Raw genomic sequence first — 56965 nt, 5'->3', positions numbered from 1 at the left:
GTCCCCGAGGCGATGTGCTTCGCCGTGCCCCCCGCCGTGTCCTCGCTGCGCGCCGCCCTGGTCGAACCCCTGGCCTGCTGCCTGCAAGCCCTGCGCACGGCCGGCGGGGTGGACGCCGGGCACACCGTGGCGATCTTCGGATGCGGCGCCATCGGCCTGTCGATGGTGGGCCTGACCCGCAGTCTCGGCGCCCGGGTCGTCGCCGTCGACCGCAGCCCGCACCGGCTGGGCGTCGCGGCCCGGCTCGGCGCGGACCACTGCGTCGAGGCGGGCGACGACACGGCCGCCGCCGTCCTGGACGCGCTGGGCGGGTGCGGCGCCGACCTGGTCGTCGAGGCGTCCGGCGCGCCCGCGGCCCAGGCCGCGGCCCTCGAGGTCACCGCGCAGGACGCCCGGGTGCTGTTCATGGGACTGGCGCACCGGCGCGCCGACCAGGTGTCCCTGCACCAGATCCAGAACAGGAACCTGCGGCTGCTGTCGTCCACCGGCGCGCCGCCGCACATCTGGGAGCCCACGCTCCGGCTGCTCGACCGCACCGGCCTCAACCTGGAACCCCTGGTGTCCGACGTGTTCGCCTTCGAGGACTGCGCCGCCGCCCTGGAGGCGGCCAGGGACGCCACCGCGCACGCCAAGGTCATGCTCAGCCCGGACGGAGGCCGCCGGTGAGCCTGATGTTCACGCCGCTCACCATCCGCGGCACGACCTTCCGCAACCGCGCCTGGGTGTCCCCGATGTGCCAGTACGCGGCCGTGGACGGCCTGGTGTCGGACTGGCACCTGGTCCATCTGGGCGGCCTGGCGACCGGCGGCACCGGGCTGATCGTCGCCGAGTCCACCGGGGTCACCCCCGAGGGCCGGATCAGCCCGTACTGCGCGGGCATCTGGACCGACGAGCAGACCGAGGCGTGGGCGCGGATCGTCCGCTTCGTCCACGACCAGGGCACGCCCATCGGCCTCCAACTCGCCCACGCCGGGCGGAAGGCGTCCACCTCGCCGCCGTGGACCGGCGAGCGGTGGGTGCCGTACGCCGACGGCGGCTGGCCGACCGTCGGGCCGTCCGCCGTCCCGTACGGCGACCTCCCGGCCCCCAGGGAGATGACCGAGGGTGACCTCGACGCCGTGCGCGACGCCTTCGCCGCCGCCGCGGAACGCGCCGCGCACGCCGGATTCGACGTGATCGAGATCCACGCCGCCCACGGCTACCTGCTGCACGAGTTCCTCTCCCCGCTGACCAACCTGCGCGCGGACCGGTACGGCGGCTCGTACGACAACCGGGTCCGCTACCCCCTGGCGGTCGTCGCCGCCGTCCGCGAGGCGTGGCCGCAGGACCGCCCCCTGCTGGTCCGCCTCTCGGTCACCGACTGGGTGCCCGGCGGCTGGGACCCGGAGTCGTCGATCGAGCTGGCCAGGCGGCTGGCCGCCCTCGGCGTCGACCTCGTCGACTGCTCCTCGGGCGGGCTCGTCCCCGACGCCGCCATCCCGGCCGACGGCACGTACCAGAGCGACCTGGCCGAGGCGGTGCGCCGGGACGCGGGCGTCCGCACCGCCGCCGTGGGCAGGATCACCGACCCGGAGCAGGCCGAGACCGTGCTCGCCTCGGGCGCGGCCGACGCCGTCTTCATCGGCCGGGCCATGCTCCGCAACCCGCGCTGGCCGCTGGCCGCCGCCGCGGCGGTCGGGGCCGACCTGCCCTGGCCGGTCCGGTACGCGCGGGCCAAGCCCACCTACCCGAACGTGGAGAATTCGTGAAAATCAGATCCGAACTGTTCATCGGCGGCGAATGGGTAGCCGGGACTGCCACGCTGCCGGTGCAGGACCCCGCGCTGGGCGAGACGATCACCGAGGTCGCCGTGGCCGGCGAGCGTGAGTGCGCCCAGGCGGTCGACGCGGCCGCCGCCGCCCTCGGGCCGTGGGCCGCCCGCGCGCCCAGGGAACGCGCCGAGATCCTGCGTCGCGCGTACGAGCTGATGACGGACGAGGCGGACGAGATCGCCCGGCTCATCGTCAGGGAGAACGGCAAGGTATTCGCCGACGCCAAGTCCGAGGTGGTGTACGCCGCCGAGTTCTTCCGCTGGTTCGCCGAGGAGGCCGTCCGGATCAAGGGCGACTACCGGCTCGCGCCCGGCGGCGACAAGCGCATCATCGTCACCCATCAGCCGATCGGGGTGTCCCTGCTCATCACGCCGTGGAACTTCCCGGCGGCGATGGCCACCCGCAAGATCGGCCCCGCGCTCGCGGCGGGCTGCTCGGTGGTGCTCAAACCGGCCACCGAGACCCCGCTGACGGCGCTCGCCATCGCCGACGTCCTGGCCCGCGCCGGGGTCCCCGGCGGCGTGGTCAACGTGGTCGTCGCGGCGCCCACCGCCCAGCGGGTGCGGGAGATGCTGCACGACCCCCGCGTCACCAACCTCTCCTTCACCGGGTCCACCGAGGTCGGGCGGGTCCTGCTGCACGAGGCCGCCGACCAGGTGGTGCGCACCTTGATGGAGCTCGGCGGCAACGCGCCCTTCCTGGTGCTCGCCGACGCCGACGTCCGGGCCGCCGTGGCGGGGGCGATGGTCGCCAAGCTCCGCAACGGCGGCGCGGCCTGCACCGCCGCCAACCGCTTCTACGTGCACGGCTCCGTCGCCGACGAGTTCACCGCGGAGTTCGCCCGCGCGATGGCCGCCCTGAAGGTGGGCTCCGGCCTCGACCCGGCCAACCAGATCGGCTCGCTCGTCTCCACCACCGAGCGCGGCAAGGTCGCCGACCTGGTCGACCAGGCGGTCGGTGCCGGCGCTCGGCCGGTGACCGGCGGCACGATCCTCGACGGACCCGGGGCGTTCTACCCGCCGACGGTCCTCGCCGGAATCGCACCGGACGCCGACATCCTGGACGTGGAGATCTTCGGGCCGGTCGCCCCCATCGTGGTGTTCGACTCCGACGACGAGGCGGTGGCCAGGGCCAACGCGACGCCGTACGGGCTGATCAGCTACGTCTACACCGGGGACTTCCGCCGCGGGCTCCAGATCGCGGAGCGGCTCGACTCCGGCATGGTCGCCCTCAACCGGGGCGTGCTCTCCGACCCCGCGGCGCCGTTCGGCGGCTTCAAGCAGAGCGGGCTCGGTCGGGAAGGCGGGTTCGACGGGATCCACGAGTTCCTGGAGACCAAGTACATCGCCGCCGACATCTGACTCGAACCAACGAAAGTGGAGTGACAATGCAGACGAACCTCGAGGGACGGAAGGTCCTGGTCACCGGCGGCGCCTCCGGCATCGGCGCGGCGACCGTCCGCGCGATGCTCACGGAAGGGGCCGACGTGGTCGCCGCCGACCACGACGCGGGCCTGCTCGACCAGCTGGAGACCGAGACCAAGGACCGCCCCGGCACCCTGCGTTCGGTCCGCGCCGACCTGTCCACCCTGGACGGCTGCGAGAGCGCGGTCACCGGCGCGCTCGACGCCCTGGGCGGCCTGGACATCCTCATCAACAACGTCGGCACCGGCTCCGTCCGCACCTTCGAGCAGCTCACCGACGACGAGTGGCTGCACACCATGAACCTCAACTTCATGAGCTACGTACGGGTCTCCCGGACCGCCCTGCCCCACCTGCGCGCCTCGCGGAACTCCCCGGCGATCGTCAACAACGCCTCCGACCTGGCCCGCCAGCCGGAGACCCAGCCGATCGACTACGCCGCCTCCAAGGCCGCCGTCCTCGCCGTCACCAAGGGCCTGTCCCGCGCCGAAGGCCCGCACATCCGCGTCAACGCGGTCGCCCCCGGCCCCATCTGGACCCCGTTCTGGACCAAGCCGGGCGGCTTCGCGGACACCCTCGCCGAACTGCACGGCATGGAGCCGATGGCGGCGGTCGAGCACGAGATGAAGCTGCGCCAGCTACCCCTCCAGCGCCTCGGCACGCCCGAGGAGGTCGCCAACGTCATGGTCTTCCTCGCCAGCCCGCTGTCGGCTTTCGTGACCGGCGCGGTATGGGGAGTCGACGGCGGGAGCATCCGCGCCCTGTACTAATAGGTCGCCTCAGCCAGCAGCAGGTCGGCATCCTTGGCGAGGTCCACCACGCATCGGTCTCCGAGATTCTTCGGACTGCGGGCGTCCAGGTCGGTCGGCGCGGGCCGACCTGGATGTAGTGACCTCGGTTCCCCGCGGCCATCGGACATGTTCGACCGCGACTGGAGTGGGAACAGCTGTCGCGGTTCGTCGCCAGCGACTCCCAGGGCGCCACACGCGGCGTGGTCTCCGTCGCAAACGATCGCGTCTGGTTCTATCCGCGCTGGAAAAGTGAACCCGGTTTGCTTTTGAACCCGGTTTGTCTTTAAGTTTGGCTTGTGGCGGGATTGAGGGAGCGTAAGAAGGAGCAAACGCGGCAGCGGATTGCTGAGGTGGCCCTGCGCCTGTTCGCGGAACGGGGCTACGACGCCGTCACGATCAACGAGATCGCCGCCACCGCCGAGGTTGCCAAAGTGACCTTGTTCAAGTACTTCCCGAGCAAGGAATCGCTTGTCCTTCAAGGCGTGGCCGAAGACGATCTGGCCCAGATCGTCTCCAGCAGGCCGACCGGCCAGTCGCCCCTCACCGCTCTTCGCACGCACTACCTGGCCCAGGAACATGGTCGCGACGGCATTCGAGAAGGTGACGATTGCCTTGATCAGGACGAAGGTGCGAGGAAGCAGCAGGACCAGGCCCGGGAGGCGCTCATCACTCGGATGCGAGTGATCTTCGACAACCCCGCCCTCTCCAGCGCCGCCAACGAGTTGCACTACCGCCAACGCCAAGCCCTGGCCCACGTACTCGCCCAGGACCACGACGAACTGACGGCCACCCTGATGGCAGCCCAGATAACCGCCTCGATCCTGACCATTCAGGAAACGTTCTACCGCCGCCTGGTGGCAGGGGCCTCGCTCGCCGAGGCGGGGGGCAAGCTCGGTTCCGACGTCGAACTCGCCTTCAACCTCCTAGAACACGGTTTGGACCAACCGGAAGGACGATGACCATGCGCGCTCGGGGGATCAACTACGACACCGGCTTCCTTCCCGGTGACAGCTTCAGCCGCAGGCATTTCGACCCGCGATCCGTGCAACACGACATCGACGTCATCGCCGGCGAACTCCACTGCGACGCCATCCGCATCTCCGGCAGAGAACCCGACCGGCTGACTCTCACCGCCGAACTCGCGGCCGCCGCCGGCCTCGAAATCTGGTTCGCCCCCTTCCCTGTGGATCTCCCGCCCGACGAGATGTTGTCCCTTTTCGCGGACTGCGCCCAACGCGCCGAGTCCATCCGCCGGTCCGGCGCCCGGATCTCTCTCGTCACCGGCTGCGAGATCAGCGCTTTCGGCAGCGGCTTCATCCCCGGCGCCACCTTCCAGGACCGCATGCAGACCATGGCGACCGCCGACCTCAGCTGGTGGCAGTCCCTCGGCCCGGTCCTGGAAACCCTCAACGATTTCCTGGCTCAGGCAGCCACCACCTCCCGCGCGCACTTCAACGGTCCGATCACGTACGCCTCGGGTCCCTGGGAATTCATCGACTGGACCCCCTTCGACGTCGTCGGCGTAGACGCCTACCGGGCCGGCTACAACGCCGAGACCTTCCCATCGGAGACACGAGCCCACCACGAACACGGAAAACCGGTAGCCGTTCTGGAATTCGGCACCTGCGCCTACCAGGGCGCCTCCGACCTGGGTGGCATGGCCTGGCAACCCCCCGCGAACGCCGTACCCGACGAGTCCGAGCAGACCACCTACTACACCGAACTGATGGCCATCTTCGAACAAGAATCCATAGACACCGCTCTGTGGTTCACCTTCGCCGCCTTCAACCTCACCAACGAAGCCGACATCGCCTCCTACGGCGTAGTCAAAATGCTCGACGAAACAAAATGGCGCCCCAAAGCCCTGTTCCACACGATGGCCGCCTACAACCGGTCACGAAAAGGTTAGTTGCAGCTGCTCGTAAGCCGACCGTTCTCAGGTACGCGTTGGGCACGCTGCAAGATCCACGACGACGCTGCATCTACTCCACCCACCACCAGCCGTTGCCAAGGTCCCGGACGGGTCTGCCGAAGTCATCGGCAGCAATCTTGATGATCATCTCGGAGGTCGGCGGGCGCGCCAACGGCGTACCCTTCACCGTCCTGGACCACCGCTACGGCATTCCCGGCGCCGCCACCGTCCAGGGCTACCGCGACGCCATCGCCACCGCCTGGAACTCCCGCACCGAGTCCCCGGCATCTCCGGAGGCATGACCATGACCCTCGACATCATCGCCGTACCCTCCGACGGCTACTGCGACCCCGTCACCGGCGCCTGCGTCTCTCCGCAACCAGCGACCGCGCCCGGCCCCGACGACCAGGACCATGGCTGGCGGCACCAACCCACCACCTCGCCCGACAGGCAAGATGTGCGTGACGACTGGCAGTCGGGATGGGGGGCGACCGCTCTGCGCTGTTGGTGCGTAGCAGGCATGGCTTGTGCATTTGGTCGTCCTGGGGGAACAAGACGGAGGCCATGAGCAGATGCGTAGCTGATTGCATGTGCGGGTAGAGTCGGATTATCGGAGAATCCGAATGCGTGATGGAGGTGGGTCGTGGCGACGCTCGCAGGCAAGGTACCGCAGGAGCCGCGGTTGAGGGCTCGCGCAAAGGTTCGCGCGAAGTCGCAGCTCACCCTGCCAGAGGAGGTCCGCCAGGCACTCCATATCGGTGAGGGTGATGAGGTGGAGTTCGCGGTCCTGGACGATGGCACCATCACTGTGCGGGGTTACATCTCCATTCCCACTGATCAGGCATGGTTCTTTGCTCCGGAGTGGTTGGCGGGGGAGCGGGAGGCGGATGAGGACATCAGGCTTGAGCGAGGGACCAAGCACGAGTCCGCGGAGGACATGTTCGCTCACCTGGACAAGCTGGGGGCGGCGGACGACTGATGCCGACCTTCGAGACCACGCCGCGATTCGAGCGAGACTGGAAGAAGCTCTCCGAGCCGCGACAGGCTCTGTTCCGCAAGGTCGTGATGGAGACGTTCGTTCCTGATCTGGCCGCTCCAGAGCGCCCCTTCCGTCCAGGGCTGCGGGTGAAGGGCGTCACCGCTCATCCCGGCGTCTTTGAGATGACTTGGGACGGTGACGGTCGGGCCACTTTCAGCTACGGAGAGGAACAGATCCCTGGCGAACCTCACGGCGTGTGGCGGCGGATCGGAACTCATTCGATACTTACGCCCCCACCCGGCCCATAGGGCTGTCGCTTATGCGCGGAGTCTCGGACGCTGGACTTCCAACGCCCGAGACGTCGCATCTCCCTGAGTTCGTGATGTGACTGGCGCCGAGCACGGACGCCAGGCAGGACAACGCATTGCGCTCTTCATACAGAAAGGCGCCGGAGCCGCGGTCAATCCGAATAGGTCGTGGGAGGGATGATTTCGTATCCCGGCAACTCTTCGCTGGGAACGGCTCGGCGCTCCTCCATGGTGACGCGTTCACCCCAGTCGGGCACGCTCACGCGGGAGAAGAAGACTCCCTTCCTGCAGTTGTCGCACCAGAATTTCGCCCAGCCGATCGACCGATCCGTCTTATGGACGACGAACAGCAGTCGAAGGGCCGGCTGACCGCAGCTGGGACAGGGCCGGGTCCTCAAGGATCGAGGATCCTTCTCCACCCGGATGTACTCCCTGAGCCATTTCTCGTAGATTTCACTCATCGGTGTTCAGTAACTCATGTTCTTCGGGTTCAGGGGATGATATTTCCATCATAGTTCTTTCGAAGCGTAAGGAGCGGCTGACCTCTCGTTACCGGGCTTAATGTCATGCCAATGGTGAAACGATCAATTGGTTGACCCTGGGTGTAACGGCTCTTGTATTACCACGCACCGAGTCTCTTCAGGTACCAGCTCACTCTGATGGACGGCTTCGTCTGAATCTTGATCGGCACCTGGCTGTCGATATCAAACCACAGCGTGAGCCCTTCGTAGTCCGGTTCACGTTCAACCGACACTCGCCCCAGCCTTCGCAGGTTCCCGAGCATGGCGACCTCCTCGACATCAACGAAAAGGCTGATGAACGCCTCGCCCGCGAGCGGATCCAGTGAAAAGAGAATCTCGGTCGCGCCGCGCTTGAGGCTGAAGGAATGGAGCCCAAGGGGCCATTCGAGATCCTCGTGGTTCCGTTTCGGCTGGCCCTCGAAGAGCCAGATCAGATCGGCTAGCTCGGGAATCTCCATGCGCAGAACGTAGCCGTACCCGCAAGTCATTCAGCACCAACTGGCCAAGGATGCGCGGCGCTGCCGAGAACCCACCTGATCATCCCTGGTTTCCTTGGCCTGGGTCCCGGGATCGATGGCGGTCGGGACGGCCAGGCGTCCACCTCAGCCCTCAACGGCCCGGACGCCTGGCGCGGCGACCGTCCCGGAGCCGCAGTGTCCCCGCCGAAGGCTGGAATGTCGGATCGACTCGCTACAGTCGGCCCATGGATGATCAAAAAGCGCTTGAGCGGCTTATCGCTCTTGTGCCTCCGCCCCCCGACCCGCTGTTTGCATTGGGAAGCTGGGAAGAGCTGTTCGCTGAGCTGGGCACAAGGTTGCCAGCGGACTATGTGGCGCTCATCGACGCCTACGGGTCGGTCGCATTCTCCGAGTATCTGGGAGTGGCAGATGCCCGGCGGGACGGAAACGGGGCCACCATGGGCATCCATGCGCGGGAAATCGGTGATAGCTATCGCTCCTTCCGGGCAGAGTGGCCGGCGGACTACCGGTTTGCAGCCTGGCCGGAACCTGGTGGCTTCTTGCCGTGGGGGAACACCATCGATGGTGATCATCTGGGCTGGCTGACCGAGGGGGAGCCTGATCGGTGGCCGGTGGCGATTTGGCCGCGCCATTCAGATGAGCGAGTCATCGATCTGACCATGGCGGAGTTTCTGCTGGGTTGGTTCTCGGGTGATCTCGTCGACAGCGAGCTGCCTGATTTGGCCCCAGTGGACTGTCAGCCTTGGTAGTTGGGGTTGCCGTGGAGCCACGATCGGTCACGATCTTCGCCACAAAGGCAACGTGCTGGCCACCAACCACCACGCCGTTCGCGGCGCGGACAAAGCGATCACGGATGCGATCAACAAGCAGTTTGAACGCGGAAATGACGACGGCATGCGGCTGCTGACCTGCGGGGTTATCAGCCTGCCGGTTCCTTCGGGTGCGTGAGAGCGGCAACGCCGGTGAGGTCTGGACCAGGCGGGATCAAGGTGACCCGGTATCCCAGGCGTCCCAGGGTCTTCTGGTAGTACTCGGCCAGGTGCTGGGAAATCCCAGCTGACCGAACTATTCCGCTGAGATAACCTCAGTTCGCAGCTCAGGACACATGCAGCTGGTACTTGAAGATCAATATTACGTGGCCCTGGGCGGACCTAGTGCCGCCGGGGAGGTGCGCTCGTGATTCGACCGGTCGCCATCGGAGTGGCTCTCGCGCTTGGCTTGGTGATTGTCCTGAGCTCCACCTTGAAGACCGCCCCGTTGTGGCAGGTGTGGGCTGCTCTCTCCCTGGCGCTCACCGCCGCCTCCGGCACTGTCTTCGCCTACGGCCTCGAGCGGTGGAGAGAGTTGACAGCTCTGCGCGCAGTGCGCGTCCGCGAGTTAATCCGGCCTGTCGGTGCCCTTTTCCTGGTCGCGCTGCTGCTCGGGGTTCTCAACGTGATTCTGTCCGCGTCCGCGTCCGCGCCGGCGAGCGGGCGCGGCTGGGCGCTGTCGGTGATCGCCGTCGCCGGTGCGCTCCCCGCCGTAGCGACCATGCTCGGCATCCGGCGGGCGACTCGCCTGCCGGAACCCGGGCCTGGCAGGCGAGTGGCTGTTCTGATCGCCTTACGACGGCTGCTCCAGCGGCTGCTCGCGGCGGTCGGCACGCTGGTGGCGCTGGCGACGCTCGCGCTCGGCTCCACCCCGGTCCCGCTGCCGTCCCGTACTGTCGTCCTGATCTTCGGGGGTGTCGGGTCGCTGCTGGTCGCCCTGGCATACAGCCCGGCCCGCGCCGCACTCCAGGAGGCAGCCACCCGCCTGTGCGACGACCTGCTGCCGCTCGCCGACGTCGACGATGCCGCGACGGTCCTTACCCGGGCAGAGGACCGCGCCAAACTGGAGCAACTCCTGGGAGCCGACCGCAATCTCCTGGCCGAACTGCAGACCGGCCTGGCGATCCTCGGCCCGCTCTTGTCCAGCGCCGCCGCAGCCTTCCTGCCCAGCTCCGCAGGCTGAGCGTCCAGGTGAGGACTCGCTCAACACGACGCCGAAACGCCCTGACGCGGACACACACGGGTGATCGTGTACGCGTACACGTTCGAATAGCAGGAGCTGTACAAAGACGATGAACCGGTCCCGAGGACCAGTCGTTGAGGCCGCCACCGGTGGCTGGGCCCTGGTCAGTGGCCCGGCCGCGCCGCATGTTCGCGGACACCAAGCCGGTAGCGGTCCGACGTGATCATCACCTCACGGACCTCGTTCCTGCGGAAGCCCCGGATCTTCCGTCTCCGGAGCGCGCTTGGAGAGCACGCGCAGAACCTCAAGGGCAGCCCTGCGACGTACGGCATACCTGGACCAAATGGCTGGCAGGGCCACGCTGAGAAGTATCAGGGCCCTAAGTACGACAAATACGCCGAACAGGACGCCAACGGGAAGAGCCTCGCCGAGGAACGTGGAAACAGACATCAGGGGCTGAGACGCGTCTGTCGCAGGCGGCCGGTCAGTGCGCCTCCTGCCCCCTCTCGGTTGCTAGCCGCGATGGGAACACGTCTGGGGGTCAAACCGCCTGCCGGCCGCACCAATGACGGGAAGACCACCTCATGGCCCACGTCGTCCAGTGCCCACCCCTTTCGCTACCACAACAGTGGCATCAGAGCGGGACGTTGCCTAGCCATCCTCAGGGGCAGGAAATCGTGACCCCCGAGTGCGATATCGGAGAGATCCCATACGCTCACGGCGCGCGCCGGAGACCCGGAGGTGGCGCTGTTCCTGGCAGTTGACGCCTACGATCGGTGGCTTGTGGCCAGTGGTGTCGCTCGGAGGAATCGCAGTGCCGCCGCGCCGGAGAGGTAGGCGATCAGCGCTGGGGTCGGCCACCCGAACAGGGTGGGGCTCGTACTGGGCAGCAGACTGTTGCCGAGCATGCCCAAGGTGACGCAGACGAACCCGGCCACGACCAATGCCAGGCGTGGCATCGGGCGGGTCGCTGCTCGGACCAGGCTGTGCGGGATCCCGCGGGGGTGCCGGTCTTGCTGGCGGGCGCCACGGAACTCGATCGATCCGAAGGTCGCGACCAGCAGCGCGAGCATGAGAGTGCTCATGATCAGCAAAGGGATCCGCCAGATGTACCAGGCCACCGAGCCGACGCTGGGAGTGGGCAGAGCGCCCGCGAAATTCAGTGCGCCTATGAGCAGGATCGCGGCGCTGACATGCCACAGGAAGATGGTCAAGATCACCGAATTGACGGCGACCACCCCCATCCACGCGCGCGAGTGCCGCAGCCACCGCTCAACCCGGTCACGCAGCAGCAGCACCGCCCCGAGTTGGGCGGCGGCCACCGTCAGCAGGGCCAGGCTGGGAGGTGCCATGTTGTGCAGCCGCTCCCCTGGCACATTGATCATGCTGACTGGGTACGGGCCGACAAGCGTGAGCAGCAGCGACGCGCCGAACCCGCCGAACAGCAACGGCAGCCCTGCGCGGATACCGGGCGCCAGCCGACCGTCGTACCAGGCGAACCCCATCTGGTGGATGGCCAGCCAGCCGAACAGGAAGTTGCCGTTGCCCCAGGACGGCTCGCCGAGAAGGCGGGCGAGGTCGCCGGCAGCGACGAGGCCGGTCAGCGCCACCGGAACCGCCAGGCCATATCGGCGGTGCAGGGCGTACATCGCCGGGGTCAGCAATACCACGACCAGGTACGCCACGAGGAACCACAGCGGAATCGAGGCGAACCACACCACCAGACGAACCCGGGCGGGGGCGGCATCGAACAGGCGGGCGACCAGCGCGCCACCGGCCATGACCAGCACCAGGGTGGTGGTCGGGCGGATCAACCGGCCACTCCGATTGAGCAGCCATTCAGTCGCATTCCCGCCTCGCCGGCGTTCGGCGGCCAGCGATACCGCGTTGGCGTACCCGCCGACGAAGAAGAACACCGGCATTACCTGCACCACCCAGGTGAGGGGATGCGCCCATGGCAGGTCCGGCAGCGCCGACCGGGCGGTCAACTCGCCGTCCTTGCCGTAGCCGACCACCGTCACCAGCCAGTGCCCGAGGACTACGGCGAGGATGGAGATCCCCCGCAGCAGATCGATGAACCGCTCCCGCGACGGCGGCGTCTGCTCAGCACGCCGCCGAACACCTCGCGACGCGGCGCCCATACCGTCCATGTCGTACAACGCCTCGTGAAAGTGGAAACACCAGACCCCTACCCCCTCGTCGCCCGTTCACGTTGGTGGGATCGAACCGGCGGTGATTCAGCAGGGCCTACCTCGGCAGCCCCATCGCTGTTCGAGGTTGTCGTGTCCCGGGACATGCTTGACAGTCCGGACTGTTCCGAACCAGGCGACGTTCACGCTCCGCAGCATGAGCGGATGTCGAACACAGCCACGAGTGCCGGTCAACTGGATACGTGAGCATGTCTGCTGGAACTGGTTGGCTCCTATCCTGATCGAATGAACCTGGAATTCGGCGGCGAGATGTGGTTCTGGAAAGGCCCGGCGCCGTGGCATTTCATCACCGTTCCGGAAGAGGAGTGCGGTGAGCTGGAAGCGGCTTCCAGGCTCGTGACCTACGGCTGGGGCATGATTCCGGTCACGGCGCAGATCGGGGGAACCGGGTGGAAGACGTCGCTGTTCCCGAAAGATGGGCGGTACATCGTTCCGGTGAAGGCGTGGGTGCGGAAGGCCGAAGGGCTTGAGGTAGGCGACATGGTGACGGTCCGCCTGGCCGTCGATGTCTGACCAACTGGCGAACCAGCGAGTTCGCTGTGCGCGGCATCACATCGGGGCGTTGGCCGTCGCCGGGCGGCGGCGCCGTACGAGGCGGCGGACGAGGGTGGGTGCAGCCGCGCCGAGGACGGCGAGCAGCACCACCGCGCCGCTCAGGCCGAGGATCCGCCACTGGATCCGCGCCTCGTCGGGCAGCGCTGGGACGGGGTACTCGATGTACTTCGCGGCGGTCGCGGCGACGGCGTGGCCGTCGGTACGGGCGATGTCTCGCAATACCGGGTCGAATCCGGAGTCGCCGGGGTGCGCGGCTGCCTGCGGCAGGAATACCGCCGCCCCGTCGACGGCGAGGGTGGTCCGTTCGACGCCCGGCACGACGAGGCGGTCGAGGCCCGCGACGTGATCGATGGGGGTTGCGAGCAGTCGCATGCCGTGCGCGGTGGTGACGACCGGATGCTCGGCGACCGGGATGATGTGCGCGGTGAATGCGGTACCGCCGTAGAGGTCGGCTGCGGCGGCGACGTCGATCTCGTCCACCCCGTCGGTGAGGCCGAGACCATAGGTCGGCTGGAACCACGGCAGTGTCGCGTTCAGCGCGTACGGGTAATCGGCCGGGGAAACGCGCTGCGCGGGGATTGCCGGGGCGGTGGTGGTTGACGGATCCCATCCGGGGTAGTCGACCCGGGCGCCGATCCGCGCTGCTTCGTCCGCGCCGGCGAACCGTTGCACCAGGTGCAGGGCGCCGATGATCCCGGAGCTGACACCCGCGGTGGTCATCACGTCGCCGTCCTGCACCCACCGTGTCCCGGCGATCCAGGTCGTCTCCGGGTGCGACCGGCGCAGCCCGTCGATGTCGGACCAGAACGAGGTGGCACGCCGGCCGTTGAGGACGTCGGTCTCGGCGAGCACGCGTGCGCCGGCGCAGATGCTGACGACGAGGCCGCCGGTGTCGTGCACGTGTTCGATCAGATCCCGCAGGGGCGCCTCGTCGGCACCGGAGGGGTCGGTGAACGCGGGGACGACGACGATCCGCGGCTCGGGGGCTGTCCCGTCGCGGACGTCGGTGACGGTGTGGTCGGGGATGGTGGTGAGGCCGCCGGAGAGTGCGACCGGGTCCGTACCAACCGAGACGGTGAACACGTCGAAGCGGGGCGAGTCGGCCAGGACGTCGTACGGGCCGAGCACGTCGGTGGCAACCGACCCGTTCGCGCCGAGCAACACCGCGACCGGGATCCGATCCGTGGAGTAGGTGCGGGCGCGCGCGGGCACGGCGCGGTCGGTGTGCGTGACTGCGAAGTCGCGGCCCATGGTGACCGTGAACCCGGCGGCGAGGGCGGCCGCGGGGATCGCCACCGCGAGCAGAACGCTGAGCACGATCCGGGTCAGGCGGGGCAGGAACGAGGGCATGGTGAGACTCCCGAGCGGGTCGGTGCGGGGTTCGGGTCAGGAGGTGGCTGCGCGGAAGGCGCGTGGCGACACCCCGTGCCGGTGCGCGAAGAGGCGACGGAAGTGCCGCGCGTCGCCGTACCCGCAGTCGTGGGCGATCTGCTCGATCGGCCGGTCGGTCGTCACAAGGAGTGTCTCCGCGTGGCCGAGACGGAGGTCCTGCTGGTACTGCAGCGGTGTCACGCCCGTCGCGGCGACGAACGCGTTGGTGAGCGCGCGGACCGATACGTGCGCGGCGCGTGCGAGGTCGGGCAGCGTGTGCGGCGAGGCGAAGTCGTCGGCGAGCAGCTGCTGGACCCGGTGAACGACGGGGTCGAGGTGGTCGCGACGGTCGAGGAACGGGCTGAGCGGCGCGGAGGATCCGTTACGCCGGACGTAGACGACAAGCTCTCTTGCAACCGCGGCGGCGACCGTCGGGCCGAGGTCCGTCTCCACGATGGCGAGTGCGAGGTCGATTCCGGAGGCGACACCCGCGCTCGTTGCCACGTGCCCGTCCCGGACGAAGAGAACGGAGTCGTCGACGCGCGCGGCCGGGTAGCGCTCGCGCATCGGTTCGATCACGCTCCAGTGGCTCGTGCACCGTCGTCCATCGAGCAGGCCGGCATCGCCGAGGACGAGGGCACCCGTGCAGATCGACACGAACGTCGCTCCGGCCACGTCCGCACGACGCACCCAGTCGATCGTCTCCGCGTCGACGTCGAGCCGCTGCGTGAGGTCCGGTCCGGGAACGAGTACGACGTCACCGGAATCCACAGCGGGGAGCGGGGCGAGGCCGGCCAGCGCCAGGCCCTGCGCCGAGCGCTCCTCAAGCCGCGAGGCCACGAACCCGATCTCGTACCGCCCGCCGTGATGATTCGCGGTGTGCAGCACCTGCACCGGTCCGGACAGATCGAGCACGTTGACCGCGGGGAGGACGAGCACGTGGACCCGAGTGACTGGCATGTCATCAGCCTAGAGACCGGCATCGTCCGCACGCGAGAGCGGATCGGGCAGGCAAACCGGACGGATCCGGCAGCACTGCCCCAAGACAAGATCGACCTTGTCGAACAACGTCAGAACAGGCCAGTTGATCGCGCTTCCCCGCCTGTTCTGGCACGGAAACCGCTCGTCGTCCATCACTTGGCAGCAGCAGGTGGCGCCGCCCCCAACAGCCGATCCTGTCGTTGGCATCGGGAAAGTTTCCGTCGGGGGCTGAGGGAACGTAGATTGTCGGGCCTGATTACGCTGACCAGATGACTGAGGTTGAGGACAAAATCATCCGGATCAGGCCGCAGCAGTTTCATGAGATCGCGGGCCTGGAGGACTGGCGTGTGCTGGGTGAGGGGGCGTGCACCTACTTCCGTACCGGGTCGTTCACGGCCGGGGCCAAGTTCGTGCAGGCGATCAGTGAGCTGCCCGGTGTAGGGAGTGGTCATCCTGACGTTGACGTGCGCTACGGGGGCGTGACCGTACGGCTGATCACGATTGCGGACTTCTACGGGCTGAGCGAGCAGGACGTTGAGCTGGCCCGGCAGATCTCGGCAGTGGCCCGCACGCTGCACCTCCCTGCGGATCCGTCGGCTGTGCAGACTGTCCAGGTCACCATTGATGCCCTTGCCGGTTCCGACGTGGTGCCGTTCTGGCGTGCTCTGCTCGGCTATGAGGATCGCGCGAACAGCTCAGAAGACCTGATCGATCCGCACCGCCGCGGGGCGCCGTTCTACTTCCAGCAGATGGACGCTCCGCGCCCGCAGCGCAACCGGGTCCACGTCGACGTCTGGGTGCCGTACGACCAGGCCGAGGCGCGGATAGCGGCGGCGATCGCCGCCGGTGGCCGCCTGGTGTCCGATGCTTATGCACCGTCGCACTGGGTGCTGGCCGACCCTGAAGGCAACGAGGCTTGTGTGGGCGCGGCAGGCTGGATCGGGCCTGACCCCAGCGGTCAGTGAGAGTCGGCCGCTGGCATGTCCGGGTCACCGCAAGAACGAGCCCTGCGCCATGTCGCGGCCCTATCGTCAGGTGGCCCCCTCGACCCCCACATGCGTGTGACGCTGAACTTCCATCCGGACCGACAGGTGGGCGACCGGCTGATTTTGCTCAGCCTCGCGGACGACGGCCTCTACCACTCGCAGTTCATCACGGGCACAAGCAATGGCGGTCTGACCGCCCATTCGGGCGGGGACCGGTGGCGCTGGGAGAGCCGGATCTTCGGCGGCGCCTACGACCACGCACCCGCTCACGATCGCCCTGTCTACGGCGCACTGAACTTCCGCCATAAGCCCATCGGTGCGGCGCCGCGTTTCGGATCCGCCCATTTCAGGCTGACCACAGAGGCCCTTTCACGAGCTACGTTCTGTTATCCGGACAGCTTCTTTGAACCGTCGGCCTTCGGTGTCGTCTCCCGCATGGCACTCATCGAGTTGGCTGAGGCCGATAATCCGGACGCCCTGGATGACTACATCGAGGCCCAGGTGCACGGACCGGTCAGGCTCGACCGTGACGTGGAGGCACTGGTCCTGGATCCGAGTTACCGCGGAACCGCCGTGCAAGCTGCCGCCCACCGGCTTCCATGCCCAATTGAATGGCATGACGGCTTCCGGCTCGCCATTGATCGCCTGCGGCGCTATCCGGATTACCGCGGGCAGGAATATGTTGATCTGGCTGCCGAGATAGCCGTGGACGATCACCTCGATCCGCGGATCATCGGAACTGCGGCCGGCACGGGCCGCTATGACCCGCAGGCACTCAAAAAGGTCTGGCACTGTCTTGCGCGTTTCGGCTCGCCGTTCGAGACAAGCTAAGGCGAAGGCTCTATAGGTCCAGCTTCACGCCGAGCTCGGCAGCCCGCTCGGCCAAGGCCTCACGTAGCGGCCGCCCTGGAACATACTCTCCGCTCTCGATCTGCTCTTGCACTCGAGTGGCATGCTCCAGAACCTCTTCGTATTCGCCAGTCGCCTTCATCCGGGCTATATGCCACCAGTGCGCGAGTAGATCATTTACAGGTGAGAGGTTCAGCTCCTCGGTGGCCTTAGCCATAGCCTGCCGGTAGTCCTTGTCGAAGTGGCCGCGGTCGGCAGGAGGCAGGCACGCACGGATGTTACGAGGACTCCGATCCCCGTTCAGCGACTCGACGATCTGATCCGGAGTCCGCACGGTGATCGGCTCGTACGGCTCAGCTGTCATGTCGCCACCTCCTGCTGGAAGCGCTCCAGCCGCTGATCAACTGGACGCGCGCTCACGCCTTCGAGCGTAGCGGCTTGCCCGCCCTCAATAGTGTGAAGTGCGGCTACGCATCCCTGGACGCCTCCTGACCGGAAACGACGACCTCAGGTAGGCGCCTCGATGACGACTTGATCAAAGCATCCTTGCGGCGCTTCGCCTTCGGATCGGTGGGGGCGGGCGCTGAGCTGGGCTTCGAACCGGCCGGGGGTGACCCTCTGGTCAATGGCCCGCTAATGGCCCGAGAGCAAGCCTGACCGGCTTTCAATTAGCCGCAGTCACGGGAAACCAGGCCTCGTGTTGGCCGTTTCTGTCAATGTGATCAACATGCTTGCGATCACAGTGGAGACAGAGAACGGGCAGCGGCACATCCGGATAACCCCACAGGAGCTGGCCGGTCTGGTCCGCCGGATCGGCGGCGAGAACGACGAGTTCCTGGTCGTCCAGCGGATCCCCGACCTGCCCCATGTCTTCATCCAGGTGGCCCATAGGACCGGGGGCGACTACACGCTGGAGTACCGCGATGGCGCACCTGACCGGCACTTCCAGGTGATCCTCGACGGACCGGAGCCAGTGATCGCGGCGATGACCGGTTGGGCGCGCATGGAAGACGGCTGGGAGACGGGGCTGGGCTGGGTGCCGCTGGACTTGTGGCCCGGTCAGGATCCGGTGCTCCCGCTCGCGCTCGATGACGGCAATCGTGAGCGGCTCGAGAAGCGCGTCCGTAGGTCGCTGGTCGGTGGCTATGCCACGCGGGCGGATCTGGTGGAGCTCGCGGAGGAATATCTTGTCTCCGGGGATAGCCGGCCGGTCTCGCCTGAGCAGGCCCGGCGACTGGTCGACCGGATGTGGGTGGAACGGGTCGAGGAGCAGTCCGCCTGGGAGGGTGAAACGGACCCGGATCGGCTCACCCGGGCCTTCACGGCGCTGGAGGCGGCCGGCATCACGGCCCAGGAGGATTTCACTTGTTGCCGTTCGTGCGGTCAGGCAGAGATCGGTGACGTGGCCTCTCCGGACGCCCGTGGCTTCGTTTACTTCCACTCCCAGTGCACAGACGCGGCTGCGGACGGGCACGGACTGACGATCTTGTACGGCGGCTTCGACGGTTCGCCCGTGACGACGACATCAATCGGCCGGGAGGTCGTTGCGGCGCTTGGGGAGGCGGGGCTGTCGGTGGTGTGGAACGGCGAACCCGAGCAGGTCATCACGATCACACCGCTGGACTGGCGCAAACGGCTAGTCGGCTAACGTGGCTCCCGGCGTCATAAGGACCTGGTCTGTCTTGCGTTTGGTCAGTCGATCGCCGTGAGGTCGACGATCACCTTGCTGTCGCCCCTGCGGTAGGTCAGCGTGGTCGCGAGGTGGTCGAGCGAGGGGGAGTCATCGGGGCGCAGATCGGTGGTCACCCCCGTGGCCAGGTCCGCCAGCAGGTGGAAACGGTCCGACTTGGGTGATGTGAACAGCAGGAAGCGGTCCAGAGCGGGCGCGTTGTGCTGCCAGCTCGGCATGGTGCGCATTGAGGTGCCGTCCCGGCGCCCGACCCGGTCGCGGCTGACGCACCAGGTGACCGAGCAGGAGGTAGGCGCCCGCCAGGCCGGCGCGGTGCGTCGTTCGCCGGTCAGCGCGTTGACGATCTCGGCGTGCACGACGTTCGGGGGGTCCTCGAGGCGGAACCCGGGCCGGCCGAGCCACGGCCAGCGCACCATGTGCAGCCCTTTCGTGCCCTCGATCGGCCTCGGCGTGCCGCCGGTGAGCGGCACCTCGTACGCGCCGCCGGCGCCCGACCGGGTCCAGACCAGACGCCCGCCGTCGATCGCCAGGGCCAGCGGGTAGCCGGGGGCTTCGGCGATGGCGCGCTGCTCGCCTCCGGTGACAGGGGCCGTGAAGAAGGTGGTGGTCATCTTCCCCATGACCCGGCGGGCCGTCCACCAGGCCAGGCGCCCCTCGCCGACCGCGGTGTACCAGGCGCTGACGACGGTGCCCTTGGGCGCGCTCACCTTCACCAGCTGGGTCGCCGAGCCCGTCGCCAGGTCGAGCGACCACAGCCCGTCGGTCCGATCGGAGCGGCTGTCGCGGTGCGAGCCCAGCAGCGCGTGCCCTCGGTCGATCATCCCCACCACATCGTACGGCCGGCCGTCCGGCAGCCTGGCTGGAACCTCGTGCACCGCGTCCGGGTAAACCTGCTCGATGGGACGGATCGTCACCGGGGGCGGCACAACACGTTCGACGGAGCGGCCTGCCGTGACGATCGCACCGGTCCCAGCGACGGCCCCCGTCGTGAGGGCCGCGGCGAGCAGGCGCCACCACCACGCCCGGGCACGCCGGGCCCGGATCCGGGTCGTAAGGTCGGGAGGGGCCGCCGGGGCACGTTCGGCGAGGAGATGCAGGCCCGACTCCAGGTTCCGCTCGAATTCGTCGCGCATCAACGTCTCCTGACCCCGTCGGCCGTCAGTTCCCCACGCAGTCGCGCCAACCCGCGGAACGCCTGGCTGCGCACGGTGCCCTGCGAGACGCCCAGCGTGGCGGCGATCTCCTCGTCCGGCAGGCCGGTGTAATAGCGCAGCACGATCACCGCGCGCTGGCGGCGCGGCAGCCGGGCCAGCGCGTCGCTCAGATCGGAGGTCTCGTCGTAGACGTCCGGCCCGCCGTACTCGGGCGGCTCGGCCGTCGGCCGTTCCCGGGTGCGCATCCGCCAGGCGCGCACGTGCAGGCGCGTCATCGTGGTGCGGACGTAACGCTCCGGGTCGTCCTTGCGCTGGACGCGCGCCCATGAGCCGCGTAATCGGGCCAGCGCCTCCTGGACGAGGTCGGCGGCATCGTGCGGGTCACCGGACAGGACGTACCCGAAGCGCAGCAGCGCATCGGCGCGTCCGGCCACGAACTTCTCGAACTGGTCCTCATCCCGCATGTCCTCTTAGAGCATGATAGGGCCGCGTCCGTTGCACGACGGGGGCTCCAGGAGGGGCGCGGATCTAGGCTTTGCCGACGCGGCAAACGAGGATGCGCCCGTCCATGGTGCCGATGACGACGGTGTCGGGCGGGTGCGTACCGAGGGACAGCGGGACCACGGGATGGCCGTTGGCCATGAGCCTCTGGCGGCCGAGGACGTGTCCGTCGGTGGTGCGGAGCGCGAGTAGTTCACCCGAGTTGAAGGTGACGTAGACGATGCCACCGAGGGCGTCCACCGCAGTGACCTGGTGGTCGGCGGAGTGCGTCCATCGGGCGCGACCGTCGGGGTAGGACCTGCGTACCACGTGGACGTTGCCGGGCAGCAGGCCATGTCCATGGTGAAGCCAGCCCGCGTGGATCACCGCATCGCCTTCGGCATCGCTGATGAACACGCCGGGAGCATCGAGGATCTGCCTCCCGCAGACGGCATCCCACGCCAGCGGGAACAGGGGCTCGATGACGTGTCGCTCCGGGTCCAGAGCGACCACCCATTTGTCCTCGTATGGCTCCTTGCCCATGCCTTTGAGGAACAACAGAGCAGGGGCCCGGCGGATGTCGAAGAAATGGTTGAACAGGTCGTAGCGCCCCAGCTGGACCTCGGCGACCAGCGCGCCGGACGGATCAAAGACCGGCGTCGGCCGGTGCCCGCCTTCGTAGGAGGTATCGCGTACGGCGAAACGGCCGCTGTCGTCGGTAGTGATCACGGCGGGATAGCCGAGGATGTGGAGCGGTTCGCGGGAGCCGTCGGCGAGACCGACGCGCTCGATGATGGCGCGCGGATCGTCCCAGCGCCCCCTCCAGGTGTTGACGATCGCGGTCGCGCCACCGGGGTCGACGAGGATCTGGCAGCCCGTGCCGTCGGTGGGCAGCGACCACAACGGCTCGCCCGCGCCGGTCCAGCATTCGGCGGCCACCTGGTCGAGACCGGCCAAGACCCGCCCGTCGGCGAGCGCCGCGACGGCCCACACACGCCGTCGCAGCACGCGCCGTAGCCCCATCCCGGAGGCGATGGCGCGCAGAGCCGCCTCGGCGGTGGCCCGGTTGGTGTCGTCGACCCCCTCGACCGGCGTGGCCGGGAAGTCGGCGACGCGCACCGAACGCGCGGAGACGGCGGTCCAGTCGTCCAGCGTGATCGTGGTGGTCACCGCGGAGGTACCGAGCTCTTCCAGCTCGTCGTCGTCGCGTACCGACAGGGTCACCTCCAGCGTCTGCCCGTCCCGCCAGCACAGCCGGGTGACCTCACGGGACGCCTTGAGGATGGAGACGTCACGGCCGGAGTCGAGATCGAGGAGGGTCAGCTCTCCCTCGAACATGTAGCCGCCGTCGTAGGAGCCCGAACCGACGGCCAGGATCGGTCTTTCGGGATGGAAGGCCAGGGCGTTGACGGGCCAGCGCAGCTGTAACAACCACCTACACCGGAGCGTGCGGGCGTCGTAGACGCCGACGTGGTTCCAGACTCCCGTGCCAGAGGTCTTGGCGACGTCGCGCCCGGCCCACTGCGGGTAACCTGCCGATCCGCCGACGGCGATGTGTTCACCGGTGGGATCGGTCACCACCACGCGTGCTTCGCCAATCTCCGCGAACGGACCATCACCGAGGACATACCGGACAGACGCCACCGTGCCCTCTATGTCGGTCATGCTGCGCAGCCTACGGCGTCCCGAGTTCTGGGGCTTGGCGGCCGAGCCCCGGCTGGCGGCCTGGTCTGCTTCTTCGTCGTTGGCGGCGCTCCCGCCCACCGTGCCCGCCTACCAGGCGCCACTGGCGAAGCTGCTTTCGTCCTGTCGGCCATCGGTTGCCCACCACAGTGACATGGGAGGCGACATCCAGGACGACGTGAAGGCCAGCAGCAACTCGTCCCTTCCATCGTTGTCGTAGTCCGCCGCCCCCCACGGGCGCGCCGCGCGCTGCTCGTCGCTCAGCTTGCGGCCCGGCCCGACGGCCGGTGCGGACCGGTGGATCACTTCTCCGCCACGTCTAAGCCCGTCTCCCGCGCCGCGGAGGATCTCGACCCCCGAGGCTCCGTGGCCGATCGCGAGATCGTCGTGCCCGTCGCCGTCGTAATCTCCCGCCGCCATCCCGCGGGCTGGGCCGATGTTCCCGAGCACCTGTGGACTGCGCCCGGCCGCGCCGAAGTAGACCGTCACCACCCGGTCGACCCCCGGCGGTTCAGTCTCGTAGCCGGGCTCGTTATTACGGCTGCCGCTATCGGCGACCACGACGTCACCTTGGCCGTCGCCGTCGAAGTCTCCGAACGCGGCGGAGTTACCCGCGTTCAGCCTGCGGGCCCGGGGAGACAGCCCGGCGGGTCCGCCCTCGAGTAGCCACGACGGCACCTGCTCGCCATCGTCGACCAGGTATACGAGCAGGTCGGTGGCGTGGCGCCCGTCCATTCTGCTGGCGGCCAGCCGTCCGAACTCACCGCCGGTGGGTGAGGGCTGGATGGTGTGACGGCGCGGGGCGCCATCTCGGGTGAAGGGCCCGTACAGCACAGCCAGGTCGTCGCCAGGCCGATCCGGGCTCGGCACCGGCATCGCCAGGTCCGCGATGCCATCGCCGTTGAAGTCCCCCGGCACCGCCGGGCGCGAGAAGTGGTCCAGTGTGACCGGCACCTGGACGGGGGTCGGTCGCGCGTCACGCTCCACCTCTTTCGGGCCGCCCCATATGAGGTACGGCCGGCGAGGCACGTACGCACTCGTCGCCAGGCCGAACACCACCACATCGGCGAAGCCGTCGCCGTCCAGGTCGCCGGTACCCGTCCTCAGGTCGAAGTCGAAGCCCGTACCGGTCGTCACCGTGCGAGTGCCGGAGTCGAGCCCGTCCGCCGAGCCGTACACGATCGCGAGATAGGTCCGCTCGTCGGCGCGAAGGGCTGTGAAGACGAGGTCCGCGAAGCCGTCGCCGTTGACGTCGTCGGGATTGTGGCCGCCCTTGCCCTCGAGCGGCGCAGACGCTGACGGCATCGGCTCCGGGGCCGACGGTGACACGGGCGGTGACGCAGCCGGGGATGAGCCGGGCCGTCGCTCGGCGCCGCATCCACCGAGCACCAGCGCGATCAGGACTGCCACCGCGGTCCCACTCCGGATCTTCATCGCGTCTCTCGGTATCTGGGCTCAATTTGGGTCGAGACTACCTTCGCGGGCCACACCCCAATGTCGACGGACGTATGCACCGGAAGCGCGAGAAGGCTCAGGTCCCGAACACGTAGGCAGATGTGCAATTGGCCGAAAGTGCTAGCCCATATATCGGCTCCCGATATATGGTCCCCGCATGACCAAGATGACAGAGGCGACGTACTTCATCCTCGCCGCACTCCTAGAGGCCCCTCTCCACGGCTATGGGATCATCAAACGTGCAGGTGAGCAATCGGCTGGGCGGGTGAAACTCGCCGTCGGCACCCTGTACGGCGCGCTCGACCGGCTCGCGGAGGCGGGCCTGGTGGTGGTCGACCGTGAAGAGGTCGTCGACGGCCGGCCGAGGCGCTACTACAGGATCACCGACGACGGCGTCACCGCCGTCCGCGAGGAGGCCGTACGGCTTCAGCAGGCCGCCAGGGTCGTCACGGGCCAGATCGCGGTGATGGGCGCATGAGCGCCGAGGCCGCGCTCGAACGGCGCTACCGCAGTCTGCTCAGGGCCTACCCGAAGGTCTACCGCGACTGGCACGGTGAGGAACTCGTCACCACGCTGATGGCGGCGTCCGATCCGCAGACTCGCCGTCCCCCGCTCAGGGAGGCGATCGCTCTCATCGTCGGCGGTTTCGCCGCCCGCGCGCGGAACGCCAGGGCCACCGGGGCGCCCTGGTGGGCGGACGGGCTGCACCTGGGCGTGCTCGCCGTCGCGACGACCACGTTCGCCATGAAGATCGAGATGCTGCCGCATCTCATCCGGCCGATCTGGACCCTCGGCGCGATCGTGCTGATGGTGGCGATCATCCGCGGCTGGGTACGGCTGGCGCTTCCCCTGGCACTGATCGCGGCGATCGAGTCCAGCCGCTTTCTGGTCTTCCGAGGCGATGCGCTGAGGGTGGCCGACTTCGGTCCCGCCTATGTCGAGGTGTCGAGCATGATGCCCTTCTGGGTGATTGCCGCCGGCCTGGCCGTACTCGCGGTGAGGCCCGGGAAGGGCCTTCCTGCTCGATCATGGTTGTGGCTTCTTGTTCCGGCGTTCTGCTGGGGGCTGCAGTTCGCCGTCGGCCTGAGCTACGTGGAGTATCTGCCGTGGCTGCTTTCCCGGGCGGGCGTCGAGGTGCTGGTGCTCGGGGCCGTGCTCTGGGCCACGGTCGCAATTCGGGATGCCAGGTGGGCGCTCGCGGCCGCCATCTATTTGATCCCCGGCCTGACGTACCTAGGTGCGAACCTCTCGATGCACGGCAGAAAGGGCTTCGCCTACTGGGGGTTGCTCACCCTGCTCGTGATCTCGTCATTCATCGTGGCCCAACGGACCAGAGAGAAGGTCTGATCCCCCGCGAATGCGAATTGACGCGACCTATTCAGATTGAAGCCCGGTTCCGATCGCGGAGCCGGGCTTTACCTCGATTCTTTCCGGCGGGACGATCAGGAATCACCTTAGCCACTCACGAACCTGGTTCTTGCAATTCTCGATCATCCCGGAACCGAAGTGCCCCTGCCGGAGGCAACTGCTCTGTGTTCGGCAGCTCCACGAGGGCGATGACTCCAGCTGAGAGAGTGAAGCTAATGCCCACAATGGCCATCGTGATCGGTCGCCCAACGTAACGCCATGTCTTATTCCGCGCGGCTTGGAAACCAGCGGCTGTCAAGGCAACCGCCCCCAGCGCTAAGGCGGTCTTGAGCAGTTCAAGGACACTCAGCATGACGTGTGATCATAGTGGGGCCGGTTCGCGTGACAGTAAGGCAGCGGCCCTTGCGCCGCGTCGCGCAGGCCGTCACGGCTTTCGCAGCCACGCTGACCCGCGACCCGTCCAAGAATCGGATAGCCGGGCCCGGGCTGCTCAGCCCGACCCCGCGGAAATCAGCGACGACGAACTGACCTGGGCTTACGCAATTGCATAACTGCCAAAGCCGAGTACGTATGGTGACCGGCCGCTCAGCCCTCGCCGGTGCGCATCTCACCGGCGGCGGTCCACCCGACGTGAGTACGGCGCTGGCGAAGCGGCAGGAGGATAAGGGGTAGGATAGAGAGCATGAGCGAGCCTACTGGCAAGTATTCGATCACCATGCCGCGCGACATCGCGGAGGCCGCCCGGTCCCGGAGCGGCCCTTCTGGCCTGTCCGCCTACGTCGCCGCCGCCGTCGCCCGCCAGATCGAGCGCGACAACCTCAGTGAACTCATCCAGGTCGCCGAGGCCGAGCACGGCCCCATCACCGACGACGAAGTCCAGGCGCTGCGCGACCAGCTCCACCAGGCCCGGCAGGGACAGGCCCACGGTGGGGCGGACGCCGCGTGACCCGTTCTCCCGCCACCCCCGGCGGCACCCTGGTCCTCGACAGCGAGGGACTGGCCAAGGCCGTCCTGCGCGACCGCACGGTCACCGCATGGCTCGCCCTCGCCCGCGCCGACGACCTCCGCGTCATCACCTCCGCCGCCACCCTCGTCGAAGTGGTCCACCCCCGCATCAACCGGCCGGCCCTGGAGTGGACGCTGTCCCGCCTTGTCGTCGAACCGGTCACCGAACCGATCGCCCGCCACGCCGCCACACTTCTGTCCGACGCCGGCCTGCACGGGCACAAGTACGCCATCGACGCCATGCTCAGCGCCACCGCCCTCGCTGCCCCTGGCCCCGTCACGGTTCTCACCTCCGACCCTGAGGACCTGGCCACCCTGTGCGGCGGACGCGTCATCGTCATCAAGGTCTGAGCTGCGCGCGGCACTGCCACCGTCAAGAGGTTCTCGAAGAGGATGTCGAGAACGGCCTGGCGGCTCCGTCTCAGGAGCGGATGCGGCCACCGTGGCCGTACCGTACCAAGGAGACCCAGCATGGCGATTCAGCGGATGGACAACGTCCTCATCGTTGTCGACGACCTTGACGCTGTTATTTCGTTCTTCGTCGAACTTGGCATGGAGCTGGAGGGCAAGGCGCCGATCGAGGGACGTTGGGTGGAGCGTGTCATCGGGATCGACGACGTCCGGCAGGACATCGCAATGCTGCGGACCCCGGACGGCCACGGCCGAATCGAGCTGGCGATGTTCCACACGCCGAAGGCGATCAGCGCCGAGCCGAAGGACGCACCGGCGAACACGCTGGGCATTCGTCGCATCATGTTCGCCGTCGACGACATCGAGGACGTCGTTGCCCGCCTGCGCACCCACGGCGCCGAACTCGTCGGCGAGCTGGCGCAGTACGAGGACAGCTATCGGCTCTGCTACGTCCGCGGCCCCGAGGGCATCATCGTAGGACTGGCCGAACAGCTCAGCTGAAGGCTGCCGAAGGGACCGTGCACCCAAAGAACCATCCGGGCACCCGCGCCCAGCGGACCGGTCATGGCTGCTCCGCCAGGATGCGGTTCAGGTGGTAGTCCAAGGTGCGCCGCACGTCCGCCCGGGTGCGGCGCCGGTGCAGCAGGTCGAGCCCGAGCCCGGCCACGCCGCCGACGAGCAGGTCCGCCTCCCGGGCCGCGTCGGTCGAGGGCCGGGCGCCGGCCGCCGCGATCAGGGCGGCGACCAAGTGCTCCAGCGGGCTGCCCTCGTGCAGGAAGACCGCCGCCAGCGCAGGATCCGTGAGGCTCCGCGCGTAGTAGGCGGTCATCACCCGCAGGCTCGTGCGGCGCTCGTCGTCGAGCGGAAGCAGTTCCTCGAGGGTGGCACGTAGCAGCACCCGCGGGTCGGATGCGTCACGCAGCGCCGCGATCCGCTCCTGGGCCCGGCGTTCGTTCTCCCGGTGCAGCATCTGCAGCGCGGTTACCAGCAGGTGGTGCTTGTCGGTGAAGTGGTATTGCACCACCCGCGGGGACACGCCCGCCTCGGCGGCGATCTCCCGGACGGTGGCCATCTGGAGGCCGCGCTCGGCGGCGATCCGCCAGACCGCCTCGGCGATCTGGCGCCGGCGACCGGCCGGCTCCGGTGCGGCGGGTGCTGGGACCGGCGGGTTCCTGCGGGACCGGTACGCCCGGGCCTGACAGGCGCGGGAGCAGTAGATCGGGCGACGGCCGCGCGTGGACGGCCGCACTGTGCCACGACAGACCCGACATTTCATTTCGTCACGCACCCAGCCAGCCTAGCTGCTTCATTAGCGTGACGTATTGGCCATCAACTCCTTGTTGTAGACAATTTTGGATGGTCTCATTGATACGTTCGTATCTCAATGGGGGTGGATTGTGAACGAAGCCTGGTACCGGCTGGCAATGCTTCTCACGCTCGTCGCGGGCGTCTGGGAGGGCCCGATGGCGATCATCTTCCGCGCGTTCACCGACAAGGGCCCGAACGCGCTGTTGGCTGCCAACTACCTGCCCGCCCCGTGGTGCTACGTCGTCGCCGTCGCGGCGGCGGTCGTCGCGTTCGCGGTGATCGCCGTCCTGGACACCCGGCGCAAGAGGGCGATGTCCGCCGCCGGATGATCCCGCGACGGCTCCGCATCCGAGGCACTCACCGGAGCCTCGGGCAATGTGAGGCTCCGAGAGCGCAGGACCACACAGATCCACCACGATCACGCGAGGCGCGCCTTCAAGGGCTGGAGTCGGCCTGCGGACGTCGCCGGGGGCGCGTGTAGCGCGCGAATCCCGAAATTGTGTAAAGAATGGGGTGATAACAATCTTGTTCACTCGGGGAGGCGCTAGCAACGTTGGCCATGCCGAGGGCCGATGGCCCGCCGATGAGCATCGAAGGAGTCGACTTCGCGCTGCGTCGCCGTGCCGAGGAACGTGACAGGATCTCAAACGACCTGCTCGACCTCGACTCGCACCCGGGTTACCAACTGCTCGACGGAGCGCGGCTGACGGGGGAGACCCGGCGCCGCTGGGACGAAACCCAGGCCAGAGCGGTCACCCTGTGGTGGCTGTTCGACGCCTACCGGAAGGTGCTCGATCGCGCGCAGCAGCTCAGGGCAGGCAAGCCCGACCTGGCCGCGCTGACCGGGCTGCTCTCCGGCCCATCGGTTGAGCTGAAGCCGGAGAACGTACCGGTCGAGAAGCGGTCGCTGCTGCGCGCCGCGGGCGAGTGGATCACGCTGGACACGGTGGTGGCGCGGATGGACGCCGCCTACCGTGACATCGCCGCGACAGTCGCGGCCGCAGACGACGCATGGAGCGCGCTGCTCCCGCGGCTCGACGAGGCTGATCGCGCCCGCCGCTCGGCTCAGGACCTGCTGCGCGACCTGGAGGGCACCGATCCGGATCTGGATCGCATCAGTGCCGGGATCGACCGGATCCGCGCGGCGGTCACCGCCGACCCGCTCGGTTCGGCCGCCCTCGGCGCCGAACTCGACGGACTGCTCGCCGACCTCACCGCCCGTCGCGGGCTGCTGGAGCAGGCCGCGCGGATTCGAGTGGAGTACGGCGACCGGGCCCGCCGCCTGGGCGACCGCATCGCGCAAGTCGCCGAGGCCGAGATCGAGGCCCGCTCGATCAGGGACACGGTGCTCGTCAAGATCGCCTCACCCGCGCTGCCGACGCTGCCGGACCAGGCCGCCGCGTTGCTAGATCGGCTGGGCGTGCTGGCTACGGCCCGCGACCGCTGGCTGGAGCTGGTCAACCGCCTGACCGAGCTGGAAAGCGCCGTGGACGAGGCGCTGGCGCTGGCGCGGACCGCGACCGAATCGATGGCGGGCCTCATCGGCCGCCGTAACGAGCTGCGTGGCCGCCTGGAGGCCTACCACGCCAAGGTGGCTCGGCTCGGATATGCCGAGGACGCCGCGCTCCGCGAGCTGTACGGCGAGGCCCGCACCCTGCTCTGGACGGCACCGTGCGACCTGCGGCAGGCTACCGTCGCGATCTCCGCCTACCAGCGGGCGATCAGCCGGATCGGAGGGGCAGAGTGATCAAATGCGCCCAGCCGGGATGCGGCGGCACGGTTGAGGACGGGTACTGCGACCTCTGCGGCATGGCCGCACAATCCGAGACGGCGCCGCCCTCGGCTCCGCAGACCAGGCCATCCGCCCGGCTGGACATGTCGGGTACGGCGCGCACCGGGAGCAGCCGGTCGAGCCGGGGACAGCTCGGGATGGGCCTGGTCGAGGTGCCTGCCGTGCCGTACCAGGACCCGGCCGGGGTGGTGCTGGCCGACCCCCAGGTGCCGGAGGACCGGCGCTTCTGCGGCAACGCCGACTGCGGCAAGCCGGTGGGCCGCCGCAGAGGTGATCAGACGGGACGGACGGAGGGGTTCTGCCCGCACTGCGGCTGGCGGTTCTCGTTCACGCCCAAGCTCGCCAACGGCGACCTCGTCGGCGGGCAGTACGAGGTCAAGGGCTGCCTGGCACATGGTGGTCTCGGCTGGATCTACCTGGCGGCCGACCGGAACCTGGAAGGCCGGTGGGTGGTCCTGAAGGGGCTGCTCGACACCGGGGACGTGGAGGCGCTGGCCGCGGCGGAGGCCGAGCGGCGTTTCCTCACCGCGATGGACCACCCGAACATCGTTAAGATCTTCAATTTCGTCACCCACCCAGACCCCGGCACCGGGACGATGGTGGGCTACATCGTGATGGAGTACGTCGGCGGCGTGCCGCTGCAGGAGATGCTGCGCGCGCGGCTGCGGGAGAGCGACAACCATCAGGCTCTCCCGGTCGCCCAGGCCATCGCCTTCGGGCTGGAGACCCTCAAGGCCTTCGGCTATCTGCACGAGCGGGGCCTGCTGTACTGCGATCTGAAGCCCGGCAACGTCATCCAGGTGGAGGAGCAGCTCAAGCTCATCGATCTCGGCGCCGTGCGGCGGATCGACGACGAGGACAGCGCGATCTACGGAACGGTCGGGTACCAGGCGCCGGAGATCGCCGCCGACGGGCCGTCGGTCTGTTCCGACCTCTACACGGTGGGGCGCACGCTCGCCGTACTGAGCTTCCCGTTCAGCCCCGTCAGCGGCGGGTCCGCAGCTCCGCTGCCGGCCATCGACCTGAAGTACGAGTCCTACCGCCGGTTCCTGGAACGGGCGACCGACGCAGAGCCCGCCCGGCGGTTCCAGAGCACGGCGGAGATGTCCGACCAGCTCGTCGGCGTGCTCAGGGAGGTGCGCGCCGCGGAGGAGGGCGTCCCCCGCCCGGCGCAGTCCGCAACTTTCGGCCCCGAGCGGCAGGCCGTCGGAACCGAGCTCGCCCCGGCCGCCACGGGGCAGGTCTTCGGGCCGCTCGACCGCCTCGCCGCCGCGTCCGCGCTGCCCGTCCCCCTGGTGGACCCGCTCGACCCCGCCGCCGGCCTGCTCGCGGGCCTCACGTCGGGAAACCCCGCCGAGCTTGTCGCACTGCTGGAATCCGCTCCGTCCACCCCCGAGACCACACTCGCGCTGATCAGGGTGCTCAGCGAACTCGGCCGTCCGGTCCCGGACCAGCTGCTCGCGGACGCCGCAGGACAGCTGCCGGGAGACTGGCGGATCTGGTGGTATCGGGGGGTCGGGCAGCTGGCCTCGGGGGACCCCGCCGAGGCGGTGCGCATCTTCGACGGGCTCTACTCGTGGCTCCCCGGTGAGGCCGCGCCCAGGCTCGCCCTCGCGTTCGCCCTCGAAGCCGGCGGAGCGGGTCAGGAGGCAGAGCGTCACTACGCGGCCATCTGGCAGACCGACCGGTCATACGTGAGTGCCGGCTTCGGCCTGGCCAGGCTCCGGCTGGCGGGGGCTGACCGCGCCGGGGCGACCGCCGGTCTGGACGAGGTGCCCGCGACCTCCATCCACCACACCGCGGCGCAGGCGGCCGCGGTGGCGGCAGCCGTACGAGGACATGACCCCGCCGAAGGCGAACTGGTCGCCGCGGGGGAGCGGCTGCGGAACCTGAAGCTCGACGCCAGGGACCGCGACGGTCTGCTCGCGGAGGTGTTGCTGAGCGCCCTCGGCCGGGTCGCCGCCAGGCGGGCCGCCTCAGCCGGGCAGGCGACGCTGCTGGGTACGCCGCTGCACGAGAAGGGGGTGCGCGCGGAACTGGAGCGCGTCTACCGGGCACTGGCCAGATCGGCGCCATCCACTGCGGAACGGCACGACTTCGTCGACCTGGCCAACTCCATCCGCCCGAGGACGCTGTGGTGAGCGGCGCCTGCCCCACCTGCGGGACGCTCGTCCTGGTGGGCGAAGCGTACTGCGAGCAGTGCGGCCACGCCCTGGGAGCCGCCGGCTGCACCGCGTGCGGCGCCCAGGCGGTCGGGGCCGACGGTTACTGCGAGAACTGCGGCATGCTCCAGCCCTCCGGCCGCGACCACGTCGAGATCGAGTTGGAGGTCGCGGCCGGGGTGAGTGACCGCGGCCTGCGGCACAGCCGCAACGAGGACGCCATGGCGCTGACCGTGGCGGGCACGGTGGTCGCAGGAGTGGTCTGCGATGGAGTATCCACCTCGCCGCGCCCTGAGGAGGCGTCCCAGACCGCCGCCGACACCGCCGCGGCCGCCCTCGCCAAGCATCTGGAGGAGGGCGCCGACCCCGAGACCGCGACCCGCGAGGCGGTACGGCTCGCCGCCGAAGCCGTCGTCGCCTTGGCCCTGCCGGGCGAGGACGCGCCCGCCTGCACCTACGTGTCGGCGGTGGCCGGCGGGCGGCAGGTCACGATCGGCTGGGTGGGCGACAGCCGGGCCTACTGGCTCGGATCCGGGTCCGAGCTGCTGACCGGTGACGACGCCACCCCGGGGACGCACATGCTGACCGCCTGGCTGGGCGCGGACGCGGGCCACGTCATGCCGCGCATCCGCACCTTCACCCCAGACGGGCCGGGCGTGGTCCTGCTGTGCAGCGACGGCCTGTGGAATTGCTACCCCGAGCCGACGGCGCTCGCCGCCGTCGCCCTGAACGCCACTCCCCGTGCGGCGGCGCAGCGACTGACTCGGCTCGCGCTGGAGGCGGGCGGACACGACAACATAACCGTCCTGGTGATCCCTTTCGGACAGGGCGAGCAGGCCGAGACCACCGTGGTCTTCCCGAAGGAGCAGCAGTGACCGACTTCACCCTGCGCGTGGACCAGAACAAGTACCTTCCCGTGGGAAGTGGGGACGTGCACGCGATCGTCACGGTCGAGGCGAGCGGCCCGATCGAGCGCGCCGCCCCGGTCCAGGCCGCCGAGATCATCATCGTCGACGCCTCCGGCTCGATGGGCTACGACAAGATCGCCGAGGCGAGAAAGGCCGCACAGGCCGCCATCGACACCCTCCGCGACGGCGTGCACTTCGCGGTCATCGCGGGCACCCACGAAGCCGAGATCGTCTTTCCCGACCGCGCGGTGCTGGTGCCGGCGACGCCGCAGAGCAGGCACGCCGCCAAGGAGGCCGTCGCCCGATTGGTGTCCGGCGGGGGGACCTCGATGGGCCGGTGGCTGCGGCTCGCCGCGGACCTGTTCAGCGAGTACCAGCGGGCGTACCCCGGCGCGATCAAGCATGCCATCCTGCTGACGGACGGCAAGAACGAGTACGAGCGCGCTCCGGAGTTCGCCGCGAACCTGTCGTACTGCGCGGGGAAGTTCGTCTGCGACTGCCGCGGAGTGGGCGTCGACTGGGTGGTCGCCGAGCTTCGCCAGATCGCCTCCACCCTGCTCGGCAGCGTGATGGACATCCGGCGGCCCGAGGACCTGGAGGCCGACTTCCGGGCGATGACCCAGGCGGCGATGGGCAAGACGGTCGCGGACGTGGCGCTGCGCCTGTGGACGCCGCGGGCGGCGAAGCTGAGCTTCGTCAAGCAGGTCTCGCCGGCGCTGGAGGATCTGACCGGCCGCCGCACCGAGGTGGACGAGCTGACCGGCGACTACCCCACCGGAGCGTGGGGCGGTGAATCCCGCGAGTACCACATCAGCGTACGGGTGCCCGCCGGGAACGTCGGCCAGGAGATGCGCGCAGGACTGGTCAGGCTGGTCCTGCCCGAGTCCGGGGAGGTGCTGGCCAAAGGGAACATCCTGGCGCAGTGGAGTGACGACCCCGTCCAGTCGACCCGCATCAACCCCCGGGTGGCGCACTACACCGGCCAGCAGGAACTCGCCTCGCTCATCCAGGAGGGCCTGCAGGCCCGCAACGACGGCGACCTGGACACCGCGACCGCCCGGCTCGGTAAGGCCCGCGCCATCGCCGAGAAGGCCGGCAACGAGGAGACCGCCAAGCTGCTCGACAAGGTGGTCGAGGTCGACCCCGCGACGGGAACCGCTCGCCTCCGGCGGGACGTTGACAAGGCGGACGAGATCGCGCTCGACACCCGGTCGGTCCGCACCGTCCGGATGCGCAAGGACCCGGAGGCCTGAGATGGCGATCTGTCCGGCAGGGCACGATTCCGCGGACGAGGAGTACTGCGACATCTGCGGCGCGTTGCTGACGGGCACCCCGGCTCCGGCCGGCCCGGCCGCTTCGGCTCCGGCCGTCCCCTCCACCGCCGACCAACTGAACGACTGCCCCGACTGCGGGGCCCCACGCGGCGGCCGATTCTGCGAGAGCTGCGGGTACGACTTCGTCCTAGGCGGCGGGAGCCGGGGGTCGCGGCCCTCCATTTCGTCCACCCCATCTGCCCCGTCCACGGTGGCCACCGCCTGGGTCGCGGTGATCACGGCGGACCGTGGCCACTACGAGGCGACGATCGCGCAGGGCGGCCCCGACGCCACCCGCGTCGCGTTCCCGCCGTACTGCCCGGAGCGGCGGGTGCCCCTGGTCGGGCCCGAGGTCAGAATCGGGCGGCGCAGCCAATCGCGGGCGCTGTTCCCCGAGATAGACCTGGCCGGTCCGCCCGAGGATCCCGGCGTCTCCCACCTGCACGCGGTGCTGCTCGCTCAGAACGACGGGACGTGGCAGCTCGTCGACCCGGGATCGGCCAACGGAACCCTGGTCAACGGCAAGCCGGTGGAGCACAACGTGCTGATCCCCCTCGAAGACGGGAACCGCATCCACGTCGGCGCATGGACCAGCATCACGGTGCGGAAGGGCTGAGATGGCCGTTATCACCTCTACCAGCGGCCCCGCGCCCGCACCCATCCCTCCACCCGGGCCGGTAGCCGCGCCCACGCCCGCCTCTTCGCCGCAGCGCACCCCGCGGCTGCGGACGGTTCCCGGGCGGATCCGCGCCGGGGCAGGTGTCGCCGTCCTCGCCGTCGGCCTGCTGTCCGCGCTGATGGGCGTGGCTTTGGGCCACGCCGGGGACGGGCTGCGCACGATCGGGCACACAGCCGGCCCGCAGGTGGTGGCCACCGCCGACCTCTACTACGCGTTGAGCGATATGGACGCCCAGGTGGCCACCGTGTTGCTGGCCGGGGAAGAAGGCGGGCCAAGCCGTAAGGCCGCGCTGGACCGCTACGACCAGCGCCGGGCGCAGGCCGACAGCGCCGTGCTGCAGGCCGCCGACCTGGCTCGCGGCGACCCGACGGGGCAGGCGACCGTGCGTGCCGTACTGGACGGGCTCGGCCGCTACGAGCGGCTTGTGTCGCGCGCCCTCCTCCTGGATGAGCAGTCCCCGCATGTCCCGGGACCACCCTCGCAGCCGGCTCTCGACGCCTATCGCCAGGCCACCGACCTGATGCGGTTGGACCTGCTGCCCAAGGCCTACAACCTCACGCTCGACAGCGGAACCGTCGTCAGGCACGCGTACGCGGCCGAGTCGTCCGCCGTCCTGGTGGGCAGGTTCTGGGTGGCGCTCGGCGGGGCGCTCGCGCTGGCCGTTCTGGCCGCGTTGCAGGTCTTCCTGGCCCGCAGGTTTCGCCGGGCGATCAATCCAGCGCTGCTGGCGGCCACCATCGTCGTCGGCGTGCTGACCGTCGCGGGAGTGCTCGTCCTGCAGCGGGCGGCCGACGAGCTGCGGGTGGCCAAGGAGGATGGCTTCGACTCGGTTCTCGTGCTGTCCCGGGCACGCGCGATCGGAAACAGCCTGCACGGGGACGAGAGCAGGTATCTGCTTGACCCGCAGCGGGCGGACACCTATGAGCAGGTATATCTGGACAAGTCACAGTCGGTGCTCTATGTCCCCGCTGGGAACCTGGACAAGTACTACGCCGCGGTAGACCGCGCCGTGGCCGCCTTCCCCGGCGAGGCGGATTTCCTCGGCTTCTATGGCTCGGAGGCCGACCGCGTCACCGTGCCCGGCCAGCGCGAGACACTGGCCAAGGTGCTGACGCACTACCAGCAGTTCCAGCATGATGACCGGCGGATGCGGCAGCTCGCCACAGCGGGCAAGAAGAGCGACGCCGTGCGGCAGGCCATGGGTGCATCGTTCGGGGCCTACGACGATACCCTCGTCGAGTTGACCGCACTGCGCCGCCAGGCATTCGGCGCCGCCGTGGCGGCGGGCAACCGCGCCCTCGACGGCTGGGACCTGCTGTTACCTGGGGCGGCCGTCGTCGCCGGCCTGCTGATCCTGGTCGGCGTCCGGCCCCGGCTCGCCGAATACCGGTGAAGGGAAGATGTTCATGGTCACGCTGACCGGGACGGGCCGTTTGCGCCGCGCGTCCGCCTTGGTGCTGCTTGGGGCCGTCGCGCTGTTTTCGGTGCCTGCCTGCGCCGCCGGCTCGTCGATCCTCGACAAGGATTCCCTGGTCATCGGGGTGAAGCCGGACCAGCCCGGGCTGGGGATGAAGGATGCGGACGGCGAGTTCACCGGATTCGATGTCGATGTGGCCGCCTACATCGCCCGCAAGCTGGGGAAGAGCGCCAGGTTCGTCGCGACCCCCTCGTCCGAGCGGGAGAAGGCGCTCATGGAGGGCTCGGTAGATCTGGTCGTCGCAACCTATTCGATCACTCCGGAACGCAAGACGAAAGTGGCCTTCGGCGGGCCGTACTACGTCGCTCACCAGGACACCCTCGTACGGGCCGGGGAGAGCGGGATCGCCGGTGTGCGGGCACTGAAGGGGCGCAAGCTGTGCCAGGTGACCGGTTCGAATTCCTGGCGTCGCGTGAAGGAGGAACGCAAGATCGCCGTGGAGCTGGTCGAGGCCGCCTCCTACAGCGAATGCATATCCGATCTGAATGCGGGGAAGGTAGACGCGGTTTCCACCGACGACCTCATCCTGGCCGGCTTCGCCACCCCGGACTTGAAGATCGTCAACGCTCCGTTCAGCGACGAGCGGTATGGCGTGGGCATCCAGGCCGGCGACCTGGACGGCTGCGAGGCGGTCAACAAGGCCATCACGGAGATGTACCTGGACGGAACCGCCAAGAACCTGCTGCAGAAGTGGTTCGCGAAGTCCGGCCTGGCACTCACATTCACGGTTCCCCAATTCGAAGGTTGCGGCTGACCTCCGCCGCCTGCGGGTGACGTCGTTGCTGGATTACGGCCACGCCGGTCGGTTTCAGCGCATTCACCGTGCCCGGGCCTCTTCGTTCCCGCCAGTTGACCATAGCTCCCGAAAGATCGGCGTTGTCACATGCGTTCACTGGCGAGACGGACGATCTCATCTACGGTTCCCATTGGCACGCTGATCCCCATGTCCCACGTCTCGTCGTCATGGCCGATGAGGATGGCCGCCTGATCCTTGCTCACTGTCCAGAAGACGGGAGAGCCAGCGCAGGTGCCCACGGCGAGGGAACGACGAGAATCCCAATCCGCCTGCCTGATGTCGCGGAGACGTACCAAGTCCGCTACAGGTGCCCGAATGTTGAGTTCCCATGTATCGGTCTGGAGCTTCACCAAGACCACGGAGCCATCGGAACCGTCCAAGGTGACGTCAACCACGCGGCCATGATCGCACCCGGGCATCCCTCAATTGCACAGAAGCGACAAGGCACTCGAAATGATCAAGGCCCGGTTGGGATATATGCTCCCTGACCTGGGCCTTTACGCTTGGAGCGGGTGACGGGAATCGAACCCGCGCTGTCAGCTTGGGAATTGCATGGATAACGGCCCGTGGACGCCCTGACCTGGGCATGGCCTGGTCATGAGTGACCGTAGTTGACCTCTAGTTACCCCTGTTAATGGCACGACCATCAGCCCTGAACATGCCTTGTCCGCTGGCGTTGGTCACATAGGGTGAGCGGATCGGTGGGGGGACTTGAACCGTTCGCCTGTCTGCTTGAGCCGGTGGAGCGGTGGCTAGAGCTGGACTGAACATCGTCTTTGATGGGCTGGGGTGGGGGAGCGAACCCTTGGACCGTCGATTGCCCCAGTCTGCTATGGCGGCCGGTCACAGCTAGTGATCGTGAGCACTCGCGGACTTGAGGGCCATTGTGGCGAGGTGGCGAGCGATGCCGTTGGTGTCAGTTTCTTCCACGTTGCTGAGCACGACTACCGCGATGTCGTCATCGGGCAGGTACATGTTGCTCGCCGCGTAGCCCTGGAGAAGACCTGGGTGGTATCGGAGCCGGTGTCCATGGAGCCGGTCGACGAGCCAGCCGAAGGCGTACGCGCTCGACGGTAGGTTGAGGCAGCCGTTGGAGGGGCACGGTGCCTGTGGTGTGAACGCCTGTTTGACGGTGGCGGGTGGCGCGACCGTGTGCGCGCCGAACGACCGGTCCCAGCGGACGATGTCGTCGGCGTTGGCGTAGATGCCGGTCGCGGAGAACGCCTGGGAGCCGTTGATGGGCGGGGCCGGTGATCCAACCGTGAAGTAGCCCTTCGCGTACCCGGCGGGCGGATTTCTCCTGCTGTAGCCGGTGTGCCGAAGGCTCAGCGGGCCGGTGATCTCTTCGTGCAGTACGGTGCCGTACGGCTTGCGCGTCACCGCCTGGATGATCGCCCCGGCCAGGATGTAGCCGCTGTTGCTGTACTTCCAGCTGGTGCCGGGCTTGAAGTCCAGCGGCTTGTTCACGAACCGCTGGATGAGCTCCCGGGTCGTGGTCGGTTGCGAGAGCTTGATATAGAAGCCGGGCAGCTGCTGGATGTCGGGGATGCCGGAGGTGTGCGTCAGGATCTCGCGGATCGTGATGGGCCTCCACGCTTGCGGGCAGGTCCTGATGTATCCCGGGATGAGATACGGACAGACCCGGTCTTCCAGGCCAAGCAGCCCACGGTCGCGCAGCTTCAGCACGAGCATCGAGGTGAACTGCTTGGTGACCGAGGCGATTCGGAAGACCGTGTCCGGCCGGTTGGGGATGTCCTCTTCTGCGTCGGCCGCGCCGGCAGCCGCACGCACCAGCACCTCCCCGCGCCGTACTACCAGCGCTGTGCCGGTGAACTGCTCCTTTGCGGCCAGATCCCGCAGGTAAGCCCGCATCGCCGCAGCGATCCGATCACTCGGCGGATCCGATTTCTGGTTGGGATGGCTCGTGATGGCGGATACGGCGATGGCAGGAGTGCCCATGGGCATGGCCACACCAGTTAGTGTGGCGCCGATCGCAAGAAACCAGACAATATTGGGACGCTTGGGCATTCTCTCCCCCTGGAACGTGCCGCTGTCCCGAAATTCGGACATTTCCCGAATCGGGCGAGTGTCGTTCGAGAGCGTCGGCGAGCCATTCTTCTGGAGACTTGCTTACCGTTCGCTAGAGCCAGAAACGGCGACAGCCGCCTTTTTCCTTCTGCATATCCCTTTATTGGCGCTAGTCGATGGTCGCTGGCCACCTCAGTGAAAATGTCAGCTATTTCCTGAATGGAAGCCCTGGCGCTGGCCCACGTTGGAGATCGCTACACGTGCAGGGTTCCGCTGCGGGCGCGATGCTCGTCTGATGCGCGTCCCGACCTCACCCTCGCCGCTGGTACCCGAACTCGGCGAGTGGACCACCGACCCGGCCAACTCCAGCGTCGGTCGTGCGCAACCTGACTGGGACACCAGGTCACGCCGCTGTTCGTTATCCCGCACTGCGCTGACGTGAGTAGGGTCGCGGCCATGAGCTTGGAAGGTCACTCGATCGTCGGTGATGTCTGCGCGGAATGTGGTGAGCCGCGGGATCGGCATGATCGGCATGTCCGATTCCGCCTCCCGGATCCCGTGCTGGGACTTGATGAGGCTGAGCGCGAGGCCCTCACGTGGAGCACCGACAACATGATGCAGGTACAGGGCTATGGCGCGTTTATCCGCTGCCTCCTGCCGGTGTCGTTGACGGGAGGCTACAGCGTGACCTTCGGTGTGTGGTTGGGCGTGCATCCGGATGTGTTGCATAAGGCGTACGCGATTTGGTGGGAACCGGAGTACGCGACGTTGAAGCTGTCCGGGGTGCTGGCTAATGCGATCCCTCCGTGGGGAGATCAAGTCATGGCGGCCCCAGCAGAGGCGGTCGTTCGGGACCGCGAGCAACTGCCGTACATCATGCGTAGCCACCATGCAGTCCTGTCGGATGTCCTTCGCCGGGAGTGGTCGCATGCCGATGTGCTGTCCAGGGTGCCGTAGAGAGTGGTAATAGCCCCCAAGTCGCACGCGCAGTGTGCGGTGAGCTCGCGTCTGGAAATGTGGCTCGGGCCCGCCCGACGGGCCGCCTGGTGGGGCGGTCCGATCGTGGCGAGCCCAGCGACCGTCAAAACGGGTCTACGACCGTCACACGGGTCAGAGGGCGCCGCGCGCCCAGGGGCCGGTGATGGCGAAAGCCAGCTATTGCCGTACGAGGATGTCCGCCGATCATGAAAACGGTCAGAACATGACAATTCCACAGAGCGGCGGGATGATGACCTAGATCGTTTTGATGTCCAAGCAGCGAGGGCCGCGCGGCCCGAGCCGACGGCGGTCGGGACCGGCCCAGGCCGCATGCTCGGTTGATATCCCCTACCCCAATGATCCGTCGGCACCCCGTGGGTAGGCGCTGGTCCGCGTTGGAGATCGCTACAGGTGCAGGGTTCCGCTGCGGGCGCGGTGTTCAAGCGGTGAGTGTCCGTGCAGGCGGCGGAAAGCCGTGCTGAAGGCGCGGACGTCGGGGTAGCCGCAGGCCCGGGCCACCTCCGTCACCGTGGGACCCGTGTCCAGCAGCAGGGCGGCGGCCAGCTCGAGCCGCATCCTGCGCAGGGTCGCCATCAGGGACGCGCCTGTCTGCTCGCGAAACAGCCGCTCGGCGTGCCGTTCGGACAGGTGGACGGTGGCGGCCACATCCCTGACCCGGACCGGCCGGCACAGGTTGTCGGCGAGGTGCCGCCGCATCGCCGCCACCGCCTGGGACGGCCGGTCCCTGGGAGGCGGCTCGACCTGCAGGTCGTCCTCGTACGCGAACGCCCTGGCGGTGTCCACCACCAGCGCGGCGCCGAGACCGGCCAGGCCGGCGTCGTACCCGGACCGCACCGGGTCGGCGTACCCGGCGAGTGCGGTGACGACCTCGGCCAGCGAGCCGGTACGGCGCGACACCACGGGACCGGCGGGGTCGGTGAGGCCGGACCACCAGCCACGCTCGTCCGGACCCGGAGCGTCCTGGCCGCCCCGCAGGGTGAAGCCCCAGAAGGCGATGCCGAGCGGGTCCTCCCGGCTCGACTCGATCTCGTGCACATCACCCGGCCTGGCCAGGAACACCTCACCGGTGCCGACGTCATGGTGTTCCCCGCCGACGCTGAACCGGCCCGCACCGGTGTAGGCCAGGCAAACCTCGTGGAAGGAGTGCCGGTGCCAGTAGTTACGCCAGGCGGGCTTGGTGTAGAACCCCCAGCTGACGAAGTCAGCCCTGAACCCTCCGACCTGGCAGGTGTCCAGCAGGCCGGTCAGGTCGGGCAGCCGACCGGCACCGGCCACGTCCGCCAAGCTCAAGCCTGTCTCCTGCCTGTCGGGTCCACTCCCGACAGCATCATGCCCTGCCCCAGTGACCAGTCGTGCGCCTGGATCGCCGGCGGGTCGGCCGGGTCGCGGAACTGCACCAGCCAGGTGGTCCTGGCCTCGTCGCTGACGTTCACACCCGAGCCGTGAACGGTCAGGTAGGAGAAGAACAGCACGTCCCCCGCCTCCGCGGACAGCGGCACCGCGGCCTCGAACGGTACGTCGGTGAGGTGATGGCCATCCTCGGGGTCGTGCTCCCGCGGCCCCTGGAGGTGGCTGCCCGGCACGACGCGGACGCAGCCCTTCTGCTCCGGCGCGTCGTCCAGGTGGAATATCGCGGCGCCGACCCGATGATGGGTGTGGGGGAAGAACGGGTGGTCCTGGTGCAGCGGGAACGGTGAGCCGTTCTCCGGCGGTTTCACGAACAGTTTGGTGTGGTGCAGCTGTACGTTCGGCACCCCCAGCACGGCCGCGGCGACGGAGGTGAACCGCTCATCCACCAGCAACCGGGAGAACGCCGCCGCGTAGAACTGCGCGTCATGCAGGTGCTGCAGCCGCGTCGGCGCACCGCCCGCGAGCTCAGCGGCCGAACCCCAGGTCGGGTCCTCGTCTCGGTCCTGCTGCCCGAGCAGGTCATGGGCGACCCGGCGGTACGCCGCCGCCTCATCCCTGGTCAGCAAGCCCTTCACCAGAACGTACCCGTACTCGGCATAGTGGCCGGCGAGGGTCCGCAGATCGATCGTGGTCACGGTCATCGCGTCCTCCTGTCGTGATCGATATCGACACTTCGTGGTCGACATCGACAGTAGGAAGCCGGTGCTCGCCGCGACAGGCTCACAGCGGACAGCGATGTTCGTGAGACGGACAAGCGATCGGCACTGCTCCGACCTGCCGAGGCGTCAGGCCTGGCCTTGCGCTCAAGAGCTGGAAGCCGCCGAAGGCGGAACTGGCGGCGAGCGCGCTCGCGAGGATCAGCACGGCCAGGATGGCGTGAGCGGCGAGGCGGGCGCGTCTCCGGACCGCCAGTCGGCTGGCTAGCAGTGGGATCGGGCGGGTGCCGGCCAGGTCGTGCCGGCAGGACCTACTTCGAGGTGTGGCCGCTCAGTGTGGTCATAAATCCGCTCGGATCTCCCCGGACGAGTGACTGATTCACGAGAACCTCGTTCTTTGCCTGCTCAGACCCTGTAGGGAGATGCGCATGGCGAATTTCTCCTCCCGCGTTGCTCAGGCGGACGGTCCGTCGCGGTCGGGCGCTTTCGTGATCGTGCTCGCCTTCGCCGGGATCGTGGTGGCGGTGATGCAAACCCTGGTGATCCCGCTGATTCCCGAGTTCCCCAAGCTCCTGGGAGCCGCGGCCGCCGACGCCACCTGGGCGATCACGGCCACGCTGCTGGCGGGCTCGGTCGCCACGCCGGTGATGGGACGGCTGGGAGACATGCACGGCAAGCGGCGCATGCTTCTGACCAGCCTGATCCTGCTGGTCGCCGGGTCCGTCACGTGCGCTCTCAGTGACTCTTTGATCCCGATGGTCGTCGGACGGGCGCTGCAAGGCCTGGCAGCCGGCGTCATCCCGCTCGGCATCAGCATCATGCGCGACGAATTGCCCCCCGACAGGCTCGGCTCCGCGACCGCGCTGATGGGCGCCTCGCTCGGCGTGGGCGGTGCCATGGGTCTGCCGGGCGCCGCCCTCATCGCCGAGAACGCCGACTGGCACGTGCTGTTCTGGACCTCAGGGGGCCTCGGTGTCGTGGCCACTGTGCTGGTGCTGACGTTCGTGCCCAGATCGGCGGTGTGCAGCGGCGGGCGTTTCGACCTGGTCGGCGCCGCCGGGCTGTCGTCCGCGCTGGTGTGCCTGCTCTTGGCGATCTCCAAGGGCGCCGACTGGGGCTGGAGCGACGCCCTCACCATCGGCCTGTTCGCCGCGGCGGTTGTCGTGCTGCTGCTGTGGGGCTGGTGGGAGCTGCGTACCAGGGAGCCGATGGTGGACCTGCGCACCAGCGCACGGCGTCAGGTGCTGTTCACCAACCTCGCCTCCCTCATGCTGGGCTTCTCGATGTTCGCGATGTCCCTGGTGCTGCCGCAGCTGCTGCAGCTGCCCGTGGCCACCGGCTACGGCCTGGGGCGGTCGATGCTGACCGTGGGCCTGGTCATGGCGCCGTTCGGCCTGGTGATGATGGTCCTGGCGCCCCTGTCGGCTCGCCTGTCCGCGGCCAGGGGGCCCAAGGTGACCTTGATGATCGGGGCTGTCATCGTGGCCGCCGGCTACGGCCTCAACATCGCGTTGATGTCCGAGGTCTGGCACTTCGTCCTGGTCTCCTGCGTCATTGGAGCCGGTATCGGATTCGCCTACGCCTCGATGCCCGCCCTCGTCATGGGCGCCGTGCCGGTGTCCGAGACGGCCGCCGCGAACAGCCTCAACACCCTCATGCGGGCCGTCGGCACCGCCATCGCCAGCGCCGCGGCGGGTGTCGTCCTGGCCCAGATGACCACCACGTTCGGCCCGGTCGCGCTGCCCTCCGAGGACGGTTTCCGCGTCGTCATGGTCCTCGGCTTCGGCGCCGCCCTCCTCGCCTTCCTTCTCGCCGCCTTCCTTCCCCGCGGGAACGTGGCTGCGGCGCAGGTGACCACCCTGGCGCCTGCCAACGCCCAGCCGGTGCGCGCCACCTGGGCGGACCGGCCGAAGGGCGGTGTCGAGATCCGCGGTTGCGTCAGTGGTGACGACGGACACCCGGTCGACGATGCCACCCTGACTCTGATCGACGTGCACGGCCACCAGGTCGGCCGGGCCCTGACCCGAGCCGATGGCGCCTACAGCGTCTGGACGCCTGGCACCGACACCTATGTCCTGATCACCTCGGCCGCTCATCATGATCCGCAGGTGGCCACCCTGGTGGTGGGAGACCAGCCGGTCGACTTCCACCTGATCCTCGCGAGCTCGAACAAGCTGACCGGTGTCGTACGCGACCTGGAGGGCAGGCGGGTGCCCAGCGCGGTGATCGTGCTGACCGACGTCCGCGGCGAGGTCGTCACCTCGGGCAGCACCGACGCAGCGGGCTGCTACAGCTTCTCCGGGGTGGGCTCGGGCAGCTACACACTCGCGGTCGGCGCGGCCTCCTATTGCCCCGCAGCCGTTCCAGTCGAGGTCAACGGCACCGGTCAGACCAGGCAGGACGTCGAGTTGCGGCCCGGCGTCCGGATCCGGGGCACCGTACGCGCGCGCGACGGCGTCCCGCTGAACGACGCGCGGGTGACCTTGCTGGACACGGCCGGGAACGTGGTCGGCACCACGACCACGGGTGCGGACGGCGCGTACACCTTCGCCGACCTGACCGGCGGCCAGTACACCCTCATCGCCACCGGATACCCGCCCGTCGCCGACACCGTGATCGTCGACGGCCGGGACGACGACCGCGACCTGTGGCTCGTTCACGCCGAGTAGACGACCCACCCCGGGACTTGAAGTGACGTCCAAGTCGGCCTTAAACGCCCTCCAAGTGCTGACACCGACGATCTCTCTGGTGAATCCGGCCAGGAGTAGAGGGATCGACGTGAACAGGTGGAAACGGGCGGCGGCTGCCGCCCTGACGGTGACGACCATGGCGGTGGGACTGGTGGTCCCAGCGTCGCCGTCGTACGCCAACAGCAATACATTATGGGTCGGCAAGATCGGCGAGACGCGCGGGACCTTCGGCGCGAACGCGGCGGTCCGGGTTTGGGGGGATCTGGCGTTCAAGAACTCCGGGTGCCCGGAGGACGGCGTGCCCGACTTCGTGTACCCGACCAGCGACGTCTACATCGTGGTGCCGGGCACAGCGCAGGGGCACCTGGTGGACGTGACCGGAGGCAAGCCGAACACGGTCGTGCAGTATGCGACGGTGTTCGACGACGAGATCATCGGCATCACCACGCCGGCCGGCGCCCTCGGTGAGGGCGAGTACGACGTGGTGTTCGACACCTGCCAGGACGGAGTCTTCCAGGCTGAGGACGACGCGGTGTTCTCCCGCGTGATCAAGGTCGAGACCCCGGGCGAGCTGCCACCGCCCGACGCCGCGCTGACGTCGCTCAAACAGTCGGCGTACGAGGAATACGAGTCATGGAAGACCACCCGGCAGGTCATGAACCGGGTGTGGAAGTTCGTCCAGAAGGCGCTGAAGAACGGGTGCAAGGCCGGTAACCCGACCGCCTGCGCGCTGAAGTACGGCAACTACTTCAGCCCGATCCAGGAGCAGTTCGACGGGTTGCTGCTCAACCAGGGCCAGCACTACCTGGGCATTTACGAGGACCCGCCGAACCCGGACTTCGACCAGCCGGTGGTGCCCAAGCCCGTGGCCGCGCCGACGGACGCTATCGCGGGTGAGGGCGCGCTGGTCGAGGCGTTGCTGCGCAGCGTGGAGGCCTACAAGGGCGCGCAGCAGGCGGGCAACCGGGAATGGGCGCTCGTGCACGCCCGCGAGACGCGCGACCTGCACCAGACCCTGGTGGGGCAGCTCGCCGCGACATCCCGCCAGTTGACCGACCTGAAGGCGCTCTACACCGACGCCGCCAATGAAGGGCTGGCCTTCGGCCACGACTTCTCCGACCGGGTACGGCGGGAGAGTCTGACCCCTGACGAGCGGCGCACGCTTCGGGAGACCGGCATGACCGGCCCGCAGATCACGGAGCTGGAGGCCGACGTCCGGAACGCCTACGGGCCGCTGTACAAGGCAGCGGACATTCGTGCCCTCCTGGACGCGCAGATCGCCGCCCACGCCAGGACTGTGACCGCGGTCGGCCAGGGGCTCACCGCCTGGGGTGCCATCGTGGACGCGATGGCGGGCGACACGCACGTGCCCGACCCGCACCCGACGGCGCACGCCGGTGGCCCGTACACCGCGACCGAGGGCGAGCCGGTCACGCTGGACGGGACCGCATCGGCCGCACGCGGCGGGGCGACGCTGGCGTCGTACGCCTGGGACCTGGACGGTGACCGTGACTTCGACGACGCCGACGGTGCGACGCCGACGGTCACCTTCGACGAGCCGGGCGCGCCGGTCGTCGGGCTACGGGTGACCGACAGCGCCGGCCGCATCGCGTACGCGTGGAGCGGCGCGACCGTGACCCGCAAGGGCGTCGACCCGCGCCTGTCGGGCGCGTCGCCGGACAACGTCCAACCGGTGGTGCGGACCGGCGCGACCGCGGTCTTCTCGGTCACCGCGACCGATGACGGCGGCGACCCCGCCGTGAGCTGGAGCGTCGACGGGAAGCCGACCGGCGACGGCGGGTCGCTGTCCTGGACCGCTCCGGACACCCCGGGCGCGCACCAGGTCGTCGCGACCGCGACCGACGCCGACGGGCACCAGGCCACGAGGGCCTGGGACGTGCTGGTCCACCGGCCCGACGCGGACGGTGACAACTGGACAGCCACCACGGACTGCGACGACGCGGACGCGGCGATCCATCCCGGCCAGATCGAGTTCCTCGGCAACGGCGTCGACGACGACTGCGACAGCGGCTCGCCGGACGCGCCGCCGGGCGGCCTGACCGGTGAGGTCTTCGGCTGGGGCAGCAACACGCACGGCCAGATCGGCGACGGCAAGATGGGCACGAATTACACCAAGCCGACGAAGTCGGTACTCCCGGCGAACGTGGTCCAGGTCGAGATGGGCATAGGCACCGGCTACGCCGTGCTCGCCGACGGCACCGTACGCGCCTGGGGCAACCAGCTCTTCGGCGAGATAGGGGACGGGTCTTCCAGCCTCCGGCTCCAGCCGGTGCAGCCGCTGGGGCCCGGCGGGCAGGGTCTGCTGTCCGGCGTACGGCAACTGTCCGTCACGGACAATCACGTCGCCGCGGTCCGCACCGACGGGAAGGTGCTGACCTGGGGCCGCAACACCGCCGGCAACCTCGGCGGCGGGGAGGCCAGTGGCAACCGGCCGTACCCGGACTTCGTGGTCGCCGACGCCACGGGCACCCTGCTCACCGGCGTGCGCGACGTGCAGGCCGGCGTGTCGTCCGATTACGCGCTGATGGAGGACGGCACGGTCATGGCGTGGGGCCGGGTGAACTGCGACGGCTCGGGGGCCGCGGTGGACACGCTCTATCCCACGCGCATCCCGGACCTCACCAACGTACGGCAGATCGCCATTACCAAGTCGAGCGCGCTGTTCCTCACGAAGGACGGCACCGTACTCTCCTGCGGCAGCACCGACCCGACACTGGGTCGCAAGTGGAACACCCAGGACCCGGCGCGCAACCCGTGGCTTCCGCGGCCGGTTGACACGCTCGGCCAGGGCAGCGGAGTCGTGGACGTCTCCGTAGCCGGCGACGCGGCGGTCACGCTCAAGGAGGACGGCTCGATCTGGATGTGGGGCGAGAACTTCAACGCCGACCTCGCGCCGATCTGCGGCGACACGCGGTGCACGTTGTCGGCGCCCACTCGCGCACCGATGCCGGACGGTCCGCCGATCGTCGGCATCGACAACGAGAACTCCTCGACCACGCTGGCCAACCGCGCCGACGGCTCGATGATGGTCTGGGGCAGCAACACCAACGGCGCAGCCGGCACCGGCACGTCCAGAGTCCTCACGCCGACCGTGGTCCCGATCGACGGCCAGGTGGTCCTGCAGGTCGCGACCGACACGTGGAACGGTCTCGCGCTCACCCGCCCCAAGGCCGACCCGGAGCTGGAACTACCGGCGGCATGGGTGACCGCGACAGTGGAGGACGCGGCGCTGACCGAGGCGGACGGCGGCGCGTACACCGTCAAGCTGGACCACGCGCTGGGCGGCGACGTCGCGCTGACCTGGTCGTTGCAGGGCGACACCGCCGGGGAGGACGACGCGGTGTTCGGCACCGGCACGGTGGTCGTGCCGGCCGGCCAGACGCAGGCCTCGATCCCGGTCAAGGTCACCGACGACGCGATCGACGAGGATGACGAGACGCTCACCCTCGCGCTCACCGGTGCCCGGCTGGGCCTGAAGATCGCCCGGGCGCAGGCTACCGGCACGATCGCCGACGACGACGCTCCGCCGACCGTCTCGGTGCAGTCGCGCACCGTGCCGGAAGGGGACACCAGCCTCACCGACACCGCGGTCACGTTCCGGCTGTCCAAGCCCAGCGGCAAGGAGGTCGTGGCGGAGTACGCCACCGCCGACGGTTCCGCGAAGGCGGGCGAGGACTACGTGAGCGCGGCGGCGACGATCCGGTTCGCCCCTGGCGAGACCCAGGACGTGCTCCACCTGGCCGTCAACGGCGACACGACCCCCGAACCGAACGAGACGTTCGCCATCTCGCTCGGTAAGGTCACCAACGGCACCGCCGCCGCGGGTGACAGCGGCACGGTGACCATCGCCGACGACGAGGTGCTCAACGTGTCGGTGACCGCGCCGACCCTGGTCGAGGGCGGCACAGGTGACTTCGTGATCGCCGTCCACCCCGCGCCGGTGGCAGGCACGACGGTCTCGGTGCCGTGGACCCTGGTCGAGCCCTCCGCGGGAGGCTCCGACGCTCCCGGCGACATCACGCCGGGCACCGGAACCCTGCAGCTCACCGCCGATCACCCGGCCGGCGTGGTCACCGCCGCGGCGGTGGACGACACGGTGGTGGAGTCGCCCGAGCCGTTCCAGCTCAAGCTGGGCGACCTGGCCGCCTCCGACGGCCGTACGGTGCTGCGCGGTGAGGTCGGCACGGCCTGGATCACCGACAACGACCAGGACAACAAGGCGCCCGTGGTGGACGCCGGGAACGGCGTGTCGACGGTGGAGGGCACCGGGGTCGCCCTCAACGGCACGGTTACCGACGACACGGCCGGTGTCACGTCGTCATGGGGGGTGGACGGGCCATGCGCCGTCACCGGTCAAGGCGCTCAGGCGTCGGTGACCTGTGCCGACGAGGGCACGTTCACCGCGACGCTGACCGCGGTGGACGCCGCTGGCGCGACGGCTTCGGACAGCACCACGGTGACCGTCGCCAACGCACCGCCGGTGCTCGGCGCGGTGACCGTCGACGCCTCCGGCGCGCGGGTCGAGTTCACCGACGCCGGTGTGCAGGACCTGCACACCTGCACGGTGCAGTGGGGTGACGGGACGAGCCCCGGGGTGCTTGACGGAGCGGTGTCACCGTGCTTCCTGGCGCACGCCTACCGCCCGGGCACGTTCACCGCGACCGTGACCATCCGCGACAACGACGGCGGTTCGGTGTCGGCGCCGCGTACCGTCACGGTCCAGGCGCCCGCATGGCCGTTCCACGGCTTCCTCCGCCCGGTGTACAACCCGCCGGCGGTCAACGTGGTGGAACCCGGCCAGTCCATCCCGATCAAGTTCGGGCTCGGCGGCTACCGGGGCATGAACATTCTGGCGCAGGGTTCACCGGCCTCCGGCCAGTTCCCCTGTAGTGGCGGCGCACCCGGCGCCCTCAAGCCGACGGCCCCTTCCGGCAAATCGTCTCTGCACTACGACGACGGCCATTACACCTACGTCTGGAAGACCGACAAGGCGTGGGCCGGGCAGTGCCGGCGGCTGGTCGTGACCCTCACCGACGGCACACAGCACTGGGCCGACTTCCGGTTCCGTGCGAAGGGTGGTCACGATGACGATGATTGCGACGATCACCGGCGGTACGTTCGGCTGACGTAACCCGGACAAATGCGGCCCTGCACGCGCACGCGTGCAGGGCCGCATCACGTGGCCTTTTAGGAGTACACTTTTAAGAACTGTACTCCTAAAAGTTGAGGATCAAGATGTCGTTACCGCGGCCGTCGGACATGTTCGATCGCGCCTGGGAGTGGGAACAGCTCTCGCGGTTCGTCGCCAACGACGCTCAGGGTGCGACACTCGGCGTGGTCTCCGGGCGACGTCGGCAGGGCAAGACGTTCTTGCTAGAAGCCGTCTGCGAGGCGACCGGCGGCTTCTACTACGCCGCCACCGAGGCCGTGCCCAGGGCGGAGGCACTGCGCCAACTCGGGGAGGCCGTCTCCGCCTTCGCCGGGACGCCGGGACGGGTCAGGTTCGAAAACTGGGAGGAGGCGATCGACGGCTTGCTCTCCCTGGGCGCCGAGCGGACCGTCCCCGTCGTCCTGGACGAGTTCCCCTACCTGGTGCGCGACGCCAAGGACTTGCCGTCGGTCATCCAGAAGGCACTGTCGCCACGCCGCGAGCAGAGGGGGGCGTCCAGGTCACGTCTGCTGCTGTGCGGGTCGTCGATCTCCTTCATGGGCGGCCTGCTCTCCGGTCAAGCGCCGCTGCGCGGGCGGGCCGGGCTGGAACTGGTTGTGCCCACCTTCAACTTCCGGCTGGCCGCCGAGTTCTGGGGGCTGGCGGCCGAGCCTCGGTTGGCGGCCCTGGTCTACTTCGTCGTCGGTGGCACCCCCGCCTATCGCACCGAGTATCTGGCCGGGATCGCTCCGGCGGGCCTGGCCGACTTCGACCGCTGGGTCGTCGAGTACGTTCTCAACCCGGCCAGTCCTCTTTTCCGCGAGGTGCGTTTCCTGCTCGCCGAGGACCCGGCGCTGCGCGACACCGGCCTGTATCACACGGTTCTGGCCGCGGTCGCCGAGGGCAACGCGACCCGCAGTGGCATCGCGGGCAGGATCGAGCGCAAAGCCGTTGACATCTCCCACCACCTGACCGTGCTGGAGGACGCCGGCCTCCTGGTGGCCGACCCTGACGCTTTCCGCCGGAACCGCTCCGAGTACCGGATCACTGAGCCGCTGGTCCGCTTCTACCACGCGATCATGCGTCCCTACTGGGCGCAGTTGGAACGGGTGCGGCAGGGGCGTACCGAGCGGATCTGGCGTACCGCCCAGCCCCGCTTCCGCAGCAACGTGGCGGGGCCGGTGTATGAGCGAATGTGTCGGGTGTGGTGTGAGGACTTCGCGTCTGAGGAGACGCTGGGCGATATGGCCGGAAGCGTCCAGTCCGGGGTCGTTCATGACGCCACCACCCGCACCAGCCATGAGGTAGACGTCGCGGTCCGAGGCCCCGACGGCGCGCTCCTGGCCATTGGGGAGGCCAAGTGGGGGGATGTTGTGGGGCTCGGGCACTTGGAGCGGCTGGAGCGGGTGGCGGCGCTACTCGCGGCCCGGGGCGAGGCGCCGGGGCGACTGCTGCTGTTCAGCGGGATGGGGTTCATGCCAGCGGTGCAGGAGGCAGCGGCGCGCAGCGACGGGCGAGTGCAGTTGGTGGGACTGGATCGGTTGTACACAGGTTCGTGACCTCGCTCGGGCCGGTTGAGATCCGACCCCGTCGAAGAAGTCAACGTCACGGCAGCTGTGCAGCGGCCGGGTGGGAGGGGTGTCGCCAGAGCGCGACGGCCAGCCAGATGCAGCCGGCCGCCACGAGGACACCATGCGCCATCCGGACCGCCGGCGGGGCGAAGAACTGTGGGATGAACAGGGCGAAGCCGGCGGCGAAGAGGATCCCGCTGAATCGCGGCAGTGCCCCTGAGCGCCAGATCGCCGTGGCCGCGAGCACCGGGCCGATGGCGAGCAACAGCAGGCCGATCAGGAAGGTCGTGACCGCCGCAGGGTGATAGCGGATGCTGTCAGCGAGGTCGAGCAGGTCGAGGGGGTGACCGTCGGCGACCTTCGTCGCGATCGTGTTCAGCGCGAAATCCTCAGCGCCGTAGTACGGCAGGGTCAGGCCGACGCCGATCCAGGTGGTGACGGCGGCGGTGACGGCGAGCCGTTCGGACCGCGTCGCGTCGACGACTCGGCGTACGGCCAGCAGCGCCAGCGGCACCAGGATGAAGCCGATCATCGCGAACAGGTGGGTCGCCACCCACCACGGCGAGGACATCGCCTGTAGCGCTCCGTCCGGCGTGGACTCCTCACGCCAGGGGCGTAGCGCGGGGTAAAGAAAGAAGAGGACTCCGGCCAAGGCCAGGCCGCCGGCGGCGAGGCGGACACGGGTAGGGGGCATCGGTCTTCTCCAGTCTCAGAGTTCGGGAAGGGTCGCGAGGAACATGCGGATCACGCGTTCGAAGGTCTCGTCGAGGCCGTGTGGCAGTCCGAAGCCACCGGCCGCCTCCAGTGAGGCGAAGCCGTGGACGATCACTCTGGCCGCCCGGATGGCATGAATCAGGTTCGGCTCATCGAGGCCCCAGGGGCGCAGGGCGGCCTGTATGACCTCCAGCATGCGCCACCCGGCCTTGGCGAACTGCGGTTGGTGCAGCGGGTCGACCGGCATCGCCGCGTAACGCGCCGGGTGCTCGGTCACATAGTCGCGGTAGGCCCACATCAGGGAGGCCACGGCGTCGGCGCCGCTGCGGCCGGAAATGGCGGTGGCCAGTTCCCCCGTCATTTCCTGAAGCACGCGTACGCCGACCAGGGTGCGCAGGTCGGCGATGTTGCTGACGTGTTTGTAGAGGGATGGGGCGGCGACCCCACAGCGCTGGGCGACGGCGGCGAGGGTCAGGGCGGCCAGGCCGCGTTCGTCAACAAGGGCGATCGCCACATCGACGACCCGGGCCTGGGTCAGGCCCGCCCTAGGCATCACCGGCTCCAGGACCGAAGCTATTGCTCATAGCTTTTATGCTAATCGCAATAGCTAACCCTGCCTAGTGCGGTGACCACGAACGTTCGCCGGGTTGATCAGGCGATCCGGCGGGCGGGCCGTCCCCAGCGGCGTTGTTTCTCGCTGCGGATGCGGGCGCGTTCGCGTCGCTGTGCGGTCAGCACGTCGGGGTGGCGGGCGTTGGCGTTGCGCCGGCGCAGGTAGGCCTGCAGCTTGCGGGCCGGCACGGTGTGGTTAGGGTGGTCGGAGTTGCCCATCACATGTGTCCCTGACCTGGGCCTTCGCTCTTGGAGCGGGTGACGGGAATCGAATCCGCGCTGTCAGCTTGGGAATCATCTACTGACCTTGCTGCTCTGAGCTGGGGAAACGGGGTGCAGGCCAGGGCGGGTCGAGTGACCGTAAGTCCTCGTGAGTGACCGCGCTTCTCCGCCTGTTCTGGCACGCATCTGGCACGACGCCGATCTCTCCCCATTGGTGCTGTGGTTTGCGCATAGGGGCTTGATCTCCTGGCGCCGTCACCTGACATCATCGCCAGATGTTCGACTTCGGGGTCGTTGGTTCCAGGCCGATGTGGCTGAGGGGGTGTTCGGCTGTCACTGCCGCACAGGCTCGGCATGTAGCCATCGATCGTATGGGAAAGTTGGGGGCACTGTTATCTATACGGTTTCGAAGCGGGAGCTATGGCGGCGGAGTTTCAGCTCGGCGATTACATCCTGGTGCAGGACGGCAGGACCCTTGAAATCTTTCACCGGGGTCTGTCCGAGAGTAGCCGCTATCACGTGGTGTTCCTTGGGGTGGATGTCCAGCCGCACGGCGATGGGTTCAAGGTTCGGCTCGGCGTCAGGCGGGGCGACGACCAGGTCATAGGCGGGGTGAGACTGAAGATGAACCAGGAAGAGTTCGCACGGTTTCGTGATTTCATCGCCTTGGCTATCGCGGCACGCGACGGGGCGAGCTCTCTGGACGAGTCCACCCCGCTCTGAAGGTCGAGTTCGGGCACCGGCACCGCTTCGGTGCCCGGGTCGAGGCTCGCCTGAAGATCGCGACCTGGATCGCCGACTTCTACAACACATGCAGGCGGCACAGCGCCAATAACGGGCTGCCACCCATCGCATTCGAGCGTCTGCTGATCGAGCAGAGGCAATCGTCATCGACGCTGCTCAGGGCCGATGTGGCATAAGAGCATCTCCACGGTTTGAGGGGATTGACACTGCTCAGCTCGCCCGGGTCGATGACAGACGGGAAGATCAGGCCCTCGCGGCCCTCTACGTGTCTACGGTCCTGGTCGTTTCCCTTCACGATCACCCCGGAGCCGGAGTGCCCCCGCCGGAGGCACTGTCCTGTTCAAGCCGCACACTAGGTGCGATCCTTACTAGCGGCATGGCATGCACTAGGGGGCGCGAGTGAGCAATGATGAGAAAGCGCGACGTTTCAACGATCATCCCCGGAACATTCGCCAATGGTGGGGAAACCTGATCTTCTTTTTCGGGTCTTCGCGAGGGTGGCTTGCGTTTGTTGCAGTGATTCTTTGGGTTGTCGGGGTCCTAGTATTCACTGCGACATTTCTGCCCGATCCGCTCTGGCCAGGCGGTATTCGCCGAAGCATAGTGGAGATACTCCTTGCGAGTGGCGTCGGCGGTGTGATCGGCAATGCCATTTGGCGACATGGACGATGACGCAAGACTACGGCGGCGGGGCGCTGGGGTCGGCGCGTTCGATCGGTGCCGTGCGGCAGGCGTACGGGAGGCGGCTCTGAGTCTCGCGCCGCCCCGGGAACGGCCCCCGGGCCGCATGCCCGGGCGGCTGGCCAGCGCTGGGGCCGTGGCGCGGCCGGCGCGCCGCGCCGCCGCCTTGATCAGCACACCGTGCGCGGTGCCGACAAGGTGATCACAGATGCGATCGACAGACACATCAAGGGCCAGGACGATGAAGATGGCGGCGGCCTAGGTGGGATCTTGGTCCCCGTGGGCTAATTGCACGGAAGATCGAAAAGCTCTAGAAACGATCAAGGCCGGGTCCGGGAACCATCCGTGACCTGGGCCTTCTAGGTTGGAGCGGGTGACGGGAATCGAACCGGACCGGTAATAGGGTTCTCACCTGCGGGTTTGTCTTTTCCGCTGGTCGCGACAACCAGGTTGAGCCGGGTTCTGCGCGGTTCTCCCGGCTCTTGTCGGCCCGGTGTGCCCACGCGGGCGCACTGATGATCTTGGTTCGGACGGAATGCCCGCACTGTCCGGTATCGCACTATGCCGATCTCGAGCCCACTGTGCTGGACACCGGCCGTCCCTGTCCGGCCCGGCTGGGTGATCACGATTTGTGTACATGTGCTGCCAGTGCGCGCCCGGGCCATCACGATGAAGACGTGACGAGGAAGGGCTGGCGGATCGCGGCCGCGGCTATCGCGGTGGCCGCGGTTTCTGGGCTGGTCGTGCTCGTCATCCGGGCGTTGGACGTCCGGGACGGGGTCAACCTGGCCGATTTGGCCGCCGTCATCCTGGCCGCCGCCACAGTGGTGGCCGGGGTGGTGGTCTGGGCCCGTCGACCCGCCCCCGGCGGCGTGGCTGGCCGTACTGCCGGCCAAGCGGCCGATCCCTTCGAGGGGGTGGCGGCACCTTCCAGGCCGGCATCGCCGCCCGGCGGGCTGACCCTGACCGGCTCCACCGTCGGCAGAGATTCCTACCAGTTCGGGTCGGCTCGGGATGTGTCCATCACCGCCCAGGTGGCGGACCGCGCTCCGCTGCCGCCCGCTGCCGCCACCGACGCACCACCGGGTTTGGCGGGATTGCCGCGGCCGCCGGCGGCAGTGTTCCTCGGCCGTGAGCAGGCCCTGGCCCGGCTCGAAGGAGCCCTGACCACCGCCACGGCGATGGCTGGGAACGCGGTGATCACTCAGGCAGCGGTGCACGGATTGGGCGGGATCGGCAAAAGCGAACTCGCCCTGCAGTACGCCACCCGCCACCGCCGCGACTATCGGCTGGTGTGGTGGGCCGAGGCCGACACCCCCGCCAACATCCAGACCTCCCTCGCCGGCCTGGCGCGGGCGATCTGCGCGGGCCCGCATTCGATCGCCGCCGGCCAGGCCAGCGTGGAGGAGGGCGCCGCCTGGGCAATGTCCTGGCTGGTCACCCACACCGGGTGGCTGCTGGTCTTGGACAACGTCGAGCAGGCCGCCGACATCATCCCGTATCTGGGGCGGCTGTCGGGCGGGCAGGTGCTGATCACCACCCGCAGGAGCATCGGCTGGCGCGAGCTCGGCTCCACCCCGATCGACTTGAACGTCCTGGCCCCTGGCGCGGCGGCCGCCCTGCTGGCCGACCTGGTCAGTGGTTCGCCGACCGCCCCCGCGAGCATGCCGGACGAGCACAGGAGACCGGGCGATGAGCAGGCGGGCGAGTTGGCGGGGCTGGCTGCCGAGCTGGGATATCTGCCGCTGGCCTTGACCCAGGCGGGCACCTTCATCGCCCGCACCCCCGGCATGACCGTCCCCGATTACCGCAGATCCCTGCGGGAAACGCCGGCCCAGGCGTATGCGGCGGTCGCGGCCGGCACTGACGGTGAGCGGGTCATCGCCCAAGTCTGGACGCTCACCCGCGCCCGCGTCGCGAAACTGGATCCGCTCACGCCGCGGCTGCTGGCCCTGCTGGCCTGCTACGCCCCCGACCACCTGCCCCTGACCGTCCTACACCATCTGCCCGGCGTCAGCCGCCTCCAGATCGGCCAGGCGTTGGGTGTGCTGGCCTCCTACAGCATGATCACCCTCACGTCCGCCAGCACCGCCAACAGCAGCGCCGAGGCTGCGGGCAGTTCGGCCGGCAGTGCGGGGGAAACGGTCAGCGTGCACCGCCTGGTCCAGGCCGTCACCCTGGCCGGCCTCACCCCCGGCCAGCAGGCCGACGTCAAAGGCCAGGCCGCCGACCTGCTGGCCGCTGCTCTCCCCGACAACCCGAAGGTGATCGGCAGCTGGGCGGAATACGGGCGGCTGCTACCCCACGCCCGCGCCGCTCTGTCCTCCGACTCCGCGGCCATGGGGCAGGTCCTCGACTACCTGGCCGCCAGCGGCGACTACGCCACCGCCAAGACTCTGCAACACCTCCGCCGCCAGGCCCTGGACGACACCCAGGGAGCCGAGCATCCCGACACATTGACCGCCCGGGCCGACCTCGCCTCCTATACGGGGCAGGCGGGGGATGCGGTCGCGGCCCGCGACCAGTACGCCGCCCTGCTGCCCATCCGGGAACGGGTCTCCGGCGCCGAGCACCCCGACACGCTGGGCGTCCGGGCCGACCTCGCCTCCTGGACGGGGGAT

At 68.5% G+C, this 56965-nt stretch carries 53 protein-coding genes and 1 pseudogene (1 of these 54 cut by a window edge); 36 read left to right on the top strand and 18 right to left on the bottom strand.

The window, feature by feature from the left end; all coding sequences use genetic code 11:
- From Amac_RS18675 to Amac_RS18635, 9 genes are all read left to right on the top strand, one after another.
- A protein-coding gene (locus Amac_RS18675) for a zinc-dependent alcohol dehydrogenase (protein WP_155355650.1) crosses the window boundary here: on the top strand, positions 1-666 show its 3' portion. The gene continues 363 nt to the left of window position 1, outside the view; the window shows 666 of its 1029 coding nt (coding positions 364-1029); its start codon lies off the left edge, out of view; the stop codon is at positions 664-666.
- A 5-nt stretch (positions 667-671) separates the two neighbouring features.
- A complete protein-coding gene (locus tag Amac_RS18670) occupies positions 672-1748 on the top strand; it encodes an NADH:flavin oxidoreductase/NADH oxidase (protein ID WP_307729735.1) in 1077 nt (358 codons plus the stop codon).
- Positions 1745-3172 carry an NAD-dependent succinate-semialdehyde dehydrogenase gene (locus tag Amac_RS18665; protein WP_307729733.1) on the top strand — a complete coding sequence of 476 codons (1428 nt, stop codon included), beginning with the start codon at positions 1745-1747 and terminating at the stop codon, positions 3170-3172. The genes Amac_RS18670 and Amac_RS18665 overlap by 4 nt, the downstream gene beginning before the upstream one ends.
- Positions 3173-3198: 26 nt before the next feature.
- On the top strand, positions 3199-4002 hold the full coding sequence (locus Amac_RS18660; RefSeq protein ID WP_155355648.1) for an SDR family NAD(P)-dependent oxidoreductase: 804 nt from the start codon (positions 3199-3201) through the stop codon (positions 4000-4002).
- Between the two features lie 371 nt (positions 4003-4373).
- Complete coding sequence (locus Amac_RS18655) at positions 4374-4982, top strand: helix-turn-helix domain-containing protein (protein ID WP_246268454.1); 609 nt, start codon at positions 4374-4376, stop codon at positions 4980-4982.
- A gap of 2 nt (positions 4983-4984) precedes the next feature.
- Positions 4985-5932: a glycoside hydrolase family 113 protein gene (locus Amac_RS18650; RefSeq protein ID WP_155355646.1), complete on the top strand. Its 948-nt coding sequence runs from the start codon at positions 4985-4987 to the stop codon at positions 5930-5932.
- 143 nt (positions 5933-6075) lie between these two features.
- On the top strand, positions 6076-6237 hold the full coding sequence (locus Amac_RS18645) for a hypothetical protein (protein ID WP_155355645.1): 162 nt from the start codon (positions 6076-6078) through the stop codon (positions 6235-6237).
- Between the two features lie 341 nt (positions 6238-6578).
- The gene (locus Amac_RS18640) at positions 6579-6914 is read left to right on the top strand and encodes an AbrB/MazE/SpoVT family DNA-binding domain-containing protein (protein ID WP_246268452.1); all 336 of its coding nucleotides are present in this window, start codon (positions 6579-6581) and stop codon (positions 6912-6914) included.
- Entirely contained in the window at positions 6914-7222 is a 309-nt protein-coding gene (locus Amac_RS18635) for a hypothetical protein (RefSeq protein WP_174900186.1), read from the top strand. The genes Amac_RS18640 and Amac_RS18635 overlap by 1 nt, the downstream gene beginning before the upstream one ends.
- Before the next feature lie 152 nt (positions 7223-7374).
- Here the strand turns inward: Amac_RS18635 and Amac_RS18630 are convergent, their stop codons facing one another.
- Both Amac_RS18630 and Amac_RS18625 read right to left on the bottom strand, forming a co-directional pair.
- On the bottom strand, positions 7375-7683 hold the full coding sequence (locus Amac_RS18630) for a hypothetical protein (RefSeq protein WP_155355644.1): 309 nt from the start codon (positions 7681-7683) through the stop codon (positions 7375-7377).
- A 158-nt stretch (positions 7684-7841) separates the two neighbouring features.
- The gene (locus Amac_RS18625; RefSeq protein WP_155355643.1) at positions 7842-8201 is read right to left on the bottom strand and encodes a hypothetical protein; all 360 of its coding nucleotides are present in this window, start codon (positions 8199-8201) and stop codon (positions 7842-7844) included.
- Positions 8202-8446: 245 nt separating this feature from the next.
- Here Amac_RS18625 and Amac_RS18620 point away from each other — a divergent pair, with 245 nt between their 5' ends.
- The 3 genes from Amac_RS18620 to Amac_RS18610 all read left to right on the top strand — a co-directional run bounded on the left by Amac_RS18620 (position 8447) and on the right by Amac_RS18610 (position 10214).
- Positions 8447-8971: an SMI1/KNR4 family protein gene (locus Amac_RS18620; RefSeq protein ID WP_170322553.1), complete on the top strand. Its 525-nt coding sequence runs from the start codon at positions 8447-8449 to the stop codon at positions 8969-8971.
- A 52-nt stretch (positions 8972-9023) separates the two neighbouring features.
- The gene (locus Amac_RS18615) at positions 9024-9170 is read left to right on the top strand and encodes a hypothetical protein (protein ID WP_155355641.1); all 147 of its coding nucleotides are present in this window, start codon (positions 9024-9026) and stop codon (positions 9168-9170) included.
- Positions 9171-9398: 228 nt separating this feature from the next.
- Entirely contained in the window at positions 9399-10214 is an 816-nt protein-coding gene (locus Amac_RS18610) for a hypothetical protein (RefSeq protein ID WP_155355640.1), read from the top strand.
- 767 nt (positions 10215-10981) lie between these two features.
- Here the strand turns inward: Amac_RS18610 and Amac_RS18605 are convergent.
- A complete protein-coding gene (locus Amac_RS18605; protein WP_246268450.1) occupies positions 10982-12364 on the bottom strand; it encodes an acyltransferase family protein in 1383 nt (460 codons plus the stop codon).
- 285 nt (positions 12365-12649) lie between these two features.
- Between Amac_RS18605 and Amac_RS18600 the strand changes: the two genes are divergently transcribed.
- On the top strand, positions 12650-12937 hold the full coding sequence (locus Amac_RS18600; protein WP_155355639.1) for a DUF1905 domain-containing protein: 288 nt from the start codon (positions 12650-12652) through the stop codon (positions 12935-12937).
- Between the two features lie 36 nt (positions 12938-12973).
- Here Amac_RS18600 and Amac_RS18595 read toward each other — a convergent pair whose 3' ends face one another.
- Positions 12974-14329 (bottom strand): DJ-1/PfpI family protein, encoded by a 1356-nt coding sequence (locus Amac_RS18595; RefSeq protein ID WP_218041152.1) that lies wholly within the window; start codon positions 14327-14329, stop codon positions 12974-12976.
- A gap of 36 nt (positions 14330-14365) precedes the next feature.
- Positions 14366-15310 carry a GlxA family transcriptional regulator gene (locus Amac_RS18590; RefSeq protein WP_155355638.1) on the bottom strand — a complete coding sequence of 315 codons (945 nt, stop codon included), beginning with the start codon at positions 15308-15310 and terminating at the stop codon, positions 14366-14368.
- A 290-nt stretch (positions 15311-15600) separates the two neighbouring features.
- Between Amac_RS18590 and Amac_RS18585 the strand changes: the two genes are divergently transcribed.
- Positions 15601-16296 (top strand): 4a-hydroxytetrahydrobiopterin dehydratase, encoded by a 696-nt coding sequence (locus Amac_RS18585; protein ID WP_155355637.1) that lies wholly within the window; start codon positions 15601-15603, stop codon positions 16294-16296.
- A 90-nt stretch (positions 16297-16386) separates the two neighbouring features.
- Positions 16387-17148, top strand: coding sequence for a DUF3626 domain-containing protein (locus Amac_RS18580; RefSeq protein ID WP_218041151.1), 762 nt, complete (start codon positions 16387-16389; stop codon positions 17146-17148).
- Positions 17149-17158: 10 nt separating this feature from the next.
- On the opposite strand, the gene Amac_RS18575 is transcribed toward Amac_RS18580, so the two are convergent.
- Complete coding sequence (locus tag Amac_RS18575) at positions 17159-17530, bottom strand: DUF6247 family protein (RefSeq protein ID WP_155355635.1); 372 nt, start codon at positions 17528-17530, stop codon at positions 17159-17161.
- A gap of 363 nt (positions 17531-17893) precedes the next feature.
- Between Amac_RS18575 and Amac_RS18570 the strand changes: the two genes are divergently transcribed.
- Positions 17894-18814 carry a DUF6891 domain-containing protein gene (locus Amac_RS18570; RefSeq protein WP_155355634.1) on the top strand — a complete coding sequence of 307 codons (921 nt, stop codon included), beginning with the start codon at positions 17894-17896 and terminating at the stop codon, positions 18812-18814.
- A gap of 44 nt (positions 18815-18858) precedes the next feature.
- Here the strand turns inward: Amac_RS18570 and Amac_RS18565 are convergent, their stop codons facing one another.
- The 4 genes from Amac_RS18565 to Amac_RS18550 all read right to left on the bottom strand — a co-directional run bounded on the left by Amac_RS18565 (position 18859) and on the right by Amac_RS18550 (position 23478).
- Positions 18859-19989, bottom strand: a complete 1131-nt coding sequence (locus tag Amac_RS18565) for a TolB-like translocation protein (protein ID WP_155355633.1) — start codon at positions 19987-19989, stop codon at positions 18859-18861.
- Positions 19989-20474, bottom strand: a complete 486-nt coding sequence (locus tag Amac_RS18560; protein ID WP_155355632.1) for a SigE family RNA polymerase sigma factor — start codon at positions 20472-20474, stop codon at positions 19989-19991. Before Amac_RS18560 ends, Amac_RS18565 begins: the two co-directional genes overlap by 1 nt.
- A 64-nt stretch (positions 20475-20538) precedes the next feature.
- The gene (locus Amac_RS18555; protein WP_155355631.1) at positions 20539-22155 is read right to left on the bottom strand and encodes a hypothetical protein; all 1617 of its coding nucleotides are present in this window, start codon (positions 22153-22155) and stop codon (positions 20539-20541) included.
- 108 nt (positions 22156-22263) lie between these two features.
- Positions 22264-23478 carry an FG-GAP repeat domain-containing protein gene (locus Amac_RS18550; protein WP_170322552.1) on the bottom strand — a complete coding sequence of 405 codons (1215 nt, stop codon included), beginning with the start codon at positions 23476-23478 and terminating at the stop codon, positions 22264-22266.
- A 307-nt stretch (positions 23479-23785) separates the two neighbouring features.
- On the opposite strand from Amac_RS18550, the gene Amac_RS18545 reads away from it, so the two are divergent.
- The 5 genes from Amac_RS18545 to Amac_RS18525 all read left to right on the top strand — a co-directional run bounded on the left by Amac_RS18545 (position 23786) and on the right by Amac_RS18525 (position 26913).
- A complete protein-coding gene (locus Amac_RS18545) occupies positions 23786-24106 on the top strand; it encodes a PadR family transcriptional regulator (protein WP_155355629.1) in 321 nt (106 codons plus the stop codon).
- Positions 24103-24975 carry a hypothetical protein gene (locus tag Amac_RS18540; protein ID WP_155355628.1) on the top strand — a complete coding sequence of 291 codons (873 nt, stop codon included), beginning with the start codon at positions 24103-24105 and terminating at the stop codon, positions 24973-24975. The genes Amac_RS18545 and Amac_RS18540 overlap by 4 nt, the downstream gene beginning before the upstream one ends.
- 703 nt (positions 24976-25678) lie before the next feature.
- Positions 25679-25942, top strand: coding sequence for a CopG family transcriptional regulator (locus Amac_RS18535; RefSeq protein WP_155355627.1), 264 nt, complete (start codon positions 25679-25681; stop codon positions 25940-25942).
- Positions 25939-26352 (top strand): type II toxin-antitoxin system VapC family toxin, encoded by a 414-nt coding sequence (locus tag Amac_RS18530; protein WP_155355626.1) that lies wholly within the window; start codon positions 25939-25941, stop codon positions 26350-26352. The genes Amac_RS18535 and Amac_RS18530 overlap by 4 nt, the downstream gene beginning before the upstream one ends.
- Before the next feature lie 135 nt (positions 26353-26487).
- Positions 26488-26913: a VOC family protein gene (locus Amac_RS18525; protein WP_218041156.1), complete on the top strand. Its 426-nt coding sequence runs from the start codon at positions 26488-26490 to the stop codon at positions 26911-26913.
- A gap of 61 nt (positions 26914-26974) precedes the next feature.
- On the opposite strand, the gene Amac_RS18520 is transcribed toward Amac_RS18525, so the two are convergent.
- A complete protein-coding gene (locus Amac_RS18520) occupies positions 26975-27661 on the bottom strand; it encodes a TetR/AcrR family transcriptional regulator (protein ID WP_218041150.1) in 687 nt (228 codons plus the stop codon).
- 148 nt (positions 27662-27809) lie between these two features.
- On the opposite strand from Amac_RS18520, the gene Amac_RS18515 reads away from it, so the two are divergent.
- The 8 genes from Amac_RS18515 to Amac_RS18480 all read left to right on the top strand — a co-directional run bounded on the left by Amac_RS18515 (position 27810) and on the right by Amac_RS18480 (position 36805).
- Positions 27810-28049, top strand: coding sequence for a hypothetical protein (locus Amac_RS18515; protein WP_155355624.1), 240 nt, complete (start codon positions 27810-27812; stop codon positions 28047-28049).
- Between the two features lie 254 nt (positions 28050-28303).
- Positions 28304-29467: a coiled-coil domain-containing protein gene (locus Amac_RS18510; protein WP_155355623.1), complete on the top strand. Its 1164-nt coding sequence runs from the start codon at positions 28304-28306 to the stop codon at positions 29465-29467.
- Positions 29464-31653, top strand: a complete 2190-nt coding sequence (locus tag Amac_RS18505) for a serine/threonine-protein kinase (protein WP_155355622.1) — start codon at positions 29464-29466, stop codon at positions 31651-31653. The genes Amac_RS18510 and Amac_RS18505 overlap by 4 nt, the downstream gene beginning before the upstream one ends.
- Positions 31650-32549 carry a PP2C family protein-serine/threonine phosphatase gene (locus tag Amac_RS18500; protein WP_246268449.1) on the top strand — a complete coding sequence of 300 codons (900 nt, stop codon included), beginning with the start codon at positions 31650-31652 and terminating at the stop codon, positions 32547-32549. Before Amac_RS18505 ends, Amac_RS18500 begins: the two co-directional genes overlap by 4 nt.
- A complete protein-coding gene (locus Amac_RS18495; protein WP_155355621.1) occupies positions 32546-33835 on the top strand; it encodes a vWA domain-containing protein in 1290 nt (429 codons plus the stop codon). Before Amac_RS18500 ends, Amac_RS18495 begins: the two co-directional genes overlap by 4 nt.
- Before the next feature lies 1 nt (position 33836).
- Positions 33837-34511 carry an FHA domain-containing protein gene (locus tag Amac_RS18490; protein ID WP_155355620.1) on the top strand — a complete coding sequence of 225 codons (675 nt, stop codon included), beginning with the start codon at positions 33837-33839 and terminating at the stop codon, positions 34509-34511.
- Position 34512: 1 nt separating this feature from the next.
- Positions 34513-35967 (top strand): GlnX family signal transduction membrane protein, encoded by a 1455-nt coding sequence (locus tag Amac_RS18485; RefSeq protein ID WP_246268448.1) that lies wholly within the window; start codon positions 34513-34515, stop codon positions 35965-35967.
- Between the two features lie 13 nt (positions 35968-35980).
- The gene (locus tag Amac_RS18480; protein ID WP_155355619.1) at positions 35981-36805 is read left to right on the top strand and encodes a glutamate ABC transporter substrate-binding protein; all 825 of its coding nucleotides are present in this window, start codon (positions 35981-35983) and stop codon (positions 36803-36805) included.
- Between the two features lie 125 nt (positions 36806-36930).
- Here Amac_RS18480 and Amac_RS18475 read toward each other — a convergent pair whose 3' ends face one another.
- Together Amac_RS18475 and Amac_RS18470 are read right to left on the bottom strand one after the other, a co-directional pair.
- Positions 36931-37242 carry a hypothetical protein gene (locus Amac_RS18475; protein ID WP_155355618.1) on the bottom strand — a complete coding sequence of 104 codons (312 nt, stop codon included), beginning with the start codon at positions 37240-37242 and terminating at the stop codon, positions 36931-36933.
- Between the two features lie 454 nt (positions 37243-37696).
- On the bottom strand, positions 37697-38812 hold the full coding sequence (locus Amac_RS18470; protein ID WP_246268464.1) for a serine hydrolase domain-containing protein: 1116 nt from the start codon (positions 38810-38812) through the stop codon (positions 37697-37699).
- Between the two features lie 519 nt (positions 38813-39331).
- Here Amac_RS18470 and Amac_RS18465 point away from each other — a divergent pair.
- A complete protein-coding gene (locus Amac_RS18465; RefSeq protein WP_155355616.1) occupies positions 39332-39832 on the top strand; it encodes a DUF2199 domain-containing protein in 501 nt (166 codons plus the stop codon).
- A 426-nt stretch (positions 39833-40258) separates the two neighbouring features.
- Here Amac_RS18465 and Amac_RS18460 read toward each other — a convergent pair whose 3' ends face one another.
- Entirely contained in the window at positions 40259-41164 is a 906-nt protein-coding gene (locus Amac_RS18460; RefSeq protein ID WP_155355615.1) for an AraC family transcriptional regulator, read from the bottom strand.
- Positions 41161-41925: a phytanoyl-CoA dioxygenase family protein gene (locus tag Amac_RS18455; protein ID WP_155355614.1), complete on the bottom strand. Its 765-nt coding sequence runs from the start codon at positions 41923-41925 to the stop codon at positions 41161-41163. Before Amac_RS18455 ends, Amac_RS18460 begins: the two co-directional genes overlap by 4 nt.
- A gap of 443 nt (positions 41926-42368) precedes the next feature.
- On the opposite strand from Amac_RS18455, the gene Amac_RS58385 reads away from it, so the two are divergent.
- The 3 genes from Amac_RS58385 to Amac_RS18440 all read left to right on the top strand — a co-directional run bounded on the left by Amac_RS58385 (position 42369) and on the right by Amac_RS18440 (position 51359).
- Positions 42369-44609, top strand: coding sequence for an MFS transporter (locus Amac_RS58385; protein WP_444978800.1), 2241 nt, complete (start codon positions 42369-42371; stop codon positions 44607-44609).
- 109 nt (positions 44610-44718) lie between these two features.
- The gene (locus Amac_RS18445) at positions 44719-49782 is read left to right on the top strand and encodes a PxKF domain-containing protein (RefSeq protein ID WP_155355612.1); all 5064 of its coding nucleotides are present in this window, start codon (positions 44719-44721) and stop codon (positions 49780-49782) included.
- A 104-nt stretch (positions 49783-49886) separates the two neighbouring features.
- On the top strand, positions 49887-51359 hold the full coding sequence (locus tag Amac_RS18440; protein ID WP_170322550.1) for an AAA family ATPase: 1473 nt from the start codon (positions 49887-49889) through the stop codon (positions 51357-51359).
- A gap of 46 nt (positions 51360-51405) precedes the next feature.
- Here the strand turns inward: Amac_RS18440 and Amac_RS18435 are convergent, their stop codons facing one another.
- From Amac_RS18435 to Amac_RS18425, 3 genes and pseudogenes are all read right to left on the bottom strand, one after another.
- Positions 51406-52065, bottom strand: coding sequence for a hypothetical protein (locus Amac_RS18435; protein ID WP_155355611.1), 660 nt, complete (start codon positions 52063-52065; stop codon positions 51406-51408).
- Positions 52066-52080: 15 nt separating this feature from the next.
- A complete protein-coding gene (locus Amac_RS18430; RefSeq protein ID WP_155355610.1) occupies positions 52081-52638 on the bottom strand; it encodes a TetR/AcrR family transcriptional regulator in 558 nt (185 codons plus the stop codon).
- 98 nt (positions 52639-52736) lie between these two features.
- Positions 52737-52916 (bottom strand): annotated as a pseudogene (locus Amac_RS18425) (IS630 family transposase); the annotation flags it as partial.
- A 423-nt stretch (positions 52917-53339) separates the two neighbouring features.
- Here Amac_RS18425 and Amac_RS18420 point away from each other — a divergent pair.
- The 3 genes from Amac_RS18420 to Amac_RS18410 all read left to right on the top strand — a co-directional run.
- Entirely contained in the window at positions 53340-53642 is a 303-nt protein-coding gene (locus tag Amac_RS18420; protein WP_155355609.1) for a hypothetical protein, read from the top strand.
- A complete protein-coding gene (locus Amac_RS57970; protein WP_174900187.1) occupies positions 53639-53839 on the top strand; it encodes an integrase core domain-containing protein in 201 nt (66 codons plus the stop codon). The genes Amac_RS18420 and Amac_RS57970 overlap by 4 nt, the downstream gene beginning before the upstream one ends.
- Positions 53840-55021: 1182 nt before the next feature.
- Positions 55022-56965: tetratricopeptide repeat-containing protein (locus Amac_RS18410; protein WP_170322548.1), on the top strand; the 1944-nt coding region annotated here is incomplete at its 3' end.

This window comes from Acrocarpospora macrocephala, from assembly GCF_009687865.1.
Classification (GTDB): domain Bacteria; phylum Actinomycetota; class Actinomycetes; order Streptosporangiales; family Streptosporangiaceae; genus Acrocarpospora; species Acrocarpospora macrocephala.
Note: the sequence above shows the minus strand (reverse complement) of the source record. Positions and strands in the feature narration are given on the sequence as shown.

Bases quoted from the DNA above. Each gene is read 5' to 3' on its own strand.
- Amac_RS18465 (WP_155355616.1), top strand. From the start codon at position 39,332: ATGAGCTTGGAAGGTCACTCGATCGTCGGTGATGTCTGCGCGGAATGT.
- Amac_RS18545 (WP_155355629.1), top strand. From the start codon at position 23,786: ATGACCAAGATGACAGAGGCGACGTACTTCATCCTCGCCGCACTCCTA.
- Amac_RS18575 (WP_155355635.1), bottom strand. From the start codon at position 17,530: ATGACAGCTGAGCCGTACGAGCCGATCACCGTGCGGACTCCGGATCAG.
- Amac_RS18585 (WP_155355637.1), top strand. From the start codon at position 15,601: ATGACTGAGGTTGAGGACAAAATCATCCGGATCAGGCCGCAGCAGTTT.
- Amac_RS18490 (WP_155355620.1), top strand. From the start codon at position 33,837: ATGGCGATCTGTCCGGCAGGGCACGATTCCGCGGACGAGGAGTACTGC.
- Amac_RS18470 (WP_246268464.1), bottom strand. From the start codon at position 38,812: ATGCCCATGGGCACTCCTGCCATCGCCGTATCCGCCATCACGAGCCAT.
- Amac_RS18630 (WP_155355644.1), bottom strand. From the start codon at position 7,683: ATGAGTGAAATCTACGAGAAATGGCTCAGGGAGTACATCCGGGTGGAG.
- Amac_RS18645 (WP_155355645.1), top strand. From the start codon at position 6,076: ATGATCATCTCGGAGGTCGGCGGGCGCGCCAACGGCGTACCCTTCACC.
- Amac_RS18635 (WP_174900186.1), top strand. From the start codon at position 6,914: ATGCCGACCTTCGAGACCACGCCGCGATTCGAGCGAGACTGGAAGAAG.
- Amac_RS18455 (WP_155355614.1), bottom strand. From the start codon at position 41,925: ATGACCGTGACCACGATCGATCTGCGGACCCTCGCCGGCCACTATGCC.
- Amac_RS18625 (WP_155355643.1), bottom strand. From the start codon at position 8,201: ATGGAGATTCCCGAGCTAGCCGATCTGATCTGGCTCTTCGAGGGCCAG.
- Amac_RS18435 (WP_155355611.1), bottom strand. From the start codon at position 52,065: ATGCCCCCTACCCGTGTCCGCCTCGCCGCCGGCGGCCTGGCCTTGGCC.
- Amac_RS18560 (WP_155355632.1), bottom strand. From the start codon at position 20,474: ATGCGGGATGAGGACCAGTTCGAGAAGTTCGTGGCCGGACGCGCCGAT.
- Amac_RS18605 (WP_246268450.1), bottom strand. From the start codon at position 12,364: ATGGACGGTATGGGCGCCGCGTCGCGAGGTGTTCGGCGGCGTGCTGAG.
- Amac_RS18565 (WP_155355633.1), bottom strand. From the start codon at position 19,989: ATGCGCGACGAATTCGAGCGGAACCTGGAGTCGGGCCTGCATCTCCTC.
- Amac_RS58385 (WP_444978800.1), top strand. From the start codon at position 42,369: ATGGCGAATTTCTCCTCCCGCGTTGCTCAGGCGGACGGTCCGTCGCGG.
- Amac_RS18600 (WP_155355639.1), top strand. From the start codon at position 12,650: ATGAACCTGGAATTCGGCGGCGAGATGTGGTTCTGGAAAGGCCCGGCG.
- Amac_RS18555 (WP_155355631.1), bottom strand. From the start codon at position 22,155: ATGACCGACATAGAGGGCACGGTGGCGTCTGTCCGGTATGTCCTCGGT.
- Amac_RS18535 (WP_155355627.1), top strand. From the start codon at position 25,679: ATGAGCGAGCCTACTGGCAAGTATTCGATCACCATGCCGCGCGACATC.
- Amac_RS18420 (WP_155355609.1), top strand. From the start codon at position 53,340: ATGGCGGCGGAGTTTCAGCTCGGCGATTACATCCTGGTGCAGGACGGC.
- Amac_RS18660 (WP_155355648.1), top strand. From the start codon at position 3,199: ATGCAGACGAACCTCGAGGGACGGAAGGTCCTGGTCACCGGCGGCGCC.
- Amac_RS18525 (WP_218041156.1), top strand. From the start codon at position 26,488: ATGGACAACGTCCTCATCGTTGTCGACGACCTTGACGCTGTTATTTCG.
- Amac_RS18650 (WP_155355646.1), top strand. From the start codon at position 4,985: ATGCGCGCTCGGGGGATCAACTACGACACCGGCTTCCTTCCCGGTGAC.
- Amac_RS18485 (WP_246268448.1), top strand. From the start codon at position 34,513: ATGGCCGTTATCACCTCTACCAGCGGCCCCGCGCCCGCACCCATCCCT.
- Amac_RS18620 (WP_170322553.1), top strand. From the start codon at position 8,447: ATGGATGATCAAAAAGCGCTTGAGCGGCTTATCGCTCTTGTGCCTCCG.
- Amac_RS18430 (WP_155355610.1), bottom strand. From the start codon at position 52,638: ATGCCTAGGGCGGGCCTGACCCAGGCCCGGGTCGTCGATGTGGCGATC.
- Amac_RS18440 (WP_170322550.1), top strand. From the start codon at position 49,887: ATGTCGTTACCGCGGCCGTCGGACATGTTCGATCGCGCCTGGGAGTGG.
- Amac_RS18590 (WP_155355638.1), bottom strand. From the start codon at position 15,310: ATGCCAGTCACTCGGGTCCACGTGCTCGTCCTCCCCGCGGTCAACGTG.
- Amac_RS18570 (WP_155355634.1), top strand. From the start codon at position 17,894: ATGCTTGCGATCACAGTGGAGACAGAGAACGGGCAGCGGCACATCCGG.
- Amac_RS18480 (WP_155355619.1), top strand. From the start codon at position 35,981: ATGGTCACGCTGACCGGGACGGGCCGTTTGCGCCGCGCGTCCGCCTTG.
- Amac_RS18540 (WP_155355628.1), top strand. From the start codon at position 24,103: ATGAGCGCCGAGGCCGCGCTCGAACGGCGCTACCGCAGTCTGCTCAGG.
- Amac_RS18550 (WP_170322552.1), bottom strand. From the start codon at position 23,478: ATGCCGTCAGCGTCTGCGCCGCTCGAGGGCAAGGGCGGCCACAATCCC.
- Amac_RS18670 (WP_307729735.1), top strand. From the start codon at position 672: ATGTTCACGCCGCTCACCATCCGCGGCACGACCTTCCGCAACCGCGCC.
- Amac_RS18580 (WP_218041151.1), top strand. From the start codon at position 16,387: ATGCGTGTGACGCTGAACTTCCATCCGGACCGACAGGTGGGCGACCGG.
- Amac_RS18595 (WP_218041152.1), bottom strand. From the start codon at position 14,329: ATGCCCTCGTTCCTGCCCCGCCTGACCCGGATCGTGCTCAGCGTTCTG.
- Amac_RS18510 (WP_155355623.1), top strand. From the start codon at position 28,304: ATGAGCATCGAAGGAGTCGACTTCGCGCTGCGTCGCCGTGCCGAGGAA.